The following is a 57671-nucleotide window of genomic DNA, read 5'->3' on the forward strand; positions in this document are numbered from 1 at the left end:
CGGACACCCTCCAGGGCCTGACGGGCATCGTCCAGAACACGGACTACCTGCCTGCCGGTGAGCAGATCCGCACCACCCTCGGTGTCTCGCCCCTCGCGGACTGGACGGAGATCAACCGTAGCTACGAGACCGGCACCAAGCGCCTCGCGCGTCAGAGCGTGGTCTCCGAGACGCACACCGGCACGGATTCCGACGTCCACTACCGCTACGACACGGCCGGCAACCCGGTCGAGGTCGAGGACAAGGCCACCAGCCCCAGTGACCGGCAGTGCTTCACCTTTGACGGCCACCGTCGTCTGAAGACGGCCTGGACGACGACGGCCGACTGCGCCACCGCACCCGCCAAGACGAACGTCGGCGGCCCGGGACCGTACTGGCAGTCGTTCACCTACGACAGCGCGGGCAACCGCAAGACGGCCACCGACCACCTGGCTGACGCCACCACCTCGTACACCTACAAGACGGCCGACCAGCCCCGCCCGCACGCCCTGGCCTCCACCGAGACCAAGAAGACGGACGGCACGGTCACCGGTACGACGAGCTACACCTACGACTTGGCCGGAAACACCGACATACGGACGCTGGGCGGCAAGCCGCAGGACCTCGACTTCAACGCCGAGGGCAGCCTCGAAAAGGTCACCGAGGCGGACAAGACGGCGACGGAGTACCTGAACGACGCCGACGGTAATCGGCTGATCCGCCGGGACACCACCGGCACCACGCTCTACCTGGGCGAAACTGAACTGAGGCTGGACAAGGCGAGTGGCAAAGTCGAGGCCACCCGCTACTACAGCCACAGCGGGCAGACCGTCGCGGTGCGCACGACGGCGGGTCTGACCTGGACCGCCGCCGACCACAACGGCACGGCGAGCGTGCAGGTGGATGCCGCCACCCAGACCGTGACCCGGCGCCAGATGAAGCCGTTCGGCGAGGACCGGGGCGAGGCCGCCAAGGCGTGGGTGGGCGAGCGGGGATTCGTCGGTGGCACCAAGGAGCCGACCGGCCTCACCCACCTCGGAGCACGCGAGTACGACCCCTCCACCGGGCGCTTCGTCAGCGTGGACCCGGTCATCGACCTCACCGACCCCCAACAGGTCAACGGCTACTCCTACAGCAGCAACAATCCGGTCACCTTCGCCGACCCCGATGGTAAATTCCGCGCCTCCGCCATCCTGCTTTTCTTGGCCCGCCAGGTCGGGAGGGCCATCGTTGCAGCCCAAGCCGTCAGCATGAGGCAGTCGGGTTCATCCAGCTCGGGTGGTATGTCCACCGGAGGAAGCGCCAACTACGCCTCATCAGGCAGCAGCTCGTGCATGCCGCCCAGAATCTGCGGCAACGTCGAACCGGCGGATCCCAGATCTGTGGGTAGCTGGAAAGACCTTGCGGGGGGCATCGGAGACTTCTTCGCCGAAAGCGCGGATGTATACGAAATGGTTGAGCCCTGGTGCTGGAGCGGCACGAACCCGGACTGCGGCGGTACCCAGGACAAGTACCAGGAGCTGGTTGAGGGGTTTGGCGCCGATCCCGACTCTGACGTGTATCAGGGGACGAAGACCGTCATGGATGTCGGGTCGGTGTTCGCCGGTGGTTTCGGGATCGGAAAGTTCGCCCTGAAGCAGCTCTTCAAGAAGCAGCTGCGGAAGCAATCCAAGGACAGAGAAAGGAGAAGAGAGAAGGAGGCCAGCGGCTGCACCAAGTGCTTCCTCGCCGGTACAGGCGTCCAGATGGCCGACGGTTCGACCAAGGACATCGAGGACATCGAGGTCGGCGACGAGGTCCTCGCTACTGACCCTGAGACCGGTGAGACCGGCTCCCGGAAGGTCACGCACCTCATCATCACCGAGGATGACAAGCACTTCAACGAGCTGTCCATTGCGACTGAGGACGGCATCGAGAAGCTGACCGCGACGTACGAGCACCCGTTCTGGTCTCCGTCGGAGCAGGGCTGGATCGAGGCAGGCGGCCTTACGCCGGGCATGAGCCTGCTCACGGACGAGGGCGACACCGTCGTCGTCACGGCGAACCGTACGTACGAGGACAACGTCCGCACGTACAACCTCACCGTCGATGACCTGCACACGTACTATGTGCTCGCCGGTACAGTGCCCGTACTGGTGCACAATTCGGGATTGTGCCCCGAGAAGATCGACGACGTCTTCCATAACCCCAGCGGCAGATCTTCGCAGGATCAGTTTGAATACCACTGGGACAAGCATGCAAAGGGGCGCGGTGTCACGCGTGAGCAGTACCTCCAGGATGCGCAAGACTGGGCGACTGGAATTGCCCAGCCAGGAGGGAAGAAGGGGCTCAACGCCAGCTTGGAGACGCTGGCGGACGGTGCGCGCGGGATAAAATACGTGGATCCCCAGACGGGTAAGGGCGGGATCACCGGCCCCGGCGGCAAGGCCGTAACCTTCTGGTATGGTGCCGACCAATGAGAGGACGAGTCGTTGTCGGATTTCATGGAGAGCTACGCCCTCTGGCGATCCTTGCCATTTCCCAGTCTACGCCGCGGTGAGAATCTGTTGCGCGCAGGAGAGAACCTTGCACTCATTCATGGCGACCTAGCTCTCGCCGACGAACATGTGACCCAGGTGATCCTTTTTGTTGACGAGGGGATATTCAGCCCGAGCAGGGCGGACGTCATGGGGTTGCTTGAAGGGGTTATCTCTCGCCTGGAACGATTCGGCGAAAGCATGGCCGTCGAAGAGCGAGAAGTTGTCGACGCCCATTATCGATATGCAGTTCTGCTGCATCAAATCTATGCCGAATTTCTACGCATAGGGGCTCCGTAGCTCGTCACCTGACCTGGCAGGGAATAACGATGAGCTGCCCACACGTGTGGGCAGCTCATCGTTTCTGTTGGAGCCTTTGTGTGCGTGACGCGGTTGCAGGTCGTGTCGGCGAACTTCCCGTCTCTCCAAGTCGAAAACTGATCTCTGGCGCGAAGCTTGGTCGCCCGGCGAGGGGGATTCCCTGTCGATACTCAGGTTGAATCGGCGATGTCCGGGCGGTCGTGACGAGTGGTGATCCCTGCGGTACGACGTCCTTATGCGGTATGCGCAAGGGGCGGGCTGACGCCCGCGGAGCAGGAGAAGCGGGAGGCCGTGCGGGTGGAGGAGGCCGAGGGGCTCGAGGCCGGGGCGGGCACGGCGCGGATCGCGGCGGAGCTGCGGGTGACGGAACGGTCGGTGCGCAGGTGGCGGGGTGGAGCAGCAGCGCTGGCGTCGGCGGGGCCGATGGCGGTCGAAACGGTTGTCGCCGACGCAGTGGCAGAGGCTGGAGGGGGAGTTGAAGCGGGGCCCGCTGGCTCACGGCTTCGATGACGAGGACCAGGGCTGGACGCTCAAGCGCGTGAAGTGGTTGATCGGGCGGCTGTTCCACGTCGGCTACACGGTCCAGGGGGTGTGGCGGCTGCGGCGGCATGGCTGGAGCTGCCAGGCGCCGGTCCGTCGGGCGCTGGAACGGGACGAGGCGGCGATCGAGGTGTGGAAGGCCGAGGTGTGGCCGCGGGTAAAAGTACCGCGCACGACCTGGGCGCCCATATCTGCTTCGCGGACGAGAGCAGGCAGTCGCTGATCCCGCCGAAGGGCGCACGTGGGCGCTGCGCGGGGCCCGGCCGGTGGTGCGGGTGGCCGGTCGCCGCGGTGGGCAGGTGAACATCGCCGGCGCGGTGTGCTTCAAGCCCAGGCACCGCCTGCGGATGTTCTACAAGCTGCAGGTCTGCCACGGCCGCTGGGGCGAGCCGAAGTCGTTCGCCTAGACCCGGACTTCGCGGGTCGCCACCGAGGGGCCCACCGGCGGCCGGATGGTGGCCGATTCGTTCTACGGTTCCACCGGCGCGGTGAAGCGGGCCAACGAGACGTACTACGCGGCCGGTGCCGCCTCCGACGAGCTGCTCACCGTGACCAACGGAGACGTCGCCAACCAGACGCGCTACGAGTACGACGGCCTGGGACGCACCACCGCCGAGATCTTCACCATCGCCGGATACGAACAGTGGCGAAACACCACCTCGTACGACGGCAACATGACGCACAGCGACCCGCCTCCCGGCGGTGTGGCGACCACGACGGTCACCGACGCCGAGGGCAAGGTCAAGGAGCTGTGGCACTACAAGGGCCACACACCCGTCCCGACCGGCCCGGGCTCCGAGCGCACGGTCACCAAGTACACCCACACGGCGGCCGGTGAACTGGCCACCGTCACCGACTCCAAGGGCAACACCTGGCGCCACGACTACGACCAGCGCGGCCGCCTGGTCCGCAAGGTCGACCCGGACGCCGGCGAGACCATCCTCAACTACGACGAGTCCGACCGCCTGACGTCCACCAAGGACGCCCAGCAACGGATCCTGTCCACCGAGTACGACAGCCTGGGCCGGCCCAAGTCGACCTGGGAAGGGGCGGTGTCCGAAGGCACCAAGCTGACGGAGACCAGGTACGACCGCTCCGGTTCGCTCGGCTACTCCCACGCCAGCTACCGCTTCCTGCCGAACGGCGAGGCGTACTCCACAGTCGTCGCCACCTTCGACACCTTCTATCGGCCGTTGACGACCAACTACACGGTCCCGGCCTCGGAGGGGAAGCTCGCGGGCACCTACCCCTTCACCACCGCCTACAACCGGGACGGCACGGTCGCCTCCACCGGCGTGCCGGCGGCCGGCGGACTGCCCACCGAGAGCCTGAAGTACACATACGACGAACTCCAGCGCCCGCTCACCATGGCCAGCGCGACCTCCACCTACGTCACCGGCACGGTCTGGTCCAACACCAGCCAGCTGCTCCAGCTCTCCCTGAGCACCGGCGGCCCTCGCACGGAGAAGAACTTCTACTACGAGAAGGGCACCGACCGCCTCACCCGGGCCACGGTGAAGGTCGGCTCCACCGCCACGGTCGCCAAGGACCAGCACTACTCCTACGACCAGTCCGGCAACGTCCTGTCCATCACCGACACCGCAGCCCCGGCGAGCAGTTCGACACTCGACGTGCAGTGCTTCGCCTACGACGGCCAGGCCCGACTCGTCGACGCCTGGACACCGGCGGCCACCGCCACCACGGCCGAGGGCGAGGGCACGATCGGCGGGACCGCCGACTACGCCGGCAAGAAACCCACCGCCTGCGACGCCGCCCCGAGCACCAACCCGCTCGGCGGGCCGTCCCCTTACTGGACGAGCTGGTCGGTCGACGACATAGGCAACCGCACCCAGGAGATCCGCCACGACCCGTCCCTGAACGCCGCCAAGAACACCACACGGACCTTCACCTACCAGGACGGCGACCAGGACGGCACCCCGGGCGAGACCGGCGACGGCGGCCCGCACCAGGTGACCAAGGTCGCCGAGACGACCCCGACCGGGGACCGGCAGCAGACGTACCAGTACGACGTCTCCGGCAACACCCTCAAGCGCACCATCGGGGGCGACACCCAGAGCCTCGACTGGGACGCGACCGGCAAGCTGACCAAGGCCACTGAGGCCGACGGCGCCGAGACCTCGTTCCTGTACGACGCGGGCGGCGCGCGGATCAAACGCACCACCGCCGATGCGACCACGCTCTACCTGCCGGGCATGGAACTGGAGCTGAAGACGGGCTCCACCGCCGTCACAGCGACGCGCCACTACTCGTACGCCGGTCAGACGATCGCGATCCGCACCTCGGACAACAAGGTCTCGTTCCTCTCCTCCGACCACCACGGCACCGGCGACCTCGCCGTCGACGCGGTCAGCGGCGCCGTCACCCAACGGCGTACCGACCCCTACGGCGCGGCCCGAGGCAAGCTGTCGCCAGAGACGGGCACCTGGCCAGGGGAGAAGGGCTTCGTCGGCGGCACGATCGACGCCTCGACCGGCCTGGTCCATATCGGCGCCCGCGAATACGACCCGGACCTCGGCAAGTTCATCTCGCCCGACCCGATCATCGATTTCACACGGCCGCAGCAGATGAACGGCTACGCCTACGCGAGCAACACCCCCGTGACGCTGTCCGACCCGACGGGCCTGTACGACTGCAACAACGGCGTGGCCCTCAACTGCGACAAGAAAGGCAACCAGCAGGTCAACCCCTGCCCCAGCCTCGTGGTCCCCGCCTGCAACGGCGGTGCGGTGGAGAAGGCGTCCAACGAGGTCGCCGCCGCGGAGGGCCAGCAGGCACGGGCCCAGCAGCGGTTCAAGTCGGCAGGCAAGCAACTCGTCAAGATCGTCATGGACATCCTCGGCATCAGCGCCGCGCTGGACTGCTTTTCCAGCGGGGATCTGGCCGCCTGCGGCGAGACGATGCTGACCATCGCGGGCAGCTTCGCAGGAGGCATCGCCGGCAAGCTCCTGGCGAAGTACGGCATGCCCTGGAACATGCACAAGGGCATCCAACTCGCCAAACAGGTCACCGGCCTGCTGAAGGATCTCTTCGGCGGTCTCAAGGCCATGTCGAAGGCGTCCGAGCGGCTCAACAAGGCACGGGCCAACCTGGCCAAGGCGCGGGAGAAGGCCCTTTTCGCCGTCGACACGATCAAGAGTGCAGTTGGTCGTGGGAAGCCCAAATGCCACAGCTTCCTGCCCGACACCGAAGTCCTTCTGGCCGACGGCAAACGCAAGAAGATCAAGGACATCAGACCGGGCGACAAGGTCACGGTCACGGACCCGAAGACCGGCCACACAGTCGTCCGCGAGGTCTCGGGCACGATCGTCACGGAGGACGACAAGCACTTCGTCGACCTGACGATCAACTCCAAGTCACTGACGGCGACGACCACGCACCCCTTCTGGGTGGTCTCGGAGAACCGCTGGCTACAGGCCGGCGAACTCACCCCGGGCATGACCCTGCGCACGGCCTCCGGCACCACGGCCACGGTCGAGGACGTCCGCTACTTCGGGCGCCGACAGCGCACACACGACCTCACGATCACCGAGATTCATACGTACTATGTGCTGGCGGGGGCAACACCGGTCCTGGCCCACAATTGCTCAACCAATCTTTTTTCGGCAGAAGACCAGTTGAATGGTTTTATATCGAAAGTCGAGGGTGCTGACGGTTATCACGACGTCTGGATCCATGGTTCCCCGGATGGGGTCGCCCCCAGTTTCAATGCTGCGGAAGGTGGGTCGACTCTGATGAACCACCGAGTGCTCGCAGGGCTGATAAAAAGCGATTCGAACTACACTGGTGGGCCTATTAGGCTCTGTTCTTGCCAGACCGGTGCGTCTAGAGGAACCTTCGCGCAGGACCTTGCCAACAAGCTCGGAGTGGAGGTTCTAGCTCCCAACGGTTACCTGTACGTACGCCCCAACGGTAGGATGAGCATTGGTCGTGAGGGTGCGGCGCTTGGTCGATCCCACTTCGGCGGAGAATGGGTGAGTTTCCTTCCTGGAGGGGGACGATGACAGGAGGAGGAATCATTAGGCGTGCAGGATTCTATGCATCTGCTGAGGAAGTTTCCGCTGTCGCGACCTCTGTCGAGCATCCTTGGGAGCGGTCTGCGGCGCGGTACCTTGAAGAAGGAGAGATTGTTGTCGCTGCAAGCCAGTGGGTTGATGATCTGCTGGATGCGCGTTCCAAGAGGATCTGCCAGTACTCAGTTCGGACGGATGGCGTCTGGGTGTGGCCGAGCAGTCTGGTGTACTACGTGAAGAAGTATCACGTTAAGCTCCCAGCCGAGTTCCTCAATCGTATGACATTGAAAGATTGGACGGTTGGGGAATTGGGGGAGGATGCAGTGGAGGAGATTTATGAACGGCTGGTCGATTTTGACGAATCCACTTGATGGAAATCGAGGATAGAGTCTGACCAGCCTCGGCGCGATGCTTCACGGATATGCGGGGTCAGGCAGCTGGCAGAGGTTCCACCAGGGCATCCTGTTGGGCCTCTGTGCTGCTTGACGGCAAAGGTGGCGACAACGTCAGGTGGCGACGGCATGGCTGGCCAGTTGTTAGTTAGACGTGTCGCTGTTTCGGGGATCGTGGAAACTTGCAATCGCCGTGCGGGAGTAACGAAGCGTGTTTCTGTCGAGTGCAGGCTGGGCGTAGCAGGTGCAGAGGTACGTCCTGGAAGATCTGGAGTCACGCACGGCCCTGGGATTTCGACGGGCTGCGTGTACCCCGACGCTCTGCTCAGCGCGGCGGCAAATGGCGCGGGTGACCCGCGAGGGTGCGGTCAGCCGCGGCCGCAGTTCGCTGTATCGACGAAGCGCCGCCTGTGTAGTAGCCCCCGGCGCTTCTCTGATGCGACTCTCTCCGATGTGTGAGCTGCGAGTTGCGCTGTCACCCCAGGACCCGCTGTCTGCATTTCGCATGCATTGACGCTACACTGCAATCATGAGCGCTCTGGCGATTCGGGACGTCCCGGATGACCAGATCCAGACCTTGAAGGTTCGTGCCGCCCAGGCCGGCCAGTCCCTCCAGGCCTACTTCCTCGATCTCATCGCGCGCGAGACGTCCAAGCCCACCATGGCGGAGATGGTGGCGCGCCTGAACCGGGAGACCACGGCCAGTGTCAGCACGGAGGACGTGCTGGCCGCGATCGACGAGGCCAGGACCGGGAGGTGAGTGAGACGGTCGTCATGGACTGTTCCGCTCTCGTGCATTTCCTCACCAACCATGACCCCCTCGGCCTTGCCGTCCGCACCCGGGTGGGTGCCGCCGATGCCGTCGCCGTGCTCACGCTCATCGACTACGAGATCCAGTCCGCGCTCCTCGGTATGAGGAGAGGGGGCAAGCTCACGGCGCGTGAAGTGGACCAGGCTATTGATGCCTACCGGCAGCTCCCACTCGTCCGACACGAGACGCTCATCCTCTGGGATCGGGTTCAGGCTCTCCACGGGAACCTGAGCGCCTACGATGCCCAGTACGTTGCCTTGGCCGAGGCTCTCGCCGCAACGCTGATCACCAGTGATGTGAGGATCGAACGGAGCGGTGCTGCGAAATGTGGCATCGAGGTCTTCGCCTCGAACTGATGGCGGCGCGGTTGTGGGGCCGGCGATTCAGGACGGCACGGGCGGGGCTGGTGAAAGACCGGCAAGTCGCCTGTTGGAGGTCACCTACAACTCGACCCCAACACCTCGCTTCCCTGCTCAGTGACGCCCCCGGTGGCCAGCCGGTGGCCGGACGCCTTTGGACGGCGCGGCACGAGGCATCACCGATCAGGACGCCGCAGCCGCTCTGATCAGGCAGAACAGCACCAGGCAGCACCACCGGGCACCACCCAACACGATCACTCACGGTCTCGTAATGCGTAGGTCTCGGGTTCGAATCCCGAAGGCGGCTCCATGGTGAACCCCAGGTCAGGCTTTTGACCTGGGGTTTCTTATCTCTGGTGACCTTGGAATCTCGGCAAATCGGGCTCCGTCTGTCTGTGCATCGTAATGCGTAGGTCGGAGGTTTGGTTTCTGTGACGAGATTGACGATCTAGTGCTCTGACCTGGCTCTTTACTCGCTCGCAGAGGGCAGGTCATACGAACGCAATGGGTCCCGGTGGACATCCGGTGGACAAGCGTGCATGACGCTCCATCAGGGGACTCTTGCTGCTCCTCGGCGACGGGAGCAATCCACCAGTGCCCGAAGCGGCAATTGGTGTCGTCGGGATTGTCCGGTCCGAACAGATCTCATGTCGGGCAAGGGGCCTGGTGATGACTGGTGTGAGTGCTGAGTGCGCGCAGTAGCCGATCCCGACAGGGGCATCGAAGGCGCAGTGTCCGTGCACTCGGTGCGCCCGGTCCACGCGGACGCACGCAAGATCCACGCGCTGACCCGGAGCCTGGGACACATGGTGATGACTGCTCCGCCGCGTCTGCGAGGCCAGGCCGACCGTGCGCGAGCCTGAACGAAGACGGCCGGTCGGCAGATGAGGCCATGGGCCTACCGAGGTCGGGGCCATCATCGCGGCTGATGGCCCGAGCACGGAGGAAGCCGAGATTTCCGTCGGGCTCCTCGACGAGTTGATTGGGCTCGTTGAACTGGTGGCCGGGAGCGTCGAAACGGACGGCTGGGGAATCTGACCCCGTGGTGAGCAGAACGAGTAGGGGGCACCGGCCGCGAGGTCGTGGTTGTTATGCGCGGCGACGCCGACCTTGTGGGGTTCTCGGGTCTCAAGCAGACGTGTACCGCGTGCTCGTTGGCGGCGTGGAACGTTCCATCGCGTAGAGAGCAGCTTCTTGAAGTGCGTTGCTATGCCGATACGCACCGCCGAGCGAGGAGTGCGCTGCATCGTGCATGACACAGCGCGCGGCGCGGCCCGATGCGCACCTGTATGGCTTCCGCCGTACCACCCGGTGCCGCTCAAGCCCGGTGAGCAGGGCCACACTTGTGGTTGAAATGAGCATGCGTATTTACTGTCTCAGTAAAAAGTGAAGATCACATAAGGAAAGCGGGGGGTTTGCGCATGCCATGGCGTGATGTGGCCGGAGGAGATCGGCGAAGAACGTGCTGGTGGTTGACCGGATTCACAACCGGAGTTATGTCGATGGCGCTGCTCGCGCCACTGCCGACGTTTGCACCAACCGCTGCGGCGGCAACGACGACAGACGCACCTTCCGCGCCCGCCTCCTCGGAGACCACGCACCGCACAGCCTCGGAGCGTGCGGCGGCCACCGGCGAGCAGGTCGAGGTCACTGGCGAGCGCACTGAGTACTCGACCAGCATGGCCAACCCGGACGGCACCTACACACTCGTGCAGTCCGCAGTGCCGCAGCGGGTGAAGAGCGACGACGGTTCCTGGAACAAAGTGGACGCCACCCTCGAGCGGCGGGGCGACGGCACCGTCGGCCCCAAGTCCGTTGTGGTGGACCTGTCCTTCTCCGAAGGCGGCGACTCCCCGCTGATCAGCCTGGGCAACGACAAGGGGGCTATGCGGCTGAGTTGGCCGGGCGCGTTGCCCGAGCCCCGGCTCGACGGAGCCAAGGCCATCTACCCTGAGGTCCTCAAGGGCGTCGACCTGGAACTCACCGCCACGGCCGAGGGCTACCGCGAGGTTCTCGTGGTCAAGTCTGCGGCGGCGGCCGCTGATCCGGCCCTTGAGCACATCAAACTGCAGGTTTCGGCCACCGACCTGGATGTGGTGCCGGGTGCGGGCGGCGGTCTGCGTGCGGTCGACGCGGATGGCAACACGGTGTTCAAGGGCCCGGCGGGCCAGATGTGGGACTCCGCTGGCCAGACGGAGGAACCGAGCGCCGAGGGCGTGCGCACGCAACTCGCTGTGTCCGACGAGACATCCGCCCCCGCCGAGGTCCCCGACCCGGTCGAGGAGGGGACCCAGCCTCGCGCCGGTGACACGAGTGCCGTGATGCCAGTACAGGTCGATGGCGACACGGTCTCGGTCAAGCCGGACCTGGACCTGCTGCGCGGCAAGGGCACCATCTATCCCGTCTACATCGACCCGTCGGTAGGGCTCGGTGTGTCTGAGCGGACCGTGCTCTCCTCGGACGGCGACAAGTTCTGGCAGTTCAACGGCGACTACGGCGTCGGCCGGTGCAGCGTCTCGGGCCCGTACTACTGCGGCAGCAACTACACCAACCGCATGTACTTCGAGTTCTCGCCGTCGAAGCTGGCGGGCAAGTACGTCCTCGACGCTACCTTCCGGGCTTACGAGACCTGGTCGTTCGCTTGTGACCCCAAGTGGGTCGACCTGGAGCGCACGGATAACATCTCTGAGGGCACCCGGTGGCCTGGCCCGACCCAGTTGGACCAGATGGGCGACCGGTATATATCGGCAGGCCGCGGCACCCAGTGCAGCTCTGAACAGCCAGACCAGTGGGTCGAGTTCAACGACAGCACGAAGGAGGGCGACGAAAACCTCACATCCACCGTGCGCAGCTTCGCAGACGGCAAGATCGCCCGGCTCACGTTGATGCTGCGGGCCAAGGACGAGTCCGACCCCGAGGCGTGGAAGCGCTTCGATGACAACGCCGAGCTGAAGGTCAATTACGCTTTCAAGCCGGGCGTGCCCACCGACGTCGGAGTGATCCCAGGCGACGGCACGACCGCGTACTGCAAGACCTCCTCGTCTGACCCGCTGATCGTCTCTCGGGTCGACCCGATGGTCCAGGCGCGGGTGCAGACCAAGGTCGAGCACAACAAAGGCGACGAAGAGGGCTCCCTGCAGGCTGAGTACGTCGTCGAGCGTGGTGACGACGCCGCATGGCACCAGGTCTGGTCCGGCCACCGCCCCGACACCGGCTGGGACCCGGACGGCACGCTGGAGAAGATGCGCACGTCAGATCGGGCCGATGGCGGCCTGTACCGGCTGCGCTCGCGCACCCAGTCGCACTGGTCGTACGACGGCAGAGCTGGCGACCTGTTCTCCTCGTACTCCAGATGGTGCTACTTCAAAATCGACTCCACGGCCCCGAAGGCCCCGAAGATCACCGCGGGCACCCCGTACAGCGGATGCACCACCAACCTGTGCAATGCAGCCGGCGGCCCAGGCGAGCCCGGCAGCTTCACCTTCAAGCCCAACACCGCCGACACCGACATCACCGGCTACCGCTGGAGGCTGCTGACCAGCTCGGCCCAGCAGACCAAGATCGTTAGCGGCTCCACGGTCACCGCCACCAACGTCTCCCCGTCACTCGCGGGCATCCAGGTGCTGTCGGTAGAGGCCAAGGACGTCCGCAACCGGTGGGGCGCGCCCGCCGAGTTCTCCTTCAAGGTCGCCCCGGCCCAAGGCGCCTCGGGAACCTGGCACTTCGACGACGCCGCGCCCGGCTCGGGCGTGACCGTCGCCAAAGACACCGCCACCGAAGGCACCCGCCACAATGCCACCCTCTACACGGACGGCGCCAGCTGGTCCTCGCTCGCTCGTCGCGGCGACACGGACTACTCGCTGTGGATGGACAGCACCGACCCGGCCAAGCAGCAGGCCTATGCAGCTACCGCAGCCCCGGCAGTGAACACCAAGGACTCCTTCACGGTCTCAAGCTGGGTGTACCTCACGGACGCCTCGCAGAGCCACGTGGTGATGTCCGCCCCCGGCGCCCATGGCTCGGCGTTCACGCTGTACTACTCGGCGTCGTACAAGAAGTGGGTGTTCAACCGCACCGCCGCCGACGTCGACACCGGCGCGGTGTACCTGCGCTCGCTCGCCGATGCGACCAACCCGCCGCTGAAGGTGTGGACGCACCTGTCCGCCGTCTTCGACACCAAGAGGGACACCGACAAGACGAACGACACCATTCAGTTGTTCGTCAACGGCCGCCCGCAGGGCCAGCCCGTGGTACTTAACTCCCTGGCGACCGCCTACCAGCCGTGGGTTTCCTCCAGCGGCCTCCAATTCGGACGCTCCCTGGTCGGCGGGGAATACGGCGAGTTCTTCCGCGGACGCCTGGACGAGATCAACGTGTGGCAGCGAGTGCTCCAACCCGACGAGATCGCCCAGGAGGCCATGGTCCTGGAGAACGGCGTCCCAGCCAACGAACTGGTCGCCCACTGGGACGCGGCCTCGTCCACCGGCACCGAGGTCAAGGAGGTCTCTTCCTACCCCGCGCCGAACATGCCGCTGTCATCCTCCGGCGCAACCCTGGACGCGGAGAACAACGCCCTCGTCCTCGACGGCAACACCGGCTACGCCGCCGCCACCGGCCCGGTCACTGACGAAAGCGGCTCATTCACCGCCACCGCCCGGATCGAGCTGGACTCCGAGAAGCTGGCCACCAAGCCGGTCGGCTATCAGGCGCAGGTCGCCGCACAGCAGGCGAGCAACGGTGAGTCCTCGTGGGCGCTGTGGGTGGTCAAACCCGCTGACGGCGTCTACCAGTGGAAGTTCACCCGCACCGCTGTCGGCAGCGACGGCAAGGTCACCCAGAGCGCTGAGGTGCCCGGCGGCGACATCGCCGAGACCGACACTTGGGTACAGGTCACCGGCGTCTTCGACGCCCAGGAGTCCTGGCTGTGGACCGACCCGAACGACGAGGCCAAGACGGAGACCCGCTACGGCCGACTCCACCTTTTCGTGGGTGAGTTCGACCAGCCCTCCGACACAGCCTCCGGGTTCACAGCCCTGCAGTACGGCAGCGGGGCTCTCTCCCTGGGCCGCGGCAGCAAGAGCGGTACCACCGGCAACTACCTGCCCGGTTCCTTGGAGGAGCTGCGGGTGTGGACCGGCGCGATGACCGCAGACCAGATCCGCTCGCAGGTCCTCGGCGGCTGACCCAGATCGCCCGCCAGGCAGACCCACCGGTCGGCTCGGAGTGCACCGCTCCGAGCCGACCGGCTCCCCCGTGCGTCGGCCGACACTCCGTCAGACGCGCAGACCGCGGGCTTAGGGAATCTGCGCTTTCTCACTGATCCGCATCCATTTGCGACCCGCGCATCCTTCTCAGAAAAGGCACTCCATGCGACACATACCCCCGGTCCGGCCTGCCCCGGACCGGAGCGGGCCCTCACGGACGCCGTGGCTGCGACGCGTCAGCGCCGTCGTCGGCCTCGGCATGCTGCCCGGCCTGCTCGCTCCCTCCGTGGCGTTCGCCGACGACCCGCTGGGCCGGCCCGAGCTGTCCAAGCCACGCGCCCAGAAGGTCGAGCCGTTCAAGGCGAAGACGGACACCAAGACCGCAGCCGCCATGCGTACGGCTGCCCGCGCCGACCAGACGGCGGCCAAGCGAGCAGCCAAGGACCGTGCCAGGGGCACCACCTGGCCGACCGATGGTTCGGCCCGCCTCACCCTGCCTGCCTCCGGCGCGGCGAAGGCGGAACCGGGCACCCTGCCGGTCACCCTGACCGCGCCGGCTGCCAAGAAGGCCAAGCGCGCCAAATCTGTCCGGGTCGACGTCCTGGATCAGAAGGCCGCCCAGGACCTGGGCGTCAAGGGCGTGGTCCTGAAGGTGACCGGCCCCACAGCCGGCGGTCAGGCCCGCCTCGGCATCGATTACTCGGCGTTCGCGTCGGCCTACGGCGGCGACTGGGCCGGCCGGCTGCAGGTGCTGCGGCTGCCCGACTGCGCCCAGAAGAAAGCGGCGACCGCGAAGTGCCGCACTGCGACCCCGGTCGGCTTCGTCAACACCCGGGGCGAGGAACGGATCACCGCCGACCTGTCGTTTGCGGCGAAGACGGCGAAGACCGCCCACTCGGCGAGCACAATGTCCGCGGCCTCCGGACAGACCATGATGCTCGCTCTTGCAGCCGGCACTGCCTCCGCCGACGGCGACTACAAGGCCACCCCGCTCTCCGCCTCCTCCACCTGGGAGGCCGGCGGCAGCTCCGGCAGCTTCACCTGGTCCTACCCGCTCAAGGCACCCCAGCCGGCTGCCGGCCCGGGCGTGGAGCTGGAGATCTCCTACGACTCCTCCAGCGTGGACGGCCGTACCTCCACCACCAACAACCAGGGCACCCAGGTCGGTGAAGGCTTCGAGATCACCTCGTCGTACATCGAGCGCAAGTACGGCTCCTGCACCGACGACGGCCACAGCGACAAGCACGACATGTGCTGGAAGTACGACAACGCGTCCCTGGTGCTCAACGGCAAAGCCACCGAACTGGTCAAGGACGACACCACCGGCCAGTGGCGGCTGAAGAACGACGATGCCTCCAAGGTCATCCACTCCACTGACGCCGAGAACGGCGACGACAACGGCGAGTACTGGACCGTCGTCACCGGTGACGGCACCAAATTCGTCTTCGGTCTGAACAAGCTCGACGGTGCCGCCGACGACGCCCGCACCAAATCGGTGTGGACCGTGCCAGTCTTCGGCGACGACGAGGGTGAGCCCGGTTACTCCTCCGGCGATGCCTTCGCCGACCGCGCCAAGCAGCAGGCCTGGCGATGGAACCTCGACTACGTCGAAGACACCCACAGCAACGCACAGAGCTACTGGTACGAAGACGAAACCAACAACTACGACAAGCTTGGCGACGACGACACCGGCACGCCCTACACCCGTGGCGGCTACCTCAAGGAGATCCGCTACGGACAGCGCGCTGGCGCCCTGTTCAGCGCTTCCCCAGCCGCCTCGCACAAAGTCGTCCTCTCCTACGCCGAGCGCTGCCTCGCCTCCGGCACGGGCTGCGACTCGCTCACCAAGGACACCCGGGACAACTGGCCCGACGTGCCCTTCGACCAGGTCTGCAAGGACGGCGAGAAGTGCCCCTACCTCGACAGCCCGTCCTTCTTCACCCGCAAGCGGCTGACCTCCGTCACCACCTACGCGTGGGAAGCTGCGGCAGCCACCCCCGCCTTCGCCCCGGTCGACACCTGGGAGCTGAAGCACCTCTACCTCGACCCGGGCGACACAGGTGACTCCACCGACCAGTCGCTGTGGCTCGACCAGATCAAGCACATCGGCAAGCGCGGCCCCGATCTCGACCTCGACCCGGTGAAGTTCTCTCACGTCTTCCTGCCCAACCGGGTGGACAGCCCAAGCGACGACATCCTGTCCTTCGAGCGTCCACGACTGAAGACGGTCGTATCCGAAACGGGCGCGCAGACGATCGTCGACTACCTCGCCGCAGACTGCGTGGCTGGACAGACCATGCCCAAGGCCGACGAAAACACCAAGCGCTGCTACCCGGTGTACTGGTCGCCCTACGGCCAGGACAACCCGATCCTCGACTGGTTCCATAAGTACCCGGTCAGCGGGGTGCGCACCACCGACCCGCTCGGCGGCTCCGAGGCGGTCCAGCACACCTACCAGTACTCCGGCGGCGGTGCCTGGCACTACAACGAGGACCCACTGACCCCAGCCAAGGAGCGCACCTGGTCCGAGTGGCGCGGCTACCAGAAGGTCACCCACCTCACCGGCCCGTCGGAAGGCACCCAGACCAGGACAGTCTCGGTATACCTCCGCGGCATGAACGGCGACCGCGTGCTTGCCGCCGACGGCAAGACGCTGGACCCCGACGCCCGCAAAACCGTCAAGGTCACCGGCATCAAGGCCGATGAGATCACCGACTCCGAGCAGTACGCCGGCTTCAACCGGGAGTCCGTCTCCTACGACGGCGCCACCGAAATCTCCGGCACTGTCAACGACCCCTGGTCTCAGCAGACAGCCACCCAGCACAAGTCCTACGCCAACACCGAGGCCTACTACGTCCGCATCGGCGCCTCCCACGCCCGCACCAACGTCACCAGCAAGCTCACACCGGCCGACCGGGTGCGCACCACGAAGACCACATACGACGACTTCGGAATGCCGAAGACCGTCGAAGACTCCGGTGACAACGCCGTCGCCGGCGACGAGAAATGCACCCGCACCTGGTACGCCCGCAACGAGACGGTCAACCTGATCTCCACGGTCTCCCGGACCCGGACCGTCGGCCAGGAGTGCTCCGTCGCCGACTCCTCCCTGGACCTGCCGGCCGACCACACCCGCCCCGGCGATGTCATCTCCGACACGGCGACCGCGTACGACACCACCACCTGGTCCACCACACAAAAGCCCACCAAGGGCGACGCCCGGTGGACGGGGCGTGCCCAGGGATACGGAGGTGACGACCAGCCGCTGTGGCAGCAGACGGCCGTCACTGAGTACGACACGCTCGGCCGCCCCACCCTGATGAAGAACACCAACAACGTCACCACGTCCACCACCGAATACGTTCCGGTCTCGGCCGGTCCGCTGACCCAGACGAAGGTCGGCAACGCCAAGGCCTACAAGACGGTCACCGTCAAGGACTTCGCCCTGGGCACGGACCTCAAGGTCACCGACCCCAACAACCGGGTGACGGAGACGGCATACGACAGCCTTGGCCGGGTCACCTCCGTCTGGCTGCCCAACCGCTCCCGCGCGCTCGGAAAGACCGCCAACTACGTGTACGCGTACAGCGTCAAGGCCGACGCGCTGCCCTGGGTCTCCAGCGCCACCCTCAAGGGCGACGGCTCCGGCTACAACACCACCTACGAGATCTACGATTCACTGCTGCGCACCCGCCAGGTGCAGGCGCCCTCGGCTGTGGGCGGGCGGGTCATCGCCCAGACCCTGTATGACGGCCGCGGTCTCGCCGTGACTGCTCAAGGCGACATCTGGGACAGTACGGCCGCACCGTCCTCCTCGATTGTGCAGATCGACGGCGGACAGGCGCCAAGGCAGAGCGACAGCGTCTTCGACGGCATGGCACGCGTCACCAAGGTGACCACCAAGAGCTACGGCGTCACCAAATGGTCGCTCGACACCACCTACAAGGGCGACACGGTCCTCGCGAGCGCCCCGGCTGGTGGCACGGCCAGCGCGGTCGTCACCAACGCGCTCGGCCAGACCGTCGAACGCCGTGACTACGCCGGCAGCAATCCGACCGGCACCGACTACATGACCACCCGCTACACCTTCGACGACGCCGACCGGCAGGAGACGATCACCGCACACGACAAGTCCAAGTGGTCGTACACCTACGACCTCTTCGGTCGGCAGCGGACCGTGATCGACCCCGACAAGGGGACGACCACCACGGACCACAACGAGCTCGACCAGGCAATCAAGTCGACCGACAGCCGCCCGGGCAACGCGCTGCTCTTCGAGTACGACGTCCTCGGCCGCAAGACCGGCATGTGGCAGACGTCCAAGACCGACGCCAACAAACTGGCGGCCTGGACCTTCGACACCCTCGCCAAGGGCCAGCAGGACACAGCCGTGCGCTACGACGGCGGCGTCAGTGGAAAGGCCTACACCCAGAAGGTCACCGCCTACGACCCGCTGTACAAGGTCACCAACAATCAGCTGATCCTGCCCTCCAACGACCCGCTGGTGACGGCAGGTGTGCCCAGCACCCTGTCCTTCTCCACCGGCTACAACCTCGACGGCACGGTGAAGCAGGCCGCCGCACCCGCAGTGGCCGGGCTGGCAGGGGAAACTGTTTCCTACACCCACGACGCACTCGGCCAGGTGCTGACCGCCAAGGGCACCACCGGCTACCTCCAGGGCGTCGCCTACTCCCCGCTCGGCGATTTGCGCCAGCTGACGCTCGCCACTGACCCGAGCGCCGCGAAGAAGGTGTACGTCAACCACGACTACGAGGCTGGCACCCGTCGCCTCACCCGGTCGTACGTCACCGACGACGTACACGGCTACATGCTCCAGGAGCTGAAATACAGCCAGGACGACGCGGGCAACATCACCGCAGTCCACGACGGCACCACCCTCGGTGGGACCGGCAAGGAGGACTACCAGTGCTTCACCTACGACGGCTACCGCCGCCTGAGTGAGGCCTGGACCCCGAAGGCCGCTGACTGCGCCGCATCCGGCCGCACCACCGCCAACCTGGGCGGGGCCGCGCCGTACTGGACCAGCTACCAGTACAACGACTCCGGCCTGCGCTCCCAGCAGGTGGAGCACAGCGCCTCGGGCGACGTCACCACCGAGTACAAGTACGGCACGGACAGGGGCCAGCCGCACGCCCTGTCCTCGACGGTCAGCGGCTCGACGACCGTGAAGTACACCTACGACGAGAACGGCAACACCTGGACCCGGCCCGGCACCCAGGCCACCCAGACGCTGGCCTGGGACACCGAGGGCAGGGTCGCCACCGCGAGCGAACCCGCCGCGAACGGCAAGCCCGCCACCGGCACCGGATACCTCTACGACGCGAGCGGTGAGCTGCTCATCAAGCGGCCCACCACCACCGACGGCGAGACCGTGCTCTACCTCGGCACGACCGAGGTCCGGCTCAAGGTCAGCGGCAACGGCGCCACCAAGGCACTGTCGGGCACCCGCAGCTACACGGCGGGCAGCACGACCCTCGCGGTGCGCACCTCAGCCGCCGGGGTGTCCGGCACCAAGCTGACCTTCCTGGCCGGCAACCACCAGGGCACCTCAAGTCTGGCGATCGCCTCGGACACTCTGGCCTTCGTCAAGCGCTACACCAAGCCGTTCGGTGCCCCGCGTGGCACGGCGAGCGGCAGCTGGCCCGACGACAAGGGCTTCCTGGGCAGGCCATCCGACCAGACGACGGGCCTCACCCAGCTCGGCGCCCGCCAGTACGACCCGGCGACGGGCCGCTTCCTGAGCGTCGACCCGCTGCTCGAACCGGACAAGCCGCAGACACTCAACGGCTACGCCTACTCGAGCAACAGCCCCATCACCAACTCCGACCCGACCGGCATGTCCGACGGCGTCGGTGGCATTCTCGGGGGCATCAGCGCGATCGTTGGTGGCGCCGTGCGCGGCCTCCGCAACATCATCGGGTCCGCCATCGACGCGATCGGCTCGTCCGGCGGCACCGCCCCGACGAACTCCTACGGCAACCCCTCCGGGATGCCGCTCCTCAACTACAAGCCCGGCGCGACCTACAACCTCATCACCAAATCCTGGGACACGCCATGGGAAGTGAATGGCAGGCCCCTTAGTGAATATCTGGCCACCCTGCCCAACTGGGGCATCGTCAGCGATCCGAAGGCGAACAATGACTGGGAGACCTCACGCGGCCTGTTCTTCGGCTGGTTGTGGGGCGGCGGTTTCCCGTTGGGGGAGCAGCAGAACTTCCGGGGCGGTGACGCGTTCACCTCGATCCTGGCGCAGGACGAGACCTTCGGCGAATGGCGGACGAAGCTGGTGGGCCAGGCCCGGGACAAGGGCATGAGGGCCCCGGCCGCAAAGGAAGCCATCCCCTTCCTCTACAAGGACAAGGGCCCCGAGCCGGGCAGCCCCTGGTACAAGTTCAACTCCCTACGCGGGGCAGCCAACGACATCGGCGGTGTGCTCACCAACGGCGGTCTCGGGACGGAGAACCAGGCGGACGCGTTCCTCGGCAGCTACTCGGCCACAGGCAGGATCAAGTCGATCAACAAGAAGGAGCAGTCGGTCACGCTGAAGTTCACCGCCACCAACCTTTCCGACTGGCGATCCGCGACCCACGTCATCCCGCGGTCGTGGAACCCGGCCTTCGAGGACACGTTCGGCGCGGCCGTGACGGAGGACTTCTCATGGGAGGAGAAGTGGCCCGTCAACGAGAGCGTGAACTATTCGGAATGGCTCGACTAGCAGCCACGCACAGATAGGCCGTGGGGCCGGGGCCACACACCGGCCCCGGCCCCACGGTCCTCCCACCCCCAACCCTAGGATCACAGCGTGTTCAAGAATCACCTGAGGGCTGGCCGCCTTGCCGCCACCGCCCTGCTTCCCCTTCTGTTGGTGGCCGCGTGCTCCACCACCGACGACACGGCGAAGGTCTCGGCAGCGCGCATCGTGGGGAACTGGAAGGGACCCGATGGCGAAAGGATCTCCTTTTCTGACGACCGGAAATTCACCGCCACGGGCCTCGATTCCAAGGAGCTCGCCACGGCCGACTGCCCCAGCGGGAAATCCGGCGGCGGCTGGGGTTTCTTCGTCGACGACGCCAACGGAAGCCACATGTCGAAGACGGCAAAGTCGGGCTCCTGGATCGGTCTCGGGCTGGCCCGCGAGTACTGGGACTGGGACTGCAATCTCCAGCTCGCGGTCGTGGACGACGGCAAGACCCTCTGTGCGTCTAACGATCCCGACGTCCCCTGCGGCCTCGACGTCCGCTTCACCCGGGAGAAGTGACCCAGGGCCGGGCTACGTGTCGTCAGCCCGTCGGTAAGCAGCTCCCCCGCGATCAGTATCCGCTGCACCTTGCTCCGCCCTCGTTGATCTCCAGGATCTTGGATTCGCGCCACATGAACCGCTCTTTCAAACCTGAAGCTGATGAACAAAGCCACGTGGTCGAGTTCGAAGCGGTGGAGGCTGATTAAGGCGCTTTGTGGAGATCAGACAGGCGCCCTCACGTGCCCGTCTAACCTTTTCAAGGGTTACGCTTGCAGGTCTACAGTTGCCTTACGAACCTCCCCTGGCGGCTTCGCCGGTGGACAGTCGGTGGACAGACGCCTTTGGACGGTGCATCACGGGGCAGCACAGTTCAACGTGCCGCATGCCATCTGATCAGGAAAAACGTCACTCGGCGGCATCATGCGGCACCCGGCAACACGAACGCTCATGGTCTCGTAATGCGTAGGTCTCGGGTTCGAATCCCGAAGGCGGCTCCACTTATGACCAGGTCAGATGCCATCTGACCTGGTCTTTTGCGATGAGCTCCTGATGGTTGGTCAGCTTGCGGAGTGGTCGCGGGGTGAGGGGAGCGCAAGGGGGTGCGCATTGGAACTCGGTGATCCAGGCATGTGACCTGGGCTTTTTGCGGTGAGTCATGATTTCGCCACTGAGGTCTTGTGGCATTCGGCGTGTCGGTGGCTGGCGCCCAGATCCTCCACCACGACCACCTTGAGGGGCCCGGATTCGAACGATACGGCGTGGCGGCATCGTCCCGGAGCTCCGCCATGCACTTGCAGGCCCTCGCTTGTAGACCCTCTACAGAGACTCACCCACTCCGGATCTTCACAGATTCAGGGTCCGAGTGCCCACAGCCAGGAAGAGGGCTCTGCACCGGTTGCTGCTCACACCCAGGATCCGGCGCGCGATTCCGGCGGCGCCAGGACGGGCGCCGTGCTGTGGCTGCGCAGGAGGCGGGGCCCGGATGCGGTAGGCCGCAATGACTGTCGGCTCGGACACCGTCGTGGTTTGCCCCGGCAGGCGCTGCGGGGCCGGCCGCCGACGGGATCGGGCGCGGTGCGAGGGTGGCACTGCCAGTGACAGTCTCCGCAGGAGTGCCGTCAAGAGGGATCTGGCTGGGTGGCGGCGGGCGGCAGAGGCTGGGACGCATGACTACCGCTGATACCGCCACGACCTCCGAGGCCGCGCCGCCGACCAGTGTCCGTATGACAGGCCGTCAGGTCGCCGCCCTGGTGGTGCTGCTGGCGTCGCAGTTCATGATGGCCGCCGACTTCTCCGTGCTGAACGTCGCGCTGCCCGAGGTCGGCACGTCCCTGGGGTTCTCGACGGGGAGCCTGCAGTGGATCACCACGACGTTCGCGCTGTGCGCCGCCGGGTGCACCCTGGTCTTCGGACGGGTCGGTGACTACGTGGGGCGTCGGCGGATCTTCACCGCCGGGATGGTCCTTCTGAGCGTCTCCTCGCTCGTCGGCGGCCTCGCCGACTCCCCCACGATGCTGCTGGTCGCCCGTACTCTGCAGGGCCTGGCCACCGCCGCCGTCACGCCCGCCGCGCTCGCCCTGCTGACCACCGCTTTCACCGAACCCGGCCTGCGCACCCGGGCGCTGGGCCTGAACAGCGTGATGATGAGCTCCGGCTTCAGCGTCGGCGCGATCCTCGGCGGTGTCCTCACGGACGTGTTCTCCTGGCGCTGGGCCTTCTTCATCAACATCCCCGTGGCCATCGCCGCGATCGTCGTGGTGCCGATCGTCGTCGACGAGAGCCGGGCGGAGCAGCGCAGCCGCATCGACCTGCCCGGTGCGCTGCTGATCACCCTGGGCCTGTTCGCCGGGATCTACGGTGTCACCCGCGTCGGCGAGGAGGGCCTCGATCTGGTCGCGGGCGCCTCGCTGATCGCAGCCGCCGTTCTGCTCGGCGTCTTCTGGGCCGTGGAGAGCCGTACCGTCGACGCCCTGGTCCCGGTGAAGATCCTCAAGAAGCCCGACATCGCCTTCGGCAACCTGGCAGCACTGTTCATCTTCGGCGGCGAGACCGCGCTGATCTTCTTCACCGGCCTCTACGTCCAGAACGTGCTCGGCCTGTCGTCCATGGTCGCCGGCCTGGTGCTGCTCGGCATCGGTGTGGGCCAGATCGTCGCCGGCACCGTCGGTCCGCGCATCCTCCAGCGGGTCTCGCCGCGCACGATGCTCGGCGTCTCCCTGCTCCTGCAGGGCGCGTTCATGCTGCCGGCGCTGTGGGCCACCTCGGACTCGTACTGGTTGATCCCGCTGATCGCCACCCAGTTCGTGAACGCCTTCTTCTCCATGCTGGCCGCCCTGTGCTTCATGGTCATCGCCACCTCGTCCGTCGACTCCGACGCGCAGGGCATGGCCACCGGCATGGCCACCCAGAGCCAGCAGGTCGGCATCGCGATCGGCATCCCGCTGGTGAGCGCGGTCTTCGCCGCTTTCATCGGACAGGGCACCGTCACCGCCGCCGAGGAGCTCACCGGAATCCACGTGGCGATCGGCGTGGCCGGATTCTCCCAGGTCGCCGTCGGTCTTCTCCTGTGGCTGGTGCTGCGCGGGAGGGCCCGGCAGGCGGCATCCGTCACCGCGTAAATCCCCCGGCGCGGTGGCCCGCACGGCCGGGTGGGCGGAGCAGTGACCGCCCGCCCGGCCGTCGTGGCGTCGGTCACCGCGGGACGGGGCGATATTGCCGATGCGGTACGGCACTTCATAATGAGAAGGGTGGAACAGATCGTGAACACCGACCTCGGCAGCTACCTGCGGCAGATGCGTGAGCGCGTCCGGCCGGAGCAGCGGGGACTGCGCGCCGGCGGCTCCCGGCGGGTTCCCGGACTGCGCCGGGAGGAGGTGGCAGCACTCGCGGGAGTGAGTCAGACCTACTACACCCGGCTCGAGCAGTCGCAGACCGCGCACGCCTCCCCGCAGGTCCTGCTCTCCATCGCCCGCGCTCTGGATCTGAGCCTCGACGAGCAGGACTACTTGCTCAAGATCGGGACTGCGGTGCAGAACCCGCAGCAGCAGGCGCCCCATGACGACCAGTTGAGCCCCAGCACCAAAATGCTGATGGCGTCACTCGGCAACGTGGCCGCGGCCGTGCTGAACTACCGGTGCGACATCCTCGCCTGGAACTCGCTGTACCACCGGCTGTTCGCGCCGCATCTCGATTTCGATGTCACCGAGGACGCCGAACTGCGCCCCAACGTCATCAAGATGAACTTCCTCGACGAGGACGTCCGGACCCTGTACGCGGACTGGGCCACGGAGTCCGAGTCGAACGTGACCTATCTGCGGTTCATTTCCGGAAACCACCGGCACGACCCACGACTGGCCGAGCTCATCGGTGAACTGACCATTCAGAGCGAGGAGTTCGCGGCACTCTGGTGCCGACAGCGGGTGGCCAACTGCATCGAGGGCACCAAGCTCTTCAGCCATCCGGTCGTCGGTGAGCTGGAGTTGATGTACCAGTCCGCCGACCTCCAGGACGGCAACATCCTGAAGTTCTACCATGCGGAACCCGACTCACCGCACGAGGCGGCGCTGCAGCTCCTGACGGTGGATCTGAACTCCGTTCACCGTCGCTGAACACGTGGCAAGGGGAAGGGCTCCCGGTTCTCAAGAAGAACCGGGAGCCCTTCCCCTTGCCATACGCGGGTCACGTCCGGCGGATCGCCGTCACACCCCAGGTGAAACCCGATCCCGCGGTCGCTACGACCACCAGGTCGCCGGAGGCGATCCGGCCCTCCCGCTCCAGCTCCTCCAAGGCGAGGAACGGGTCCGCACCGCCGAGGTGGCCGTCGCGGTCGTACTGGAAGACGCTGCGGGAGGTGTGCACGCCCAGTGCGGCGAGGTACTTGCGGTGGGTGTCCTGGTTGCCGTGCGTGACCAGGAAGTACGACACGTCGGCCACCTTCTGCCCGAGGCCGGCGAGGACCTTGTGGGTCAGGGCCGTGAAGTTGTCGAGGAACGCCTCGCCGAGCCCGTCGAGCTTCTCGCCCCGCTCGACCTTGACCCTGCCTTCCTTGATCTCGCCGTAGTACGAGTCCACCCATTGCGGGTCGGTGTGGTGAGCGGCGCCCAGCACCTCGTACTTGGCGTCGGCCGAGATCAGTACGGCGGCGGCGCCGTCCGCGAAGTTGAACAGCTCGATGTAGCGGGTGCCGTACTCGACGAGCTGGCTGAGCCTGTCCGAGATGATCACCAGCGCGTGCTTGTGGGTGCCCGCCCGCACCTGGTCGTCCGCCAGTTTCACGGCGACCATGCCCGCGTTGCAGAAGTTGGAGACCTCGAAGCAGTGCGCGTCCGCGATCCCCAGCTCCTGGGCGATCTTGGCGGCGGGCGACCAGAAGGGTGTGCCCCATTCGCTGGAGCCCGCGTACAGGACGAGTCCGATCTCCTCGAGCGGTACCGGGTTGCGGGCCAGGAGCCTGGCCGCGGCGTCCCGGCCGAGCCCCCAGGAGGTCTCGCCCTCGGCCAGCACCGAGAACTTCCCGGACGGAAGGATCTGGCCGAGCTTCTCGACGGTGTACCCCGACTCCCGGCTGACGTCGTCGACGCATCGCTTCCCGCTCGGCATCGCCAGGGCGTAGTCGGCTATTCCCATGGTTCCTCCACCTGCCTGTCGGTCAGACGTATTCCACGACGGCGTGCGGCACATAGGGCGCCTCAAGCCGGGCGAGTTCGGTGTCGTCGAGCCTCACGTCGAGGGACGCCACGGCGTCCTCGAGGTGGTGCGGCCGGGTCGCGCCGACGACGGGCGCGGTGACCACCGGCTGACGCAGCAGCCAGGCGAGGGCCACCTGGGCCATGGGGATGCCGCGTTCGGCGGCGATCTCGGCGACCACGCGGGCGACCGCGCGGTCCGCCCGCTCGGTGGGGCCGTAGAAGCGGTCCTGGATCGGGTCGCCCCCGGTGCGGGGCGACTCGGCGTCCCAGTCGCGCGTGAGCCTTCCGCGGGCCAGCGGGCTCCACGGGGTGACGCCGACGCCCTCCGCGAGGCAGTACGGCAGCATCTCGCGCTCTTCCTCGCGATTGACGAGGTTGTAGTGGTTCTGCATGCTCACGAACCGCGTCCAGCCGTGGAGATCGGCGACGTACTGCGCCTTCACGAACTGCCAGGCGTGCATGGAGGAGGCACCGATGTAGCGGACCTTGCCCGCGCGCACCACGTCGTGCAGCGCCTCCATGGTCTCCTCGACCGGGGTCTCGTGGTCCCAGCGGTGGACGATGTAGAGGTCGATGTAGTCGGTGTCCAACCGCCGCAGGCTGGCGTCGAGTTCGCGCATGATCGCCGAGCGGGACAGCCCGCCCGAGAGCGGGTTGTCCTTGAGCTTCTCGTAGACCTTGGTGGCGATGACGACGTCTTCGCGCCGGGTCAGCTTGCGCACCGCGCGGCCCAGGAACTCCTCGCTGGTGCCCAGCGAGTAGATGTTCGCGGTGTCGAAGAAGTTGATGCCCAGTTCGAGCGCCTGGGCGAGGAACGGGAGGCTCTCCTCCTCGGGCAGCGACCAGGGATGGGTGCCGAGTCGGGGCTCGCCGTAACTCATGCATCCCAGCGCCAGTCGCGACACCTTCAGGCCGGACGAGCCCAGCCGGACGTACTGCAACGTTCTTCCTCTCGGATCGGGCGAGCGGCCGGGATCAGTTCCTGACCTCGTCCTGTACCTCGGTGAGCCGGCCCCAGGACGCGATGCCCTCGTCGAGCGGGATGTCCAGGCTGGCCAGGTACATGGCGGTCATGGCGCTGTGCCCCGCGAGATGCGTGATCTCGGCGATCTCGTTCTGCGAGTAGTGCTCGCGCAGCGCGAGGAAGGCCTCCTCGCTCGCCCTGTGGTCGACCATGCAGTCGGTGACGTAGCGGACCAGGGCGGCGCGGGCGGGCGGGAGCTGGTCGTAGAGGCCTTCCTCGATCGCCTTGATCTCGGTGTCCTCCAGACCGGCCTTCTTCGCGAGCGGGTAGTGCAGCAGGCGCTCGAACTCGCTGTCGCGCAGCCTGGCCACACGCAGCACGACCACCTCGCGGTCCAGCAGGCTCAGCAGGCCGACCGTGAAGGTGCCGCCGAGCGCGAGGTGGGCGGCCGCGGAGTTCTTGGTGAGCAGCAGCGCGCGGGTCAGGTTGGACTGGAACTTCTCGTACACCGCGAGCTGGTCGGGCGTCATGTCGGCGACTTCGGTGAGGGTGACGCGGGGGGTGGTGCTCATGACGGGCTCCTTCGGGTTGTGCCGGGAACAAGGCGTCAGGCCGGCTGACCGGCCAGTTGCGGGGCGGTGGTGTGGGGCTGTGCATGCCGGGCGAGTGCCTGGCCGACCACGCGGACGGCGGCGGCGGGAGCGCGGTCGTCCAGCGGGACGAGCACGTCGAGGTGGCCGTCGGGGCGGACCAGCAGGGCGTGTGCCTCGCGCGGAAGCTTGCCCAGCAGCGGGCCGGGCGGGCGACCGCCCAGGTCGGAGACGGTCACCGCGGTCAGCTGCTCGCGCAGTTTGTCGACGAGCCCGGTCCAGCGCTCGTACCGGTACTGGAGGCCGGGCCACAGCAGCACGGTGTAGCGGTCCACGGCGAGGACGGGGGCTGCCGGCGACTCACGCCAGCCGAGGGGCAGGCGTTCCCCCGGCACCAGGGAGCGCCGTTTCGGCCGGGGGCCGTAGTGGGTGTCGAGCTGGGCCAGCTTGGGCGCGAGCACTGTTTCGAGCGTCTGAGTGGTGGTGCCCAGCCGGTAGACGGCATCCCGGGCGAGGGTCTGCCGCCGGGTCGAGTACAGGCCGATCCGGGCCAGGCGGGTGGAGAGTCCGGCGACCGCGTCGACCGCCGGCCTGCGCTCGGTGTCGTAACTGTCCAGCAGGTCCGTGCGGTAGTCGCCACGCACCACACCGGCCAGCTTCCAGCCGAGGTTGACTGCGTCCTGGATGCCGGTGTTCAGCCCCTGCGCGCCCGACGGGCTCATCGCGTGCGCCGAGTCGCCGGCCAGGAAGACCCGGCCGCTGCCGTACGTGCCCGCCGAGCGGACGTGAGCCGTGAAGATGCCGCTGAACTTCATCTCGCCGAGCCTGCGCGCCCCGGGGACGCGCTCGGCGAGCAGCCTCTCGAAGAAGGCGCGGTCCGGCGTGTCGCCCGTGTAGTCGTCGGGCACGCTGGCGCCGACCCGGAAGACTCCGTCGCCGAGCGGCGCCAGCACCATGTTCCCGGTCCGGGTCAGGTAGTACGCCGCTTCGCTGCTGGTGGTCTCGCCCAGGATCTCGGCGTCGGTGATGGCAAGCCGGGTGCGCAGGGTCCGGCCGGCGAACCGGAAGCCGAACGCCTCGCGGACGGCGCTGTTGTAACCGTCGGCCCCGACCACGTAGTCGTATGTACGGGTCCGCGCCCGGCCGTCGGCGAGCTGGAGCCGGCACTGGACCCCGTCCGGGTCCTGGGTGCCGTCTACGAAGGTGGTGTCGTACTCGATGGTGCCGCCGAGCGCGGTGAGGTGCTCCTCGAGGATCGCCTCGGTGCGCCACTGCGGGATGGTGATGGCGAAGGGATAACCGACGCCTTGCAGCCGGTCGAACCGGATCAGGCCGATCAGCTTCTTCTGGGAGTAGTAGTTCATCTGGTCGAAGTAGTGGCCGCTGTCGACCAGTTTCCGTCCCACGCCCACCCGGTCCAGGAGTTCCAGGATGCGGGGCCACAGGATCGTGGCGCGTGAGTGCGGGCTCTGCCTGCGGAGCTTGGAGATGACGTCGGCCCGAACACCGTGCGCCAGCAGTTCGCAGGCGAGGACCATCCCGACGGGACCGGCGCCGACCACGAGGACGCGCGGCTGCCGCATGTCGCTCACCATGGGTCAGGCGGCGAGGGGGCGCAGGCGGTGGACGTAAGGAGGACGCACATAGGCGCCCTCGACCTTCGCGAGGAAGTCCGCGACGTACGGCTCCTTCATGTGCAGGTCGATGGCCGCCTGGTCGGCCCACTCCTCGACCAGCACGATCACGTTCTCGTGCTCCTCGGACCGCCAGGCGTCGAAGCGCAACGCGCCCTCCTCCTGACGGGTCGCGGCGCACAGTTCCACGAAGGCGTCCGCGGTGTCCGCCAGGCGGTCCGGTACGACGTCGAAGAGTACGGTGATCTCGATGCTCATGTACGGGTCACTTCCTTGGAGTTGAGCTCGTCGAAGACGAGGGAGCCGAGGTCGACGAAGGACGGGGGCGGGGTGGGCGCGGGCGCTTCCTCGCACTCGTGCGGGGCCACGTTCCACCGGCGCAGGGCGGCACGCGGACGGCCGGCGGGTGACCACTCGACGTCCACGCAGACGGCGGCACAGGTGCCGACCAGGACCTCGGGCGTTGCGACGGCGCCGGCCAGGGCCCGCGTCAGCAGGTTCAGCACACCGCCGTGGGTGACGGTCAGGACCGCGGGCGCGGGCGGGTTCCGGCCGGTCTTGTCGGCCTCTGCTTCCGCTTCCGCGATGGTGCGCAGGGCGGCGGCCGAGCGGGAGAGCACGGCTCTGCCGGTCTCGCCGCCGGGTGGGGCATAGTCGGGGTCGGTGAGCAGCCGCCGCATGGTGCGCGGGTGCTGCCGGGCGAACTCGGCGCGGTCCTGGCCGTCGAGTGTGCCCAGGTCGCGTTCGCGCAGTCCGTCGAGGCGCCGATGGGGGACGCCGAGCCGACCTGCGGCGTACGCGGCGGTCTGGGCGGCGCGCGCCGAAGGCGAGGAGTAGACCGCCGACCAGCTGTCCGGACTCAACGACCGGGCGATCACCTGCGCCTGCCGTACTCCCGTGTCGTTCAGCGGGATGTCGGCCTGCCCCTGGAATCGGTCGGTGGCGTTGCGGTCGGTCTCTCCGTGGCGGAGCAGGACGATACGCATGGCGGGAGCCGTGCCGGCCGTTCAGGCGGCGGCCGGCCCGGTGGCTGCCGGGGCACCGAGGCCCTCGACGACCTGGGCGGCCTCGTCGATGGTCTGCTGGGAGTTCAGCACGCCCTCCTCGATGGAGACGCCAAGCCGCTTCTCCAGGATCAGCGACACCTCCAGCAGGGCCAGGGAGTCGACCGCGAGGTCATCGAAGACGGTGCCCCGGGACACCTCCTCCGCGGGTATCTCGAACTTGCCGGTGAGTATCTCGATGATCATCGTCGTGACGGAACCGGTCATGGGTCACCTCAACTGGTCTTACGGAAAAGGGGGTTTGTGATTTCGGGTGGGTCTCAGCCGACCGGCAGGTCGGGCCAGGTCAGGGTGGCCGAGCCCCAGGTGGCGCCGCCTCCGAAGGCTGTCAGCAGCACCCGGTCGCCCGCTCTCAGCAGTCCGTCGGCCATGGCGTCGGCGAGGGCGAGAGGGATGGAGGCCGCGGAGGTGTTGCCGACGCGGTCGATGTTCAGCACCGCGCGCTCCGGCGGCAGTCCGAGCTGTTCGGCGACGGCATGCAGGATGCGTGTGTTCGCCTGGTGGCCGACCAGCCGGTCGACGTCGGCGACCTCCCAGCCGGTACGGGTCAGTACCGTGCGCGAGGACTCGGCCATGCGGCGCACCGCGGCGAAGAAGACGGACTTGCCGTCCATGCGGAAGTACCGGTCCTCCTCGCGCGGCACCCCGCCCCGGGACCGCTCCTCGGCACCGCCGCCGCGGACCGTGATCAGGTCGGCCATCGCACCGTCGCTGCCCAGGTGCACCTCCTGTACGGCGCCGGGCTCGTCGTGGTCGCCGGCCCGCAGCAGCACCGCGCCCGCCCCGTCGCCGAAGATGACGGAGGTGGTGCGGTCGGAGGGGTCCAGGACGGTGCTGAAGGACTCGGCGCCGATCACCAGGACCCGCTCGGCGAATCCCGAGGTCACGGCGGCCGTGCCGGCCTGAAGGGCGTACACGAAACCGGAGCACACCGCCGCCACGTCGTACGCCGGTACATCGGTCAGCCCGATGCGGGTGGCGACGGTCGGCGCGGTGGCCGGGCAGGGGCGGTCAGGGGTGGTGGTGGCGACGATCACCAGGTCGGCGCCGTCCGCACCGGCGTTCTTCAGAGCCCGCCGACCGGCCTCGACGGCAAGGTCACTGGTGGTGGTGCCGGGCTCGACGACATGGCGCTGTGCGATGCCGGTCCGGCTGCGGATCCAGGTGTCGGAGGTGTCGAGGCGCTGGGCGAGTTCGTCGTTCGTCACCACGCGCGGGGGCACGAAGCCACCCACCCCGGCGATCACTGCCGTTGTGGTCATGCCGTCGGGTGTCCTTCCGGAAGCTGATGGGCCACCGCGGACCGCACCTGGATGCCGGCGAGTTCGGCCACGACGTCAAGCGTGCGCCAGGTGCCGTCTCTCATCCGCAGCAGACCGGGATCGGCCAGCCGGGTGCGCACCGGCACGCCCTCGGCGGGGCGGTCCGGGCGGGAGGCGGTCAGCGTGGTCTGCCGCATCCACAGGGTGTTGCTGTCCTGGCGGCGCATGTCGTCGAGGTCGTAGAGCATGATCTGGGCGAGCTGCAGGGCCGTCACGAAGGCGTCGATCACCGACACCGACGGCTGGTACGCGCCCTCGATGCCCGCGCCGGGCACCGCCGCCCCGTCCTCGTGGCTGAGGGTGAGCGTGGCGTCGGCGCACAGCTCCCGGTGGTCGACCTCCACATCACGGACGTACTGTCGGCGCGTGGTGAAGCCGACGCCGAAGTAGCGGTCCGCCGCGGGACCGAGGAGCGCGTCCAGTCCGGACGACGTGCGTTCCTCCTCCACGGGCCGGGCGGGGGAGTGTTCCACCTCGCACCGCACCCGCATGGTGCCGACCGCGCAGTCGACGACGGACACCACGCGCGCAGGGTGCCCGGCCACCGGGTCGGTACGGCGCAGCGTCGCCTCGGCCGGCAGACCGGTGAGCTCCTCCTGAGGGCTGGAACCGGCCGTCAGCCGCACCTTGCGCAACCATGCGTCGCGCAGGTCCGCGCCCGGGCCGCTCAGGCACGCCTCGGCCAGCTGGGCGGCGACGACGATCCCGTCGACGGTGCTGAAGTGCGGACGCAGATCCGTGCCGGCCGCCTTCTTCGACCAGTCGGCCGGGTAGCGGACGCCGACCGCGGAGCGTGCGAGGACAGCGCCGTCCTCGCTGCGGGCGAGGTGTACCTCGCCGATGTCGTAGGCGACCCGGCGGAAGCCACGGCCGAAGAAGCGCTGCTCGGCCGGCCCCAGCTGGTCGTCCACGGACGACAGCACAGTCCGTGCTGAAATCGGGGTCATCGGTGCTCCGTTCGTATGGATCGTTCCGTTGCCGTTGCCGTCGTCGGAGCGGGCGACATGCGCGGGCCCGGCCCGCGACGGCCGCCGGCGCGGCGAACGGCGCAGGTGAGCCGTGCGGTGCAGACGCGGTTCCCGGAGCCGTCGGTGACGACGATCTCGTAGGAGGCCATCGCCGTTCGCTCGTCGAGCGGCCTGCAGACTCCGGTGAGAGTCCCGGAGGACACCCAGCGGTGGTGTGTACAGGACAGGTCGACGCCCACCGCGTTCCCGCCGGGGCCCGCGTGGAGGAAAGCGGCGACCGAACCCAGCGTCTCGGCGAACGCGGCGTTCGCGCCGCCGTGCAAAATTCCCATCGGCTGACGATTTCCGGCGACGGGCATCGTGCCCACCACAAGTCCCGGTTCACAGATGGTGATTGCAATTCCCATACGCCGGGTGAGTTGTTCGTTTTCGCAGGCGCCGTCGACGTTCATTGGCCCGAGCATCATGTTCGGCATTTACGGTCTCCGTTTTTTCCGTGGCCCACACCGGCGGGCCAATTCGAGTCAAGCACGGTGCTGCGGCGGTCGACAGGTGCATGGCCGCTTGCTGCCATGGCGAACCCCCAATTCACCCAACCAGCGTTAGTTCTCGTAGAGTTGACGCCGGACCGGATACTTGATGCAGACGTAACAGCAAGGGAGCGGGTCGTAGTGCAGCGTGTTTCGCTCGGCGGGCTCGATGTGTCACGCATCGGCCTGGGCGCCATGACGATGTCCGACTACTACACGGGGGCGGGCAGCGACGAGGAGGAGGCCGTCCGCACCATTCGGCGGGCGCTGGACCTCGGCGTGAATTTCCTCGACACCGCCGAGATCTACGGCCCGTTCGTCAACGAGGAACTCGTCGGCCGTGCCGTTGCCGGGCGCCGCGACGACGTAGTGATCGCCACGAAATTCGGTCTCGTCTCGCACGCCGGCGCGGGGCCCAACGTGCTCGACAGCTCACCGGCCAACGTGCGCACGGCGATCGAGGGTTCGCTCCGGCGGTTGGGCACGGACCACATCGACCTCTGTTACCAGCACCGTGTCGACCCGGACACGCCGATCGAGGACACCGTCGGTGCGCTGGCCGAGCTCGTGCGGGAGGGCAAGATCCGGCACATCGGCCTCTCCGAGGCCGGCATGGACACTGTCCGGCGGGCCCACGCCGTCCATCCCGTGACCGCGGTGCAGACGGAGTACTCGCTGTGGTCGCGGCAGCCCGCAGAGTCGCTCCTGTCGCTCTTCCGTGAACTCGGCATCGGTCTCGTCGCCTACTCGCCGCTCGGCCGGGGATTCCTCACCGGGGCGATCCGTTCTCCGCGGGAACTCGACGCGGACGACTTCCGGCTGACCACACCCCGGTTCGCCGAAGCCAACTTCGAACGGAATCTGAGGATCGTCGACGAGGTGGCGTCCGTCGCGGCCGACGCCGGCGCCACGCCCGCCCAGGTCGCCCTCGCCTGGCTGCTCGCCCAGGGCCACGACGTCGTCCCCATCCCCGGTACCAAGCGTGTGACCCGCGTCGAAGAGAATGCCGCCGCCGACGCGGTCGTCCTCACCGTCGACCAGCTCGCCCGCCTCGACGCGCTCATGCCGCCGAGCGGTGAGCGGTACGCAGAAGGGGACTTGGCCCGGACGGGGCTGTAGGCGGCCGGCTCGCCTGCAACCCCCTCGGAACCCGGTCTCAGATCCACTGCCGCCGAGCCGCTTCCACGCCCGCCTGGAAGCGGCTCTGCGCTCCCATCCTGGTCATCACGCCCGCGATGGTCCGGCGGATCGTGCGGACCGACAGCCCGGTGCGCCGCGAGATGCCTTCGTCGGTCAGTCCTTCGGCGAGGAGCACCAGGGCCTCCCGCTCCCGCTCGTCGAGTCCGTCGCACCCGGGGCCCGCCGCACTGGCCGGCCCGGCGGAACGCGCCCACACCTGGTCGAAGAGCTCCTGGTAGGCGCCCACCAGGGTCCTGCCGCGCACGAGCGTCGCGCGGGCGTCCTCCAGACCTGGGTCCGACGGGACGATGGCGAAGTCCCGGTCGGCGACGGCCATCCACACCGGCAGGTGCGGCACCGCCCGCATCCAGGCCCCCGACGCGGCGATTCGCCGGGTGTCGTCGGCGTAGGCGGGATCACGGCTGACGTCCTCGAGGTGCAGGACGCGCACCTGCGCCCCACGGCGCACCAGTTCCGCGCTCAGTAGCGCCGCCTGCTCGCGCACCCGGCGCTCGTACGGTCTTCTGGGAAGCGCGAGCCGCAACTCCCGCACCGGACGGTGGCGCAGTGTGTCCAGCAGGCCCACGAGGGCTTCGGAGTCGGTCAGCGGTTGCATTGCCGACCGGGCGGTGTCCGGTCCGGGCATCAATCGACTTACCAAGTCAACTCTCCGTGCCGAAAAGAAATGCGGATTTAGCGCGGGCGCCTCTCGCACGTAACACAGGTAAATCTCCCCCGTCTGTCAGGGGTTGCCGATGAAGGCCGCTGCGGCCAACCGCTTGCCCTGACTCGCTGACTGAGATTGCAGGGGGCATTGAAGAGCTGTCAAGCGGTAAAAATTTGCCGGTTCGAAGCAACGTTTTTGTGTGTAGAGTGCAGTCGGGGGTGGCGCCACGCTATACCGGAATCAGCGCAACGAAGCGGGCACCCGGGTAATAAGCGGGGAGGAGGACCTGAGAGGTGACCACCAGCTCGGTCCGTGAAACATGCGGGAGTGACAGGCGGAATTTCCCGCCCTGCCGGAATGCGATGATGCGTGGCCCGGCGTCCCACAATTCCCGGCACGCGGGATCGAGCAGTGCACCGGTCAGTAAACCCTTGAGCGTCGGATCGTCCGGGCGCCGGACGAGAGTGAACCGCAACTGGGCCAGATACAGGGAGGCCTGTTGCCTCCAGTCAATGATCTGTTCGCGTGAGTCCGGGTTTTCCAGCACCCAGCGCATGAGATTGGCCCTCGGCTCGCGGACCCAGGGAAACCACCTGGCCATGAGTGCGTTGTAGGCCAGAATGTTCCACGCGTGGTCGATGAGGTAGACAGGAAAGGCCGTCTGTGCGTCCACGAACTCTTTGAGCCGGGCGATCCTGCCGTCCTCGCCCTTCGGCTGTTCTTCGTCCGACACCTCGGTCAACCGGTACCAGTACAGAGCCGTACGTTCATCCGGCCCGAGGTCCAGGGCGTCGGCAAGACCCGTGAGTGTATCCAGGGTGAGCGGGACCTGGGCCCCGCTCTCCAGCGCGCGGTACCAGCGTTCGCTGACGCCCATTCGATGCGCGACTTCCTTTTGCGGCAACGGCTTTTTGCGTCCGAGTTTGGCGCCCGCCTCGGTGCGCCATGCCCGCAAAAGGGCGGGTAGGTCAGCGAATTCGAGCTGGAAATCTGCAAAATCAACTATGTCCGGTTCATTGGAATCGGCCATGACTGCCCCCGTTCGTGCCATTTACCTCGTAGTTCAAATCTAGTTGGAGGCGTCGTCGGCTCCAAAGGGGTGAGTACGCCTGAAGTTTCACCCGTTGACCTGGCATCCAACCATCCGGAAGGGAAAGCGTTTGCCATGGGGTGTAAAGAAAGTACATACACGGAGATGCCGCAGAGCCGGCGGCGCGGCAGGGCGGCCGTGGGTGGACGAGCTCAACTCCGCTCCTCCGCCCGGCGCGTAGTGGTCACCGGACTCGGCGCGGTAACCCCGCTGGGGCTGGGTGGCGACGCTCTTTGGACGGGTTTACTCGTCGGCCGCAGCGGCATCAGGTCGTTGGACGTCCCGGAGTTCGCCGATCATCCGGTCCGCATCGCGGGGACGGTTCCCATCGATCCCACCGAGGTGCTGCCCAAAACGCAGGCCCGGCGCATGAACCGGGCCGCCCAGTTCGCGGTGCTCGCGGCTCGCGAAGCCTGGCAGGACGCCGGGTTCGCCGCGGGCGGCACCCGGGACAGCTGCCTGGACCCGGAGCGGGTCGGTATCAGTTTGGGCACCATCATCGGCGGTGCCTCCGTCCTCGTCGCCGGCGACCGGCGGCTGCGGGACCGGGGCGTGCGGGGGGTCGCGCCGCTCACCGCCCCCATGACGGTCCCCTCCCAGGCGGCTTCCCAGGTCTCGCTCGACCTGCACGTCACCGGAGAGGCCCGCACCGTCGTCAGCGCCTGCGCGTCCGGCACCGAGGCCATCGGGCAGGCCGTCGACCGCATTCGGTACGGCCATCTCGACATCGTGCTCGCCGGCGGAGCGGAGGCCGCCGTGACTCCGGAGGTCATGGCCGCGTTCAGCGCGATGCGCGCTCTGTCGGCACGCAACGACAACCCGCAGACCGCCTCCCGCCCGTTCGCCAAGGATCGGTCGGGCTTCGTGAACGGTGAGGGCGCGGGCGTCCTGCTGCTGGAGTCGGAAGAGCATGCGCTGGCCCGTGGCGCCCGGATCTACTGCGAGGCCGCGGGGTGGGGGCTGTCGGCCGACGCCCATCACCTGGCCGCCCCGGACCCGACCGGCAACGGTGTCGCGAGCGCCCTGCGGCGTGCCGTCGCCGACGCGGACGCGGACCTCGCCGACGTGGTGCACATCAACGCGCACGCCACCGCGACCGTGGACGGTGACCTGGCGGAGGCGGCCGCGCTGAGCACCGTCTTCGGCGGAACGGACGGCGCCGTCCCCGTTCCGGTCACGGCTCTCAAGGGGAGTCTGGGGCACCTCCAGGGAGCGGCGGGGGGTGTGGAGGCCGTGGCTACGGCCCTCACCCTCCATCACGGTGTCATCCCGCCGACCATCGGCTGCGACGACCTGGACGACGCCGTCCCGCTCGACGTGGTCAGGAACATCGCCCGGCCGCTGCCCGGGCATGGCGACCTCGCTCTGAGTAACTCGTTCGGTTTCGGTGGCCACAACGCGGTCCTGGCGCTGCGCCGGTGCTGACCGTGTCCGCGTCGGCCGCGGCCGTGTTCTCGGCGGTCGACGCGGAACTCCGTAAGCCCCCAGGCCCGGAGGATGCGCCTCACGGGTCTGCCGAATGGGTCTCCCAGGGAGTATGGCGGTCGGAGAGTAGTTGCGGTTCGGTGAAGCCGGACGCACCCGCGGCCTCGACGGACACCCGCTGCACGACATGACAGGCCCCTCGGCCGCAATGGCGAGCCCCGGAAGCAGCAGCAGGTCGTCCGTGTGCCGCGGATACTCGGCGAGACTGACCGGCCCGAGGTCCAGGCGGCCCGCGACCGGCCGGTCGCCGGCCTCTTCCGGGCTGAGCGCCACCGGGTTCAGGCCGGACAGCAGCTCCAAGCGTTCGAGCCCCCAGAGGATCGGCCGGCAGTTGAGGAACGAGATGAGCCCGACGCGTGGCGGCCGGCAGTTGAGAAACGAGATGAGCCCGACGCGTGGCGGCCGCCGGTCGGCGGCGATGTCCGGACGCGCGGTGATGAGCCCGTTGGACGGCATGTGCGCGGCGCTTTCTGCGGTGTCGGTGTGGACGGGTTCGTGCAGAAGGGAGGCGGGGTTACTTGCGGCCCCAGGACTGGACCAGTGCGGGCGCCAGGTCCCGGAAGGTGTCGTCCTGCAACAGGGCGTAGAACTCGTCGAGTTCGTACGGGGTCACGTATCCACCCGCGATCAACTGTCTCCACCTGCTCGGGGTCTCGGCCTTCAGCTGGGGGCGTATTCCGCTGCCGCCTCTGCGACCGTCTCCGCGAACGCGTCCACGTGCAGGCTGACGGCCTGCCGCGCCGATCAAGGCCATGAGCGGCGCTTGCTGGGGCTGTGCTCGCACAGGAAGTCGACGACGGGCGTGAGTTCGGGCTCAGTGGCCTTGCGGGAGACTCCGGGGCGCGTTGGGTGCGCAACCTTGCGGGAGCGCATGCGTGTATTGCCCTGTGGCGTCGCGACGCCCGGCACGCACGCTCGCCGTGCGGCGCGAAGGGACAGGTGGCTCCGCCACATGACCCTCCACGCCGCACGCCGATCGCACGCACCGAACGCCGCTCCTTCCTCCACGGAGATCCATCAGAAGGGCCCTAGTCGCGGGAGAGGGCGTCGGGGGGAGGGGGGCCGGGGGGAGTGGGGGTTTCGCGGCTTACCTCGTGGTGGTGGCCGCCCGGGCCGGGGAGGGGCTTGAGGTCCACCTGGATGCGGTGGGTGGAGTCGTGGCTCACCGTGCCGCCGAGGCGGGCCTCGACGACGCCGAGGCGCAGGCCCGCGCCGCCCTCGCCGGACCGGTGGAACTGGACCGAGAACTCCAGGCTGACCTGCTCCACGCTGAACCGCCAGTCGCTCGCCGCGCCTTCGGCCTGGGCCCGGGCCAGCTCCGCGCGGACCGTGCCGATGGCCTCCGCGAGACCGACCGGTTCGGTATCGCCCATGTCAACACCCCGTCGGATTGCAGTGATTGACCTGTCCAAGTTGGTTCACAAGTCTAGGGACGCACGATGCCCCGCGCGTAGTGTGAGGCAGCATGGGGGAATTGCGTGCGGACTGGAGACTCCGGCTGCGGCGCGACGACGCGCACGGCCCCATCTGCGGTGCCGGTGTGCTCGTCGACCAGTACACGGCGCTGACCTGCGCGCATGTGGTGCGCCGCCCGGACGCCGTGATGTGGCTGGAGTTCGCCGAGAACGGTGACCTCGAACCGGTGTCCGCGCGCGTCCCGCCCGGCGGATGGCTGCCGGCGGGCGAGGGGGGTGGGGGAGGCCGGGGCCCCGGGGGTGCCGGGGGCGGTGAGGATGTCGCCGTACTGCGACTGGACAGTCCGCGGCCGCAGGCGCGGCCCGCCCGGCTGGAGCCCACGCTGTGGGGCGGGATGGAGGTGTCCGCCACCGGGTACGCGGAGGGCTTCGACGACGGCATGAGCCTGTGGGGGCGTATCGGCGGAGTCAGCGGTGAGCGGGTGCAGTTGGACGCCGTCACCAAGGCCGAGGTGGTGCGCAGGGGGTTCAGCGGCGCCGCCGTGTGCACCAGGCCGGAAGAGGGGCGGCCCGCCCGGGTGGTCGGGCTCGTCGTCAGCTGGCGGGGGGACATGGGCGAGTTGCTGCCCGAGAACAACCGGCTCGCCTTCTCGTATCTGATCCCCGTCGAGCGCATCGCCGAACTCTCCCCGCTGGTCAAGGAGTTGAGCAGCCCGTACGCCTGGGATCACGGCTTCGAGGAGCGGTTGACGCGGTGGTTCGAGGACCCCGACGAGGAGCCGGTGAAGATCACCGTGGTGCCGCCGGGCAGTGGCAAGGACCGTTCCCTGCGTCATCTGTTGCACCGGGCTCGTCTCGTCTATCGCGGAGGGGGTACCTCCCGCTCGAACGAAGCCGACAGTGGGGGAGGCTCCAGCAGACCCGACCTCGCCGATCACGCCCTGGGCCACATCGCCTTTCCGCCCGGCCAGTATCTGGCGTACTGGGACTGGCTGCTCGGCACCAAGCCTCGGCCCGCGCGGGCGGCCGCCCTCCCGGCCGGACGTCAGGTCACGGTCGTGGTCGACGGTGTCGACGAGGAGTCCGAGCCGGGGCCGTTGATCGCGCTGCTCGCCCGATTACGGTCGCTCGGCTTCCGGGTGCTGCTCGTCTTCCGGCACGAGGGCGGCACCGGCTGGACCGCCGCCCGCGACGAACTCCTCGGGCCCGCGCTCCTCGCCCACGCGGACGCGCTGCTCGCCCGGCTGGAACGCGCGGAGTTCAGCCGCGCGGTCCGGCACGGCGTCGTCGACAGCGCCTCCCTCGGCTCCCTGACCGAGACGGCCGACCGGCGCCGGGGCGAGCGCCGCCTGATCGACGAGACCACGGACCCGCAGTGGCGGCTCACCCAGGTGCGCGAGCTGATCAGGACCCTGCGCGCCGACCTGCGGCGGGCCGGAGACCGGGCATGAGGCCCGCAGCCCGCCCCGGTCAGGAAACGGACGGGGAGAGCGTGCCGGTCTGCCCGCACCGGCGCTTCACCGGCGCCCCCTGCGGCGGCACGGTGCTGCCCACCGGCTACTGCGCCGTGTGCGGCCGCGCGGAGAACGGCCCCCGGCTGCCCGACCTGCCCGAGGACCCCCGCCGGTTCGGTCCCGCCGAACTGCTCGCGCTGCCCGAACGGGCGCCGCGCCCCGCGCAGGAACGCCTCATCCATCCCGAGGCACCGCTGCGCGTCCGTATGGTCTGCTCGTCCGCCGAGTGCGGCATCACCTTCGCGCCGCCCTACACCGTCGGCCCGGTGCCGGTCGAGGGATACTGTCCGGCCTGCGGCGAGCCCTACTCGTACCGGCCCGAACTCGCCGAGGGCGACCTGCTGCGCGACGACCAGTACCGGATCATGGGGCCCATCGCGCACGGCGGCCAGGGCTGGGTGTATCTCGCCGAGGACACGCATCTCGGTGACGTGGTCGCCGTCAAGGGCATGCTCAACCGCTACGAGCAGGACGGGGCCCGGCTCGCCGACGTCGAACGCCGCAACCTCGTCGCCATCCGTCACCCCCGCATCGTCCAGATCCGCGACTTCGTCGCCCGGCGCGACGACACCGGGAAGGTCACCGGCGGCTACATCGTCATGGACGACGTCGGCGACGGCACCCTCGACAAGGTCGTCAAGGAGACCCGGCGCGGGGAGTGGATCCTCGACATCGAGGACGTCGCCGCGTACGGCTGCCAGATCCTCGAAGCCTTCGTCCATCTGCACGCCGGCGGCGAACGGGTCTTCGTGTACGGGGACATGAAGCCGTCGAACGTGGTGCACCACGGGGACGGCGTCAAGGTCATCGATCTCGGCGGGATGCGCGAACAGGGCCAGAGCCAGCCGCCCGCCCACGTCACCCCCGACTACATGGCGCCCGAGACGGCGTCCTCGCCCGTGCCCACCACCGCCCACGACCTGCACACGGTCGGCGTCACCCTGCGGGAGCTCGCCGGCTGGGCCGTCGACGAGGTGCCCGGCCTCGGCACCGCCTCCTTCTGGGGGGTCGTCGACCGTGCCACGCGCGGCGATCCGGGCCTGCGTTTCGCCGACGCCCGGGAGATGGCGGGCCAACTGCGGGGCGCCCTGCGGGAGATCCGCGCCCTGCGCGGCAAGAACGACCCGCCCGAACCCTCCGACTACTTCTGGCCGTCCCCGCAACTGCTCGGCGCCCGGCTCGGCACGGTGCCCGGCATCGATCACTGGCTGGGCCGCCCCCGCCGCGACCGGTACGACCCGCCCCTCGCCCCCGCCCTCGACCTCGGCGCCCCCACCCCCACCGAGATCGCCCGCCGCCTGCCGGTGCCCAGGCGCTACCCGGGCGACCCGCAGACCACCCGCTTCGAGGTCAGCAGCGGCTACGACCCGGGCCGGCTCCTCGACCAGGAGGACGGCAAACCGCCCTCGGTGGAGATCCGCCTGCACAACGTGCGCGTCCTGCTGGGCCGGGACACACGGGAGGACCTGGAGCGGGCCCAGGAGGAGCTCGACACCGCCGACTCCATTCCCGGGCCGTCCGCCGTGCGCCGGTGGCGGCTGGAGTGGCACCGCGCCCTGGTCGCACTGCGCCGCGCCGACCTCGACGACGATCCGCGGCAGATCGCCCACGCCAAGGGCCACTTCACCAAGGTCCGCCTCGAACTGCCCGGCGAGTACGCGCCCAAACTGGCCCTCGCCTACTGCGGGGAGCGGCTCGGCGACGACACGGCCGGGCCCACCGCCAAGGAGCTGTACGAGGCCGTGTTCGCCCGCAACCCCGCGCACGGCGGCGCCGCCCTCGGCCTCGCCCGGCTCGCGCTCCGCGCGGGCGACCGCCGCGCCGCCCTCGACGTCCTCGGCCGGGTCCGCCCCGGCACCCTGGACCACACCGTCACCCGTATCGCCTCCTTGCGCATCCGCGCGGCCCGGCTGCCCCGGGACGCCGACCCGCTGCCCGCGCCCACCGAGGTCGACGTGGCGCTCGCCGAACTGAGCGACCTCGTACGCCGGGAACCGGGGGCCGGCGGGCCGAGCCTGTCCGAGGACGAGGCGCTGCGCCTGAGCGCCGAGCTGCACGAATGGAAACTCGACGCGCTCCACAGCCGCGGCGACCGGCCCGGCCCCCGGGGCGGCGGACGGCTCGACCCCGGCAGCCTGAGACGCCTGAGCGCCCAGGAGCGGGAGCTGCGCGAACGGATCGAGTCGCACTACCGGCAACTGGCCGCACGGCACGGGGCGTCGGCCGCCGCCCACGAACACCTCGTGGACCTTCTGCAGGCGGTACGGCCGCAGACCGTGATCTGACCGCACGCACGACGCAACACGCAACACGCAACACGCAACACGCACCACCCGGCGGACGGCGTCCACGCGGTCCGTTCGGCACTGCTCGGCGGACGGCGTCCACGCGGTCCGTACGGCAGCGACCTGGTGGACGGCGTCCCCGCCGTCCGCACGGCGACGACGGGGAGGGAACGGTGACGCACGACATGAGCGGTCACCCGAGCCGGGACGCGGGCGGCCACGCGAGTGGGCGTATGAGCGGGCACGCCCGGCCGCCGCGGCCGGACATCCGGCTGCACGTCGACCTCGCCGGCGATCTGCGACCGCACCGCAGCGCGAAGATCGAGGCGCATCTGCGGGTCGACGTGACCGCCGGTGACGCCCCCGCCGAGCTGCCCGCGATCGAACTCGCCGTGATCATCGCGGTCGATGTCGCCGAGCCCCTCCGGGCGGTCGTCCGGCGCGCCCTCTCGGCCGCCCTGCGCGCCCTGCCCGACGGCATCTCCTTCACCGTGCTCGGCGCAGGCCCCGAACCCGTCCGGTTCCATCCGGGCGGTGACGCCGAGTGGGCCGTCGCCGACCAGCACGAGAAGCGCCGGGCCGCCTTCGCCGCGGGCGCGATCCCGCTGCACCGGGACGGTCCGCGCCCCGCCGGGTACGCCGTCTGGGCGGCCAGGTCACGCGCCCTGCTCGCCGCCCGCCCGCTGTCCGTACGCCACCTGCTGCTGATCACCGACGGCAGCAGCGCCCCCGGCGAGACCCGGCTGGAGGAGGAACTCGACTCCTGCGCCGGGCACTTCACCTGCGATGTCCTCGCAGTGGGCGCGGACTGGACCCCCGAACCCCTGCTGACGCTCGCCGAACGGCTGCACGGCACCGCCGAGTTCGTGGACGACGGCCTCGGCGGGGCGATCACCGCGGCCGTCCGGCGGCTGCGCCGGGTGCACACTCCCCAGCTGCCCATCGAGGTGACCGTACGGCCCTCGGTGCGGCAGGTCGCGCTGAACGAGAAGGCGCCCCGGCCGCACCGGCTCGGCGGGCTGCCCCAGCCGGGCCGGCCGAACCGCTGGAGCTTTCCGACCTACCAGTGGGAGCAGGGCGGACGCGACTACCTGCTCACGCTCGTCGCCGACGCCGACAACGACCCGTTGGACACCTACCTGCAGTTCGCCATGGTCTCCATCGGCGACGTCCACGCGTCCGTCACCGCCCGCTGGCACCGCCCCGAGCAGCCGCCGCCCGATGTTCCCGCGGGTGGTGACAGCGTGCGCCTGCAGAGGTCCACCACCGTGATGCGGGACGCCCTGCGCAAGGGGCTCATCGCGCTCCGGGAAGGGCAATGGGACGCCGCCGAGGAGTACTTGAGCCAGGCCGCACGTCTGGCGGCCCGGCTCGGCTCGGAGCTGGTGCTGCGCGAGATCGGCGCGGTCGCCGACATCGAGGACGCGGCCGGGGGACGGGTCCGGCTGCGCCGCCCCGCCGTCGACGCGGGCACGCTCGGCCCGATGATCCTGCGCGCCGGGTCCCGGCCCGTGCCCCTGATCGACGCGGTCGGGCCGCAGCCGGGTCCGCGGTGCGGGGGGTGCGAGCACCCGGCCGGGGGCGAGGCCCGTTACTGCATCGCCTGCGGGAAGAAGCTGCCGTGACGACCGGACGCGCCCCTTCGAGGAGCGGGCACCGCCTCGCCGTCTCGCGGCGCCGCCGCTCATCCGCCGCTTCCCGGCGCGGACACTCCCGTTCCTCCCGCTACTCCCTCGCCGCGTTCTGGCGCGAGCGGCTGAGCGGCCGGCGGACCCGGCGGCTGCTGGAGGCGCATCTGCTGGTCCTGACGGTGTGCGCGCTCGTGGCGGCCGGCGCCGTGTTCGTGTCCTGTCGTCAGATCCAGGGCGGTGCCGAGGCACTCGCCACCAAGGAGGCGCCGGCGGTGCAGGGGCTCGCCGCCACCCGGCTCGCGGTGCTGCGCGCCTACTTCGAGGCCCACGAGCTGAAGAAGATGAAACTCGTCGACGTCGCGGGCTCGGGCGAGGCCTACCGGGCCCAGCTCTCCGCCGCCGACCAGGGGCTGTCCAGGATCGCGGACCGGACGGACCAGGACCTCGGCACCGTCAACGGGCTGCTCGCCACCTACAGCAACTCCATCACCCTCGGTACGGCCACGTACCGGGACCAGCCGCTCATGCGCGACCAGAAGCTCGCCGAGGCGCGCTCGCTGCTCACCCGCCGGGGCGTGGGACTCGTCCCCCGCCTGGACGACATGCAGCAGGTCCAGATGAAGCACGCCGCAGCCACCGCCACCGAGGGGTGGCTGCAGCGGAGCGGCTGGTGGATCGCCGAACTCGCCCTGCTGGCGCTGGCGTCGACCCTGCTTTCCGCGCTGTTCGTGCTGCGCGACCGCTGCGGCCGTGACTGGAACCCGTACCTGCTCGCGGCCTTCGCGCTGACCGCGCTGCTCGCCGTCGTCCCGCTGCTGACGATGGCGTCCGCCCAGGACGACCTCGACAGCGTGGTCGGGGACCTGCGGCAGATCACCAAGGTCTCCCGGCACCCCTGCTGCGAGGAGTCGCCGGCCGGCGCCCAGCAGACCGTCACGGAGAGGTCCGAGAACGTCCGGCGCGTGCTGGCCGACGACGCCTGGACCGACCGGGTCTACCAGGGCACCCTGACCGGCGGCCTGCTGATCGTCGTCCTGCCCGTGGTGGGGCTCGGTCTCCGGCTCGACAGCGACTACTGGAGGCGACGGTGACCCGGCGGTTCAAGATGCTGGTGCTGCTCATGGCGCTGCTGCTGGTCTCCGCCGGCAGCATGGTGGCGGTCTGGTCGCAGCGGGACGACGAGCCGGTGACCATCCTCGGGCCGTGGACCGGCGAACAGGGCAAGCAGTTCGAGAACGTGCTGCGGAGCTTCGGCATCCCCTTCGAGTACCAGGGCACCGCGGCCCAGCGCGAGGTACTGCTGTCCAAGGTGCAATCGGGGGAGCCCCCGGACATCGCGATCATGCCGGGCGTCGGCGAACTCGCCGAGTACGCCGACCAGGAGCGCCTGGAGTCGCTGGACGGCCTCTACGCCGAGGAGGAGTACGGCTCCCCCTGGAAGCCGGTGAGCAAGCCCCCGCACCACGCGTACTGGGTCCCGGTCAAGGCGGACCTGAAGAGCATCGTCTGGTACCGCGAGGGCGACAGGCCCGCCGGACCGTCGGCCCCGCTGTCGAGTTGGTGCATCGGGATGGGGGACGACGGCGCCTCCGGCTGGCCCGGCAGCGACTGGATCGAGGACCTCGTGCTGCAACGGCAGGGCCCGGACACGTACGGGAAGTGGGCGCTGGGCCACAAGGACGTGAAGTGGACCGGCAAGCCGGTGCTCGGCGCCTGGGAGGCGTGGGCCGGTCTGCTCCGCCAGGACAGGGCGGCGGCCAGGCGCGCCCTGCTCACCGATCACCGGGGGGACCCCGCCGGGTACGGGCTGTTGTTCGACGGTTCCGGTGGTTCCGGTGGTTCCGGTGGTTCCGACAGGTGTGCCCTGGAGCACCAGGGCTCCTTCGCCCGTTCCTTCTACCGGGGGAAGCGACAGCAGGCCCGCCTGATGGACTCCGCCTCCCTGTTGCCCGGCGGCGGCTACCCGGTCCGGGCCCACGAGGTGACCGGCGACTTCGCCGCGCTGTTCCGTGACCGTCCGCAGGCCCGTGACCTGATCGAACGGCTGGCCTCCCGGGAGGGCCAGCAGAAGTGGGCCGACGACGCGGACGTCTTCTCGGCGAACCGCCGGGTGCGATCGGAAGGCGGCCCCGTCGAACAGGCGATCGCCCGTCGTCTCACCGGTCCGGGCACCCTCTGCCTCGACGCCTCCGACGTCATGCCACCCGCCGTCCGCGACGCCTTCTACGAGGCCGTCCTCCTGACCATCGCGCGCGCGGCCGCCGGGGAGGACCTCGACCTGCCGGGGCTGCTCAACGACGTGCAGAAGGTGGCGGATGCGCAGGGCGACCGGCCGGCGCCCCTGCGGACGGTGTGCGGTACGTAGTCAGGGGGTGTCGGAGCGGGTGGCGTGGAAGGTGCGGCGGTAGGTGTCCGGGGGGACGCCGAGGGTGCGGTTGAAGTGGCGGCGGAGGGTGGTGGCGGTGCCCATGCCGGTGCCGGCGGCGATCGTGTCGATGCTGTGGGAGGTGGTTTCCAGGAGTTCCTGGGCGCGGCGGATGCGCTGGGTCAGGAGCCACTGGAGGGGGGTGGTGCCGGTGGCCGCGTGGAAGTGGCGGGTCAGGGTGCGGGAGCTCATCCTCGCCCGGCGGGCCAGGTCCTCGACGGTCAGGGGCTGGTCGAGGCGTTCCAGCACCCAGGGGAACAGCTCGGTCAGGGGATGGTCGTTCCGGGTGGGGACCGGGGCGGGGACGAACTGGGCCTGGCCGCCGGAACGGTGTGGGGGCACGACCAGACGGCGGGCCACCGTGTTGGCGGCCGCCGAGCCGTGGTCGAGGCGGACCAGGTGCAGACAGAGGTCCATCGCGGCGGCCTTGCCCGCCGAGGTGAGCACGCTGCCGTTGTCGACGTAGAGGACGTCCGGGTCGACCTCCACCTGCGGGAAGCGGGCCGCCAGCACGTCGGTGTGCGCCCAGTGCGTGGTCGCTCGGCGGCCGTCGAGCAGCCCCGCCTCGGCCAGGACGAACGCGCCGGTGCACAGGGAGGCGATCCGCGCGCCCGCCTCGTGGGCCGCGCGGACCGCGTCGACCAGGTCGGCCGGCGGGGCCTCGTCCACGTCGGCCCAGCCGGGGACGATCACCGTGTCGGCGTGGGGGAGTCGGTCCAGACCGTGGTCCGGCTCCAGGCGGAAGCGGCCGACCCGCACGGCGTTCGGGCCGCAGAGCACGACCTCGTACCAGGGCGCGATCAGGTCAGTCAGGTCGGCGCCGAACACCTCGTAGGCCAGGGCCAGTTCGAAGTGCAGCATGCCGTCGGTGACGGCCAGGGCGATGGTGGTCCGGTTCGCTGACGGCATGTCGGAAACTGTACGGGGCATGTCGTTTCGGACACTCGTGGTGGGGGTCCGCCCTCGGAAGAATGGCCGTGGTGGGGCGGTGGGCGTCCCGAGGAGAGTGGGGGAGAGCTGATGGGTGCGGGGCGTACGGTCGCGGTGTTCGGGGCGTATGGGCACACCGGGCGTTTCGTGGTGGCGGAGTTGCGGGCGCGGGGGTTCGTGCCGCTGCTGGTCGGGCGGGATCCGGAGAAGCTGCGGCGGCTCGCCGCGGACCAGCCGGGGCCGGAGGACCGCGTGCGGGTCGCCTCCATCGACGAAACGGCCTCGCTGGACCGGGCGTTCGCCGGTGCGGATGCCGTGGTCAACTGCGCCGGGCCCTTCGCGGAGACGGCCGGGCCGGTGATCGAGGCGGCGTTGCGCGCCGGGATTCCGTATGTGGACGTGGCGGCCGAGATCGAGGCCAATCTCGATACGTTCGCGGAGTTCGGGGAGAGGGCGCGCGCGGCGGGGGTCGTCGTGGTGCCCGCCATGGCCTTCTTCGGCGGTCTCGGTGATCTGCTGGTCACCGCCGCGCTGGAGGCGGCCGGCTGGGCGACGGCCGACGAGGCGCACGTCGCATACGGGCTGAGCGGGTGGCATCCCACGGCGGGGACGCGTGACGCGGGCGCGGTCTCGCGGCGGCGCAGGGGCGGACGGCGGGTCCGGTACGGCAACGGGCGGCTGGAGTACCGGGACGACGCGGCGCCGGCCACGAAGTGGGACTTTCCCGAGCCGATGGGGACCCGGGCCGTGATCGGGGAGTTCAGCATGGCCGATGTCGTGACCGTGCCCAGCCATCTGTCCATCCCCGAGGTGCACACGTACATGACGGTCGAGGCAGCGCGTGACCTGGCGGCCCCCGACACGCCCGCCCCGGCCGCCGTCGACGAGCACGGGCGGTCCGCACAGACCTTCCTCGTCGACGTCGTCGTCCGTTCCGGGGGTGTGGAACGACGTGCCACGGCGCGCGGGCAGGACATCTACGCCGTCAGCGCGCCCCTCGCGGTGGAGGCGGTGCGGCGGGTGGTCGAGGGGCGGACGAAGGCGGTCGGGGTCGTCTCGGCCGGGGCCGCGTTCGACGCGGCCGACTTCCTTCGCGCGCTGTCCGGGCACGTTTCGGTCGAGCTCGGTCAGTAGGGAGACGGGGACCCTGCCGTGCTGCGGACGGAGTCAGAGGGCCCGGCACACAGGGCGCCGCCGGCTCCGTGGGCCGACCTCAGCCCTTGGCCGTCCCCGCCGTCAGGCCGCCCACGACGAAGCGCTGCAGGGCGGCGAAGACGCAGACCACCGGGACGCTGATGAGGGTCGCGGTGGCCATGAGGGCACCCCAGGCGGTGCCGTGGGTGCCGACGAAGGCGTTGAGGAGGACGGTGACGGGCTGGACGTCGGGTTCGGAGGCGAGGGTGAGGCCGAAGACGAACTCGCCCCAGGCGATGAGGAAGGAGAGGGCGGCGACGGCGATCAGACCCGGCGCCATGATCGGCAGCACCACCCGCAGCAGTACGCCCACCGGGCCGCAGCCGTCGACGAGGGCGGCCTCCTCCAGCTCCCTCGGCACGGCCCGCAGGACGGGCCGCAGCACGATCACCGCGAAGGGCAGCGTGAGCGTGGTGTCGGCGGCGATCAGACCCACGTACGTGTCGTCGAGACCGGCCCGGCGTTCCAGGATGAACAGCGGGGCCGCCAGCACGATGCTGGGCGGCAGTTGGGCGATCAGCAGGGCGAGCACCATGGTGCCGGAGCCGCGCAGGGGGACGCGGGCGAGGGCGTAGGCGAAGGGGACGCCCAGGAGGAGGGTCAGGGCGACCACCCCGCAGGAGATGACGAGGCTGTTGAGCAGGGCGCGCAGGAGGGCGTCGTCGGAGAGGGCGGTCGCATAGTGCTGCGTGGTGGCGGGGGCGGGGAACCAGTCCGGGGTCTCGGCGAGGATGCGGTCCGGCCTGGTGAGGCTGGTGTTGACCATCCAGTACACCGGCAGGAGGAAGACGGCGGTGATCAGCGCGGCGACCACCGTGACCGGCCACGCCCCACGCCTCCCCCTGATCCCTGGGGGTCTCACGCCGTCTCCCCCTCCCCGCGCAGCCGCCGTACGTACACCACGCCCGCCACCAGGGGCACCAGCAGCAGCAACAGCCCCGCCGCCGCGCCCTCGCCGAAGCGGAAGAACTTGAAGAAGACCTCGTAGACGTGGACCGACAGGACGCTGGTGGCGTCGACCGGGCCACCGCCTGTCATCACGAAGACGAGGTCGAAGACCTTGAACGTGTAGACCAGGCCGAGGAGAAGGACGGTCACCGAGACGGGCCGCATCAGCGGGACGGTGATCCAGCGGAACCGCTGCCAGGCGTTCGCGCCGTCCAGGGCGGCGGCCTCGTGGAGTTCCGGGTCGATGGTGTGCAGGCCCACCAGGAGCAGCAGCATGTTGAAGGGCACGCCCACCCAGACGTTGGCGAGGATCACGCCGGCCAGGGCGGTGCCGGGGTCGGTGAGCCAGTCGTGGGCGAGGGTGTCCGGGCCGACCGCGCGGAGCAGCGCGTTGTAGGCGCCGGAGTCCTGGTCGAGCATCCAGCGGAAGAGGGTGCCGCTGACCACCGGGGGCAGCAGCCACGCCACCAGCAGCAGGGAGCGGAGCAGGCCGTTGAAGGGGAACGGCCGGGCGAAGAGCAGCGCCAGGGCGAAGCCGATCGTGAACTGGAACAGCAGCGAGCCCGCCGTGAAGACCAGCGACAGACGTACGGCGTGCCAGAAGTCCGGGTCGTCGACGGCGGTCCGGTAGTTGTCGAGGCCGACGAACGGCGAGGAGCCGCCGAGGAGTTCGGAGAGGCGTACGTCGTGCACGGACGTCCAGACGTTGTAGAGCAGCGGATACGCCAGGACGAGGGCCAGGAAGACCAGACCGGGGAGGGAGAAGAGGTAACCGGCGCGACGGCGGCGGGCGTCGAGGGAGACCGGGGGGCGGGGCCGGGAGCGGTGCCCGGAGCGGGGGCGTCTCATCGCCGCTCCGGGAGGGGTGAGGCGGCCTCGTCCGGCCCTCGCTTCGAGCGGGGGCCCTCGGGACCGGTGGGTTCTTCTCCTCCGGCCTCTCCTCCGGTCTCTCCTCCGGTCTCTGCTCCCGGCCCTCCTCCTGCCCCCTCCTCCCGCCACCCTCCTCCGGTCACCGGTCCTCCAGGGCCTTGTCGATCTTCGTCGCGGTTGTTCTGGCGACGGCCGTGGGGGAGGCCGTGCCGGTGAGTACGGACTGTTCGGCCTCGGCGACGGCCTGGGAGGCGTCGGCGTAGCCGGGACCGTACTGGCGTGGACGGGCGAGGGGCAGCTGGCTGAGGAAGAGCCGCAGGGCCGGGTCGGAGGACCAGGTGCCGGTGTCCGCGAGGTCCTCGCGGGCGGGGAGGTTGCCGAGCGCCACCAGATACGGCACCAGGACCGAGGGCCGCTGGGTGTACTCCAGGACCTGCCAGGCCTTGTCCTGGTGGTCGCTGCTCGCCATCACCACCCAGTTCTCACCGCCCAGACAGGTCGCCGCTTCCTTGTCGCGGGGCAGCGCGACCACGCCGTACTCCAGGTCCGTCTTCTTGATGGTCGGCAGCTGCCACGGGCCGTTGATCTGCAGCGCGGCCCGCCCGTTGACGAACCGGGTGTTGACGTCCTGCTGGGTCCAGCCCACGCACTGCTCGGACAGCGAGCCCTTGGCGACGAGGTCGTCGAGGAAGGCGAGCGCGGTCGCTCCGTACGTCGCGAAGGTGTCCAGGTCGCCGCCGGCCTGCCACAGGAACGGCAGGAACTGGAACACGCCCTCCTCCGTCCTGATCGCGCTCATCGCGAGGCCGAACCGCTCCCCGCTGGTCAGCCGCTGTGCCGTGTCCGCGAGCTGGTCCCAGGTGGTCGGCGGCTCCACACCGGCGGAGTCGAGCATCCGGGTGTTGTAGTAGAGGGCGAGGCAGTTGCTGTTGTTGGGGATGCCGAGGCTCTTGCCGTCGACCTGGCAGCCGTCCCAGGGGCCCTTGTAGTACTGGTCGGCCTGCCCCCACGCCTCGACCCGCTCGGTGAGGTCCGCGAGGAGGCCGCTGCCGGCCAGCGAGTTCATGGAGACGTTGTCGACGATCGCGATGTCCGGGAGGTCGCCGGAGACCGCGCCCAGGGTGATCTGCCGTTCGAGGTCGGCGAAGGGGAAGGTACGGCGTTCGATGCGTACGCCGGGGACCTCGGCCTCGATGTCCTTGATCAGCCGGGTGAAAGCGGGCTGGAAGTTGTCCAGGGTGAAGTAGTCCCACCAGGTGAGGGTGACCGTGCCGCTCTCCTTGTCCGAGCCGCAGGAGGTCAGCGCGGAACCGAGCCCGAGGGCGGCGGCTCCCGCACCGGCGGCACGCAGGAGACCGCGGCGGTCGACGGGGTGGGACATGCGGTGCTCCCTGGGGGTGTCGGGGACGGCGTGGGGTTCGGAGGACGCGGGGTTTGGCAGACGTGCGGCTCGGCAGGCGTGCGGCTCGGAGGGTGCCGGGTTCGGCAGGCGTGCGGCTCGGAGGACGCGGGGCCCAGAGGACGCGGGGCCCAGAGGATGCGGGGCTCGGAGGATGCGGGGCTCGGAGGATGCGGGGTTCGGAGGATGCCGGGTTCGGCAGGCGTGGGGCTCAGAAGTCGGGCCCCCGCGGATCCGGCGGTTCCGCCGGACCAGGTGGACCCGCTGAGCCAGGCGGGTCGGGCGGGCCAGGCGGGTCGGGCGGGTCGGGCGAATCCGGGAACTGGTCGAGATCCGGGAACTGGTCGAGGTCCGGGAACCGGTCGAGGTCCGGGAACTCCCGTTCGGGCTCCGAGCCGGGGACCGGGCGGCACGGGCCGGTACTGGCCCGGAGGGAGATCAGGGGCTTGAGGAGGACGTGCCGGGGTGGTGCGTCCGGCGCGGTGAGACGGCGGACGATCAGGTCGACGGCCACCCGGCTCATCTCCTTCGCGGGGATCTCGGCGGCGCTGAGCTGCGGGTTCACCTGTTCCGCCCAGTGGCCGGCGGCCACGCCGACGACCGAGAAGTCGCGCGGGACGTTGCGGCCGCGCCGCAGGAGACCCCGGTAGAGGCCTTCCAGCGCGGCTTCGTTCATGGTGACGAGGGAGGTGGTCGCCGGGTCGTCCAGCAGGATCCGCTCCAGGACCGCCTCGCCGGCGGTGACCTCGTCGTCGCAGAGGTACGCGTGCGGGGTGAGCACCTGCTCCGCCATGGCCTTGGTGTAGCCCTCCAGACCGAGGTGGGCGAAGCCGTAGCCGCTCTGGAAGAGCTGCTCGGACCTGTTCACGAAGGCGATCCTGCGATGGCCCAGGTCGGCCAGGTGATACACACAGCCCCGGGCCAGACCCGCGAAGTCCAGGTCGACCCAGCTCGTCTCCTCCGCCCGGCTGTTGCGGCCGATCGTCACGAACGGGAACCCGGTCCTCGCCAGGTGCTCCACCCGGTCGTCCTCCAGTTTGATCTCCATCACGATCACCCCGTCGACCCGGCCCCTGTCCACCATCCGCCGGAACGAGCTGTCGCTCGCGCGGTCGGCGGGCGACAGCAACACGTCGTAGTCGTGCGCCGTCGCCGCCTCCGCCACCCCGCCGATGAACGCCAGCTGCATGCCGGTGTAGTCACGGTTCCGTCCGGCGGGGGGATAGACGAGGCCGAGGGCGCGGCCGGAGGGCTCGGGGGCAGGGGTGGGCGCAGGGGAGGCGGAGGCGGCGGCGGAGGTGAGGTGGCCGGTCATCGTCAGGCGGTCGGGAGGGGCTGTTCGGCCCAGATGGTCTTGCCGGTGGAGGTCTGGCGCGTGCCCCAGCCCTGGGTGAGCTGGGCGACCATGTGCAGGCCCCGGCCGCCCTCGTCGTAGGCGCGGGCACGGCGCAGGTGGGGCGCGGTGCTGCTCGCGTCGGAGACCTCGCAGATGAGGGTGCGGTCGCGGATGAGGCGGAGGCCGATGGGGACGGCGCCGTAGCGGATGGCGTTGGTGACCAGTTCGCTCACCACCAGTTCCGTGACGAACGCCGCCTCCTGCAGGCCCCACACGGCCAGTTGGCGGGACGCCTGCGCCCGGGCGTCCGCGACGATCGCCGGGTCGGACGGCACGGCCCACGCGGCGACCTGGTCCGTGTGCAGCGCGCGCGTGCGGGCGAGGAGCAGCGCGACATCGTCGGCGCGGGTCTCGGCCAGCAGCGCCTCGAGCACGGTGTCGCAGGCGGCCTCCAGGGAGGGGACGGGGAAGGACAGGGCCTCGCAGAGACGGTCCTGGCCCAGCCCGATGTCGTGGTCGCGGGCCTCGACCAGCCCGTCGGTGTAGAACGCGAGGAGGCTGCCCTCGGGCAGTTCCACCTCGGTCGACTCGAACGGCAGACCGCCGACCCCCAGCAACGGGCCCGGCGAGAGCTTCACCACCTCGACCGTGCCGTCGGGGTACAGCACCGCCGGCGGTGGATGGCCCGCGCTGGCGAGGGTGCAGATCCGCGAGACCGGGTCGTAGACGGCGTACAGACAGGTCGCGCCGATCTCGGCGGCGGACGGCATCTCCAGGTCCTCGGGGATGCTCTCGTCGTCATAGGTGAGGTGGGTGACCAGGTCGTCGAGGTGGGTGAGGAGTTCGTCCGGCGGGAGGTCGACGTCCGCGAGCGTACGGACCGCCGTGCGCAGCCGGCCCATGGTCGCGGAGGCGTGCAGGCCGTGCCCGACGACGTCGCCGACGACCAGGGCGACCCGGGTGCCGGAGAGCGGCACCACGTCGAACCAGTCGCCGCCGACCCCCGCCCCCGAACCGGCCGGCAGATAGCGGTACGCCACCTCGACCGCCGCCTGCCTGGGCAGGTCGCGGGGGAGCAGGCTGCGCTGGAGGGTGAGCGCGTTGGTGCGTTCACGGGTGTACCGGCGGGCGTTGTCCACGCCCACGGCCGCCCGGCCCGCGAGTTCCTCGGCGAGCACCAGGTCGTCCTTCTCGAACGGCCTCGAATCGTCCCGTCGGGCGAAGAACGCCACCCCGAGCGTGATCCCCCGGGCCCGCAGCGGCGTGGCCATGACCGAGTGGAACCCGAACCGCCGGACGCGGTCCCTGCGCACCCCGTCCTTGTCGACCCACCGCAGATACTCGGGGTCGTCGACCCCGCTGATCAGCGGCTTCCCGCTGATGAGCGCTCGGGCGGGCGGGGAGAACGGGGGATAGGCGTCGAGCTCACCGAGCGGTACGGCGGCCTCCGGTACGCCCTCGTACGTGGACTGGTGCGCCGCCCGGCGCAGCGCGACGGCCGTGTCGAGCGGCCCCGGGGCCGGTTCCTGGCCGCGCAGCACGGAGTCGAGCAGGTCGACGCTGACGAAGTCGGCGAGCCGGGGGACCGCCAGGTCGGCCAGCTCCTGGGCCGTGCGGGTCACGTCCAGGGTGCTCCCGATCCGAGTGCCGGCCTCGTTCAGCAGCGCCAGCCGCTGCCGGGCCCAGTGCTCCTCACTGCTGTCGAAGGTCGCGGTGCCCACGGCGCACACCTCGCCCGTGGCGGGGTCCCTGACCGGCCACATCTCGGTGATCCAGGCCTGCTGACGCGAGGAGAACGGGCCGGGTGCGGTGCGCTCGTAACGCCTGGGCCGCCCCTCGTCCGCCACCTGCCGGACCAGCCGCAGGAACCCGTCCTCGGCCGCCTCGGCCGGGGATTCTCCGGACCTCGCGGTGTCCAGCCGCCACCCTGCCGCCCCGCGGGTGAACGTCGACATGCCGAGTGGGGACTGCGTGTGCGACCACTCGACCATCCGTCGGTCATCGGGCATCCGTCGGTTGTCGGTCGTCCTCCGGTCGTCGGCCGTCCGTAGGCCGCGCCCCGGCTCGGACGACCCGGCGGGCGCGGCCGGGGCCGCGAGGGCGGTGGAAGCGCTGGGAGCGGAAGCGCTGGGGCCGGAAGCGCTGGGGGCGGTGGCCGTGACGACGAAGGCCCGTGCCTCCCCGTCGGCGCCCAGCGAGGGTGAGCAGTGCAGGGTCAGCCGGACCAGATGACCGTCCCGGTGGCGGAGCGACGCCGTACCGCTGCCGCCTCGCCCCATGGCGACACCCGGCCCGTCGAACGCGTCGACCAGCTCGGCCGCGGCCCGCCCCACCACCTCCGCGGCGCGGTGGCCCAGCAGCCGTCGAGCCCCCTCGCTCCAGCCCGTGACGAGACCCTGGGGGCTGACGGTGGCCGTGGCGGTTTCGGCCGCGTCCGCGGAGTGACCGGACGCGTGACCGGAAACCGGCCTGGCTGTATCCATTCCCGCTCACTCCGCGCCGGACGTGTCACTCATAGACCTCAGCCTGCGCGCTGCGCCGAAAACGGACAAGTCGGACCTGCCTCAGGAGTAATCGGACCTGTCTCCGGAGTGATGGAGCTGCCTCGGGAGTAATCGGGGCTGCCTCGGGAGCAAGCGGAGGCGCGGACCGGATGGTGTGCGCCGTTTGGGGGCTGTTCGTCGGGGGATCCCCCACCGCGCACTCGTGATCTGGACCTGGCGAAGACTGCACCCTGCACCCTGCACCCTGCACGGCTCGCGTCTCATCTCGGGCGTCCGGTGATCTGTGTGGTGAGCGTGGGCTATCCGTACACCCGGTCATGACAGCAACCTTGATCGGTTACACGAGGTGCAGCCTCGACAAGCAGGACCTCACTGCCCAGAGCGAGATCCTGCTCGGTCTCGGTGTGGCCGAGGATCGCATCCACCTCGACCATGAACTCACCGGCACCAACCGCGACCGGCCCGGCCTCGATCAGGCCCTGGCGGCGGTCCGGGCCGGCGACACCCTCGTCGTACCGAAGCTCGACCGGCTCGCCCGCTCGGTGCCTGACGCCCGTGGCATCGGCGACTCCCTCACCGTCCGCAACGTGAATCTCTCCCTCGGCGGCACGACGAGCAGCATGTCACCGGCGAGCGCGCCATCGTTGACCTCGCCGAACTGTTCTCCGTCTCTCGCGCGACGGTGTACCGGGTCCTGGAGCGCGCGGGAAGTCAGGAGCCCTCACGACCCGGCCGCAGTGTGCAGCTATTTGACCGATCGTTCTAGATACGCCTAGGGTCCTCGACGTGGCCAGGACCAAGGAATTCGATCCGGACGCCGCGCTGCAGTCGGCTCTTGAGCTGTTCTGGCGGCGCGGCTACGAAGCGACGTCGATGACGGACCTCGTCGAGCACCTCGGCATCGGCCGCGCCAGCATGTACGCGACCTTCGGTAGCAAGCACGAGCTGTATCTGAAGGCCATGGACCGGTACGCCGAGACGCGCGACCCGGCCCTCCTCGCCGAGTTGTCCCAGCCGGGCCCCGCACTGCCTGCGGTGCGGGCGGTGGTGCGCCGCTTCGCCGCAGAGGCCGCCTCCCCGGAAGGCCGGCTGAACGGCTGCTTCGTCACCAATACCGCGGCCGAGCTTGCCCCGCACGACCCTGAGGCGGCCCGCCGGGTCGAGATCAGCTGGGAGCGCGTCGAGACCCCGCTGTACTCCGCGCTCGTACGGGCCCAGGCTCAGGGCGAGCTGCCCGAGGGCCGCGATCCGCGCGCACTGGCCCGCATGCTGCTCGTCCTGCTGCAGGGCCTGCGGATTGTCGGCAAGGCGTCGAACGATTCCGCCCGGGTGCGGGACGCGGCTGAACAGGCCCTGGCCCTGCTGGACTGACTCACACTCACCGGAACAACCGGGCTCCCTTCCGCATGCCCAAATAATGAACCGATCGGTCAAATATCAGGAGGAAGGCATGACCGCCACAGGCGCTGCCCGCGTTGCCGCTATGCAGCAGCGATGCGCCTTCGTCCTCCTCGGTAGCGTCCAGACCACGCTGATCTTCACGCTCGCCGCGCTCGCCATACCGCTGCCCCTCATCGGGCGCGAATTCGACCTGCGGCGCGCCGACTTGATCCTGCTCAGCGCTG

Annotated in this window: 41 protein-coding genes and 3 pseudogenes (2 of these 44 running past the window's edge); 24 read left to right on the forward strand and 20 right to left on the reverse strand. The window is 69.2% G+C overall.

What is annotated here, in order from left to right:
* The 12 genes from OG272_RS28080 to OG272_RS28135 all read left to right on the forward strand — a co-directional run.
* Nucleotides 1-2438: the end of a polymorphic toxin-type HINT domain-containing protein gene (locus tag OG272_RS28080; RefSeq protein ID WP_327728406.1), read on the forward strand. It extends 4405 nt beyond the left edge of the window; 2438 of the gene's 6843 nt are visible here — the last part of the coding sequence; the start codon falls outside the window, past its left edge; its stop codon occupies nt 2436-2438.
* 12 nt (nt 2439-2450) lie between these two features.
* Nucleotides 2451-2795 (forward strand): hypothetical protein, encoded by a 345-nt coding sequence (locus tag OG272_RS28085; RefSeq protein ID WP_327728405.1) that lies wholly within the window; start codon nt 2451-2453, stop codon nt 2793-2795.
* Nucleotides 2796-3207: 412 nt separating this feature from the next.
* Nucleotides 3208-3579 carry a winged helix-turn-helix domain-containing protein gene (locus OG272_RS28090; RefSeq protein WP_327728404.1) on the forward strand — a complete coding sequence of 124 codons (372 nt, stop codon included), beginning with the start codon at nt 3208-3210 and terminating at the stop codon, nt 3577-3579.
* 229 nt (nt 3580-3808) lie between these two features.
* A complete protein-coding gene (locus OG272_RS28095) occupies nt 3809-7378 on the forward strand; it encodes an RHS repeat-associated core domain-containing protein (protein WP_405895148.1) in 3570 nt (1189 codons plus the stop codon).
* Nucleotides 7375-7758 carry a hypothetical protein gene (locus OG272_RS28100; RefSeq protein ID WP_327728402.1) on the forward strand — a complete coding sequence of 128 codons (384 nt, stop codon included), beginning with the start codon at nt 7375-7377 and terminating at the stop codon, nt 7756-7758. Before OG272_RS28095 ends, OG272_RS28100 begins: the two co-directional genes overlap by 4 nt.
* 550 nt (nt 7759-8308) lie before the next feature.
* On the forward strand, nt 8309-8539 hold the full coding sequence (locus OG272_RS28105; RefSeq protein WP_327728401.1) for a FitA-like ribbon-helix-helix domain-containing protein: 231 nt from the start codon (nt 8309-8311) through the stop codon (nt 8537-8539).
* Nucleotides 8536-8946, forward strand: coding sequence for a type II toxin-antitoxin system VapC family toxin (locus OG272_RS28110; protein WP_327728400.1), 411 nt, complete (start codon nt 8536-8538; stop codon nt 8944-8946). The genes OG272_RS28105 and OG272_RS28110 overlap by 4 nt, the downstream gene beginning before the upstream one ends.
* Before the next feature lie 1682 nt (nt 8947-10628).
* Complete coding sequence (locus OG272_RS28115; RefSeq protein ID WP_327728399.1) at nt 10629-14132, forward strand: LamG-like jellyroll fold domain-containing protein; 3504 nt, start codon at nt 10629-10631, stop codon at nt 14130-14132.
* A 184-nt stretch (nt 14133-14316) separates the two neighbouring features.
* Nucleotides 14317-20889 carry an RHS repeat-associated core domain-containing protein gene (locus OG272_RS28120; RefSeq protein ID WP_327728398.1) on the forward strand — a complete coding sequence of 2191 codons (6573 nt, stop codon included), beginning with the start codon at nt 14317-14319 and terminating at the stop codon, nt 20887-20889.
* A gap of 87 nt (nt 20890-20976) precedes the next feature.
* A complete protein-coding gene (locus OG272_RS28125; RefSeq protein WP_327728397.1) occupies nt 20977-21432 on the forward strand; it encodes a hypothetical protein in 456 nt (151 codons plus the stop codon).
* Nucleotides 21433-22526: 1094 nt separating this feature from the next.
* Nucleotides 22527-24032: an MFS transporter gene (locus OG272_RS28130; RefSeq protein ID WP_328223782.1), complete on the forward strand. Its 1506-nt coding sequence runs from the start codon at nt 22527-22529 to the stop codon at nt 24030-24032.
* Between the two features lie 120 nt (nt 24033-24152).
* Nucleotides 24153-25022 carry a helix-turn-helix transcriptional regulator gene (locus tag OG272_RS28135; RefSeq protein WP_327728395.1) on the forward strand — a complete coding sequence of 290 codons (870 nt, stop codon included), beginning with the start codon at nt 24153-24155 and terminating at the stop codon, nt 25020-25022.
* Nucleotides 25023-25092: 70 nt separating this feature from the next.
* Here the strand turns inward: OG272_RS28135 and OG272_RS28140 are convergent, their stop codons facing one another.
* The 10 genes from OG272_RS28140 to OG272_RS28185 are packed head-to-tail and all read right to left on the reverse strand — an operon-like array spanning nt 25093 to nt 33120.
* Complete coding sequence (locus tag OG272_RS28140; RefSeq protein ID WP_327728394.1) at nt 25093-26040, reverse strand: ketoacyl-ACP synthase III family protein; 948 nt, start codon at nt 26038-26040, stop codon at nt 25093-25095.
* Between the two features lie 22 nt (nt 26041-26062).
* Complete coding sequence (locus tag OG272_RS28145; RefSeq protein WP_327728393.1) at nt 26063-27043, reverse strand: aldo/keto reductase; 981 nt, start codon at nt 27041-27043, stop codon at nt 26063-26065.
* Nucleotides 27044-27077: 34 nt separating this feature from the next.
* A complete protein-coding gene (locus tag OG272_RS28150) occupies nt 27078-27638 on the reverse strand; it encodes a carboxymuconolactone decarboxylase family protein (RefSeq protein ID WP_327728392.1) in 561 nt (186 codons plus the stop codon).
* A gap of 35 nt (nt 27639-27673) precedes the next feature.
* Complete coding sequence (locus OG272_RS28155) at nt 27674-29239, reverse strand: FAD-dependent oxidoreductase (protein WP_405895149.1); 1566 nt, start codon at nt 29237-29239, stop codon at nt 27674-27676.
* A 15-nt stretch (nt 29240-29254) separates the two neighbouring features.
* Nucleotides 29255-29548: a putative quinol monooxygenase gene (locus tag OG272_RS28160; protein WP_327728390.1), complete on the reverse strand. Its 294-nt coding sequence runs from the start codon at nt 29546-29548 to the stop codon at nt 29255-29257.
* Nucleotides 29545-30276 carry a histidine phosphatase family protein gene (locus OG272_RS28165; RefSeq protein WP_405895150.1) on the reverse strand — a complete coding sequence of 244 codons (732 nt, stop codon included), beginning with the start codon at nt 30274-30276 and terminating at the stop codon, nt 29545-29547. The genes OG272_RS28160 and OG272_RS28165 overlap by 4 nt, the downstream gene beginning before the upstream one ends.
* Nucleotides 30277-30297: 21 nt before the next feature.
* Nucleotides 30298-30561 (reverse strand): acyl carrier protein, encoded by a 264-nt coding sequence (locus OG272_RS28170; RefSeq protein WP_327728388.1) that lies wholly within the window; start codon nt 30559-30561, stop codon nt 30298-30300.
* Nucleotides 30562-30614: 53 nt separating this feature from the next.
* Nucleotides 30615-31616: a beta-ketoacyl-ACP synthase III gene (locus OG272_RS28175; protein WP_328223784.1), complete on the reverse strand. Its 1002-nt coding sequence runs from the start codon at nt 31614-31616 to the stop codon at nt 30615-30617.
* A complete protein-coding gene (locus tag OG272_RS28180; RefSeq protein ID WP_327728386.1) occupies nt 31613-32623 on the reverse strand; it encodes an AvrD family protein in 1011 nt (336 codons plus the stop codon). The genes OG272_RS28175 and OG272_RS28180 overlap by 4 nt, the downstream gene beginning before the upstream one ends.
* A complete protein-coding gene (locus OG272_RS28185; protein ID WP_405895151.1) occupies nt 32620-33120 on the reverse strand; it encodes a hotdog fold thioesterase in 501 nt (166 codons plus the stop codon). Before OG272_RS28185 ends, OG272_RS28180 begins: the two co-directional genes overlap by 4 nt.
* Nucleotides 33121-33315: 195 nt before the next feature.
* Here OG272_RS28185 and OG272_RS28190 point away from each other — a divergent pair, with 195 nt between their 5' ends.
* Nucleotides 33316-34293, forward strand: a complete 978-nt coding sequence (locus OG272_RS28190) for an aldo/keto reductase (RefSeq protein WP_327728385.1) — start codon at nt 33316-33318, stop codon at nt 34291-34293.
* Between the two features lie 37 nt (nt 34294-34330).
* Here OG272_RS28190 and OG272_RS28195 read toward each other — a convergent pair whose 3' ends face one another.
* Nucleotides 34331-34969, reverse strand: a complete 639-nt coding sequence (locus tag OG272_RS28195; RefSeq protein ID WP_327728384.1) for a helix-turn-helix transcriptional regulator — start codon at nt 34967-34969, stop codon at nt 34331-34333.
* A gap of 280 nt (nt 34970-35249) precedes the next feature.
* Complete coding sequence (locus OG272_RS28200) at nt 35250-36050, reverse strand: helix-turn-helix transcriptional regulator (protein ID WP_327728383.1); 801 nt, start codon at nt 36048-36050, stop codon at nt 35250-35252.
* 192 nt (nt 36051-36242) lie between these two features.
* Here OG272_RS28200 and OG272_RS28205 point away from each other — a divergent pair.
* Nucleotides 36243-37535: pseudogene (locus tag OG272_RS28205) on the forward strand (beta-ketoacyl-[acyl-carrier-protein] synthase family protein); the annotation flags it as partial.
* A gap of 192 nt (nt 37536-37727) precedes the next feature.
* Here OG272_RS28205 and OG272_RS28210 read toward each other — a convergent pair.
* Both OG272_RS28210 and OG272_RS28215 read right to left on the reverse strand, forming a co-directional pair.
* A pseudogene (locus OG272_RS28210) lies at nt 37728-38051 on the reverse strand (MqnA/MqnD/SBP family protein); the annotation flags it as partial.
* A 572-nt stretch (nt 38052-38623) separates the two neighbouring features.
* Nucleotides 38624-38968 (reverse strand): trypco2 family protein, encoded by a 345-nt coding sequence (locus tag OG272_RS28215; protein WP_405895152.1) that lies wholly within the window; start codon nt 38966-38968, stop codon nt 38624-38626.
* A gap of 92 nt (nt 38969-39060) precedes the next feature.
* On the opposite strand from OG272_RS28215, the gene OG272_RS28220 reads away from it, so the two are divergent.
* The 5 genes from OG272_RS28220 (at nt 39061) to OG272_RS28240 (ending at nt 46805) form a co-directional block, all read left to right on the forward strand.
* On the forward strand, nt 39061-40461 hold the full coding sequence (locus OG272_RS28220; protein ID WP_327728381.1) for a serine protease: 1401 nt from the start codon (nt 39061-39063) through the stop codon (nt 40459-40461).
* Nucleotides 40458-42809 (forward strand): tetratricopeptide repeat protein, encoded by a 2352-nt coding sequence (locus OG272_RS28225; protein WP_327728380.1) that lies wholly within the window; start codon nt 40458-40460, stop codon nt 42807-42809. The genes OG272_RS28220 and OG272_RS28225 overlap by 4 nt, the downstream gene beginning before the upstream one ends.
* Nucleotides 42810-43042: 233 nt before the next feature.
* Nucleotides 43043-44434, forward strand: a complete 1392-nt coding sequence (locus OG272_RS28230; protein ID WP_405896086.1) for a hypothetical protein — start codon at nt 43043-43045, stop codon at nt 44432-44434.
* Nucleotides 44431-45531, forward strand: a complete 1101-nt coding sequence (locus OG272_RS28235) for a hypothetical protein (protein ID WP_405895153.1) — start codon at nt 44431-44433, stop codon at nt 45529-45531. Before OG272_RS28230 ends, OG272_RS28235 begins: the two co-directional genes overlap by 4 nt.
* Nucleotides 45528-46805 (forward strand): carbohydrate ABC transporter substrate-binding protein, encoded by a 1278-nt coding sequence (locus tag OG272_RS28240; protein ID WP_405895154.1) that lies wholly within the window; start codon nt 45528-45530, stop codon nt 46803-46805. The genes OG272_RS28235 and OG272_RS28240 overlap by 4 nt, the downstream gene beginning before the upstream one ends.
* Here the strand turns inward: OG272_RS28240 and OG272_RS28245 are convergent, their stop codons facing one another.
* Nucleotides 46806-47774 (reverse strand): helix-turn-helix domain-containing protein, encoded by a 969-nt coding sequence (locus OG272_RS28245; RefSeq protein ID WP_326579502.1) that lies wholly within the window; start codon nt 47772-47774, stop codon nt 46806-46808.
* Nucleotides 47775-47885: 111 nt separating this feature from the next.
* On the opposite strand from OG272_RS28245, the gene OG272_RS28250 reads away from it, so the two are divergent.
* On the forward strand, nt 47886-48929 hold the full coding sequence (locus tag OG272_RS28250; protein WP_326579500.1) for a saccharopine dehydrogenase NADP-binding domain-containing protein: 1044 nt from the start codon (nt 47886-47888) through the stop codon (nt 48927-48929).
* 79 nt (nt 48930-49008) lie between these two features.
* On the opposite strand, the gene OG272_RS28255 is transcribed toward OG272_RS28250, so the two are convergent.
* The 5 genes from OG272_RS28255 to OG272_RS28275 form a co-directional block, all read right to left on the reverse strand.
* A complete protein-coding gene (locus OG272_RS28255; RefSeq protein WP_327728376.1) occupies nt 49009-49851 on the reverse strand; it encodes a carbohydrate ABC transporter permease in 843 nt (280 codons plus the stop codon).
* Nucleotides 49848-50786 carry a carbohydrate ABC transporter permease gene (locus OG272_RS28260; protein WP_405895155.1) on the reverse strand — a complete coding sequence of 313 codons (939 nt, stop codon included), beginning with the start codon at nt 50784-50786 and terminating at the stop codon, nt 49848-49850. Before OG272_RS28260 ends, OG272_RS28255 begins: the two co-directional genes overlap by 4 nt.
* Nucleotides 50787-50946: 160 nt before the next feature.
* Nucleotides 50947-52188 (reverse strand): sugar ABC transporter substrate-binding protein, encoded by a 1242-nt coding sequence (locus OG272_RS28265; protein ID WP_326579494.1) that lies wholly within the window; start codon nt 52186-52188, stop codon nt 50947-50949.
* A 229-nt stretch (nt 52189-52417) separates the two neighbouring features.
* A complete protein-coding gene (locus tag OG272_RS28270) occupies nt 52418-53521 on the reverse strand; it encodes a substrate-binding domain-containing protein (protein WP_327728374.1) in 1104 nt (367 codons plus the stop codon).
* 2 nt (nt 53522-53523) lie between these two features.
* Nucleotides 53524-56025 carry a SpoIIE family protein phosphatase gene (locus OG272_RS28275; protein ID WP_327728373.1) on the reverse strand — a complete coding sequence of 834 codons (2502 nt, stop codon included), beginning with the start codon at nt 56023-56025 and terminating at the stop codon, nt 53524-53526.
* A 338-nt stretch (nt 56026-56363) separates the two neighbouring features.
* Here OG272_RS28275 and OG272_RS28280 point away from each other — a divergent pair.
* The 4 genes and pseudogenes from OG272_RS28280 to OG272_RS28295 all read left to right on the forward strand — a co-directional run.
* Nucleotides 56364-56630 (forward strand): annotated as a pseudogene (locus OG272_RS28280) (recombinase family protein); the annotation flags it as partial.
* Nucleotides 56631-56704: 74 nt separating this feature from the next.
* A complete protein-coding gene (locus OG272_RS28285; RefSeq protein ID WP_328224731.1) occupies nt 56705-56812 on the forward strand; it encodes a hypothetical protein in 108 nt (35 codons plus the stop codon).
* 20 nt (nt 56813-56832) lie between these two features.
* A complete protein-coding gene (locus OG272_RS28290; protein ID WP_327728371.1) occupies nt 56833-57417 on the forward strand; it encodes a TetR/AcrR family transcriptional regulator in 585 nt (194 codons plus the stop codon).
* A 79-nt stretch (nt 57418-57496) separates the two neighbouring features.
* Nucleotides 57497-57671, forward strand: partial view of an MFS transporter gene (locus tag OG272_RS28295; RefSeq protein ID WP_327728370.1) — the 5' portion only. The gene runs 1172 nt beyond the window's last position; 175 of the gene's 1347 nt are visible here — the first part of the coding sequence; it begins with the start codon at nt 57497-57499; its stop codon lies off the right edge, out of view.

Source organism: Streptomyces sp. NBC_00104, from assembly GCF_045160825.1.
GTDB lineage: Bacteria > Actinomycetota > Actinomycetes > Streptomycetales > Streptomycetaceae > Streptomyces.

Coding starts and splice junctions, on each gene's coding strand:
- OG272_RS28095 (WP_405895148.1), top strand. CDS start 3,809: ATGGTGGCCGATTCGTTCTACGGTTCCACCGGCGCGGTGAAGCGGGCC.
- OG272_RS28100 (WP_327728402.1), top strand. CDS start 7,375: ATGACAGGAGGAGGAATCATTAGGCGTGCAGGATTCTATGCATCTGCT.
- OG272_RS28105 (WP_327728401.1), top strand. CDS start 8,309: ATGAGCGCTCTGGCGATTCGGGACGTCCCGGATGACCAGATCCAGACC.
- OG272_RS28115 (WP_327728399.1), top strand. CDS start 10,629: ATGGCCAACCCGGACGGCACCTACACACTCGTGCAGTCCGCAGTGCCG.
- OG272_RS28120 (WP_327728398.1), top strand. CDS start 14,317: ATGCGACACATACCCCCGGTCCGGCCTGCCCCGGACCGGAGCGGGCCC.
- OG272_RS28135 (WP_327728395.1), top strand. CDS start 24,153: ATGAGAAGGGTGGAACAGATCGTGAACACCGACCTCGGCAGCTACCTG.
- OG272_RS28140 (WP_327728394.1), bottom strand. CDS start 26,040: ATGGGAATAGCCGACTACGCCCTGGCGATGCCGAGCGGGAAGCGATGC.
- OG272_RS28150 (WP_327728392.1), bottom strand. CDS start 27,638: ATGAGCACCACCCCCCGCGTCACCCTCACCGAAGTCGCCGACATGACG.
- OG272_RS28155 (WP_405895149.1), bottom strand. CDS start 29,239: ATGCGGCAGCCGCGCGTCCTCGTGGTCGGCGCCGGTCCCGTCGGGATG.
- OG272_RS28160 (WP_327728390.1), bottom strand. CDS start 29,548: ATGAGCATCGAGATCACCGTACTCTTCGACGTCGTACCGGACCGCCTG.
- OG272_RS28165 (WP_405895150.1), bottom strand. CDS start 30,276: ATGCGTATCGTCCTGCTCCGCCACGGAGAGACCGACCGCAACGCCACC.
- OG272_RS28170 (WP_327728388.1), bottom strand. CDS start 30,561: ATGACCGGTTCCGTCACGACGATGATCATCGAGATACTCACCGGCAAG.
- OG272_RS28175 (WP_328223784.1), bottom strand. CDS start 31,616: ATGACCACAACGGCAGTGATCGCCGGGGTGGGTGGCTTCGTGCCCCCG.
- OG272_RS28180 (WP_327728386.1), bottom strand. CDS start 32,623: ATGACCCCGATTTCAGCACGGACTGTGCTGTCGTCCGTGGACGACCAG.
- OG272_RS28185 (WP_405895151.1), bottom strand. CDS start 33,120: ATGCCGAACATGATGCTCGGGCCAATGAACGTCGACGGCGCCTGCGAA.
- OG272_RS28195 (WP_327728384.1), bottom strand. CDS start 34,969: ATGCAACCGCTGACCGACTCCGAAGCCCTCGTGGGCCTGCTGGACACA.
- OG272_RS28200 (WP_327728383.1), bottom strand. CDS start 36,050: ATGGCCGATTCCAATGAACCGGACATAGTTGATTTTGCAGATTTCCAG.
- OG272_RS28215 (WP_405895152.1), bottom strand. CDS start 38,968: ATGGGCGATACCGAACCGGTCGGTCTCGCGGAGGCCATCGGCACGGTC.
- OG272_RS28220 (WP_327728381.1), top strand. CDS start 39,061: ATGGGGGAATTGCGTGCGGACTGGAGACTCCGGCTGCGGCGCGACGAC.
- OG272_RS28225 (WP_327728380.1), top strand. CDS start 40,458: ATGAGGCCCGCAGCCCGCCCCGGTCAGGAAACGGACGGGGAGAGCGTG.
- OG272_RS28230 (WP_405896086.1), top strand. CDS start 43,043: ATGAGCGGGCACGCCCGGCCGCCGCGGCCGGACATCCGGCTGCACGTC.
- OG272_RS28245 (WP_326579502.1), bottom strand. CDS start 47,774: ATGCCGTCAGCGAACCGGACCACCATCGCCCTGGCCGTCACCGACGGC.
- OG272_RS28250 (WP_326579500.1), top strand. CDS start 47,886: ATGGGTGCGGGGCGTACGGTCGCGGTGTTCGGGGCGTATGGGCACACC.
- OG272_RS28260 (WP_405895155.1), bottom strand. CDS start 50,786: ATGAGACGCCCCCGCTCCGGGCACCGCTCCCGGCCCCGCCCCCCGGTC.
- OG272_RS28265 (WP_326579494.1), bottom strand. CDS start 52,188: ATGTCCCACCCCGTCGACCGCCGCGGTCTCCTGCGTGCCGCCGGTGCG.
- OG272_RS28270 (WP_327728374.1), bottom strand. CDS start 53,521: ATGACCGGCCACCTCACCTCCGCCGCCGCCTCCGCCTCCCCTGCGCCC.
- OG272_RS28275 (WP_327728373.1), bottom strand. CDS start 56,025: ATGGATACAGCCAGGCCGGTTTCCGGTCACGCGTCCGGTCACTCCGCG.